At 36.8% G+C, this 57,316-nt stretch carries 67 protein-coding genes and 1 other annotated feature (2 of these 68 only partly in view); of the genes, 44 read left to right on the top strand and 23 right to left on the bottom strand.

Annotated elements, in window-relative coordinates; all coding sequences use genetic code 11:
* The 3 genes in view from CS937_RS00695 to CS937_RS00685 are tightly spaced (at most 21 nt apart) and all read left to right on the top strand, a layout consistent with a single transcriptional unit that may run on beyond the window.
* Positions 1-8: the 3' end of a GNAT family N-acetyltransferase gene (locus CS937_RS00695; RefSeq protein WP_425445439.1), read on the top strand. The gene continues 490 nt to the left of window position 1, outside the view; the window shows 8 of its 498 coding nt (coding positions 491-498); its start codon lies off the left edge, out of view; the stop codon is at positions 6-8.
* A gap of 21 nt (positions 9-29) precedes the next feature.
* Entirely contained in the window at positions 30-872 is an 843-nt protein-coding gene (locus CS937_RS00690) for a sulfurtransferase (RefSeq protein WP_099156574.1), read from the top strand.
* A gap of 10 nt (positions 873-882) precedes the next feature.
* Complete coding sequence (locus tag CS937_RS00685) at positions 883-1,443, top strand: DNA-3-methyladenine glycosylase I (RefSeq protein WP_099156573.1); 561 nt, start codon at positions 883-885, stop codon at positions 1,441-1,443.
* A 37-nt stretch (positions 1,444-1,480) separates the two neighbouring features.
* Here the strand turns inward: CS937_RS00685 and CS937_RS00680 are convergent, their stop codons facing one another.
* On the bottom strand, positions 1,481-3,268 hold the full coding sequence (locus CS937_RS00680) for a methyl-accepting chemotaxis protein (RefSeq protein ID WP_099156572.1): 1,788 nt from the start codon (positions 3,266-3,268) through the stop codon (positions 1,481-1,483).
* 172 nt (positions 3,269-3,440) lie between these two features.
* On the opposite strand from CS937_RS00680, the gene CS937_RS00675 reads away from it, so the two are divergent.
* The 3 genes from CS937_RS00675 (at position 3,441) to CS937_RS00665 (ending at position 5,647) form a co-directional block, all read left to right on the top strand.
* On the top strand, positions 3,441-3,959 hold the full coding sequence (locus tag CS937_RS00675; RefSeq protein ID WP_099156571.1) for a GNAT family N-acetyltransferase: 519 nt from the start codon (positions 3,441-3,443) through the stop codon (positions 3,957-3,959).
* 115 nt (positions 3,960-4,074) lie between these two features.
* A complete protein-coding gene (locus CS937_RS00670) occupies positions 4,075-4,647 on the top strand; it encodes a TetR/AcrR family transcriptional regulator (protein WP_099156570.1) in 573 nt (190 codons plus the stop codon).
* Positions 4,648-4,717: 70 nt separating this feature from the next.
* Positions 4,718-5,647: an SDR family NAD(P)-dependent oxidoreductase gene (locus CS937_RS00665; RefSeq protein WP_099156569.1), complete on the top strand. Its 930-nt coding sequence runs from the start codon at positions 4,718-4,720 to the stop codon at positions 5,645-5,647.
* Between the two features lie 327 nt (positions 5,648-5,974).
* On the opposite strand, the gene CS937_RS00660 is transcribed toward CS937_RS00665, so the two are convergent.
* The gene (locus tag CS937_RS00660) at positions 5,975-7,420 is read right to left on the bottom strand and encodes an amidase family protein (protein ID WP_099156568.1); all 1,446 of its coding nucleotides are present in this window, start codon (positions 7,418-7,420) and stop codon (positions 5,975-5,977) included.
* Positions 7,421-7,585: 165 nt separating this feature from the next.
* Here CS937_RS00660 and CS937_RS19780 point away from each other — a divergent pair, with 165 nt between their 5' ends.
* Both CS937_RS19780 and abc-f read left to right on the top strand, forming a co-directional pair.
* Positions 7,586-7,720 carry an RAxF-45 family protein gene (locus tag CS937_RS19780; protein ID WP_281251854.1) on the top strand — a complete coding sequence of 45 codons (135 nt, stop codon included), beginning with the start codon at positions 7,586-7,588 and terminating at the stop codon, positions 7,718-7,720.
* Positions 7,721-7,826: 106 nt separating this feature from the next.
* Positions 7,827-9,452, top strand: coding sequence for a ribosomal protection-like ABC-F family protein (gene abc-f / locus CS937_RS00655; RefSeq protein ID WP_099156567.1), 1,626 nt, complete (start codon positions 7,827-7,829; stop codon positions 9,450-9,452).
* Between the two features lie 207 nt (positions 9,453-9,659).
* Here abc-f and CS937_RS00650 read toward each other — a convergent pair whose 3' ends face one another.
* Positions 9,660-10,268, bottom strand: a complete 609-nt coding sequence (locus CS937_RS00650) for a flavin reductase family protein (protein ID WP_099156566.1) — start codon at positions 10,266-10,268, stop codon at positions 9,660-9,662.
* Positions 10,269-10,375: 107 nt separating this feature from the next.
* Here CS937_RS00650 and CS937_RS00645 point away from each other — a divergent pair, with 107 nt between their 5' ends.
* Both CS937_RS00645 and CS937_RS00640 read left to right on the top strand, forming a co-directional pair.
* A complete protein-coding gene (locus CS937_RS00645) occupies positions 10,376-11,062 on the top strand; it encodes an ArsR/SmtB family transcription factor (RefSeq protein WP_099156834.1) in 687 nt (228 codons plus the stop codon).
* Positions 11,063-11,138: 76 nt separating this feature from the next.
* Complete coding sequence (locus CS937_RS00640; protein WP_099156565.1) at positions 11,139-11,963, top strand: aldo/keto reductase; 825 nt, start codon at positions 11,139-11,141, stop codon at positions 11,961-11,963.
* A 215-nt stretch (positions 11,964-12,178) separates the two neighbouring features.
* Here CS937_RS00640 and CS937_RS19275 read toward each other — a convergent pair whose 3' ends face one another.
* A complete protein-coding gene (locus tag CS937_RS19275; protein ID WP_176555697.1) occupies positions 12,179-12,346 on the bottom strand; it encodes a hypothetical protein in 168 nt (55 codons plus the stop codon).
* Positions 12,347-12,458: 112 nt separating this feature from the next.
* On the opposite strand from CS937_RS19275, the gene CS937_RS00635 reads away from it, so the two are divergent.
* Positions 12,459-13,334 (top strand): GNAT family N-acetyltransferase, encoded by an 876-nt coding sequence (locus tag CS937_RS00635; protein WP_176555696.1) that lies wholly within the window; start codon positions 12,459-12,461, stop codon positions 13,332-13,334.
* 179 nt (positions 13,335-13,513) lie between these two features.
* A complete protein-coding gene (gene rsgA, locus CS937_RS00630; protein WP_099156563.1) occupies positions 13,514-14,569 on the top strand; it encodes a ribosome small subunit-dependent GTPase A in 1,056 nt (351 codons plus the stop codon).
* A 63-nt stretch (positions 14,570-14,632) separates the two neighbouring features.
* Here rsgA and CS937_RS00625 read toward each other — a convergent pair whose 3' ends face one another.
* Together CS937_RS00625 and CS937_RS00620 are read right to left on the bottom strand one after the other, a co-directional pair.
* Positions 14,633-15,178 (bottom strand): HD domain-containing protein, encoded by a 546-nt coding sequence (locus tag CS937_RS00625; protein ID WP_099156562.1) that lies wholly within the window; start codon positions 15,176-15,178, stop codon positions 14,633-14,635.
* 17 nt (positions 15,179-15,195) lie between these two features.
* On the bottom strand, positions 15,196-15,795 hold the full coding sequence (locus CS937_RS00620; protein ID WP_099156561.1) for a TetR/AcrR family transcriptional regulator: 600 nt from the start codon (positions 15,793-15,795) through the stop codon (positions 15,196-15,198).
* Positions 15,796-15,881: 86 nt separating this feature from the next.
* Here CS937_RS00620 and CS937_RS00615 point away from each other — a divergent pair, with 86 nt between their 5' ends.
* The 11 genes from CS937_RS00615 (at position 15,882) to CS937_RS00565 (ending at position 25,669) form a co-directional block, all read left to right on the top strand.
* Positions 15,882-16,424: a hypothetical protein gene (locus CS937_RS00615; protein WP_099156560.1), complete on the top strand. Its 543-nt coding sequence runs from the start codon at positions 15,882-15,884 to the stop codon at positions 16,422-16,424.
* Between the two features lie 100 nt (positions 16,425-16,524).
* Positions 16,525-17,481, top strand: a complete 957-nt coding sequence (locus CS937_RS00610; RefSeq protein WP_099156559.1) for a DMT family transporter — start codon at positions 16,525-16,527, stop codon at positions 17,479-17,481.
* Between the two features lie 3 nt (positions 17,482-17,484).
* Positions 17,485-18,540 (top strand): type 2 isopentenyl-diphosphate Delta-isomerase, encoded by a 1,056-nt coding sequence (gene fni / locus CS937_RS00605; RefSeq protein ID WP_099156558.1) that lies wholly within the window; start codon positions 17,485-17,487, stop codon positions 18,538-18,540.
* Between the two features lie 85 nt (positions 18,541-18,625).
* Positions 18,626-19,075, top strand: coding sequence for a DUF2188 domain-containing protein (locus CS937_RS00600; protein WP_099156833.1), 450 nt, complete (start codon positions 18,626-18,628; stop codon positions 19,073-19,075).
* Positions 19,076-19,177: 102 nt separating this feature from the next.
* Positions 19,178-20,041 (top strand): MBL fold metallo-hydrolase, encoded by an 864-nt coding sequence (locus CS937_RS00595; protein WP_099156557.1) that lies wholly within the window; start codon positions 19,178-19,180, stop codon positions 20,039-20,041.
* A 135-nt stretch (positions 20,042-20,176) separates the two neighbouring features.
* The gene (locus CS937_RS00590; RefSeq protein ID WP_099156556.1) at positions 20,177-20,899 is read left to right on the top strand and encodes a DsbA family oxidoreductase; all 723 of its coding nucleotides are present in this window, start codon (positions 20,177-20,179) and stop codon (positions 20,897-20,899) included.
* 234 nt (positions 20,900-21,133) lie between these two features.
* A complete protein-coding gene (locus CS937_RS00585; RefSeq protein WP_099156555.1) occupies positions 21,134-22,087 on the top strand; it encodes an ABC transporter permease in 954 nt (317 codons plus the stop codon).
* On the top strand, positions 22,077-23,027 hold the full coding sequence (locus tag CS937_RS00580) for an iron chelate uptake ABC transporter family permease subunit (RefSeq protein ID WP_099156554.1): 951 nt from the start codon (positions 22,077-22,079) through the stop codon (positions 23,025-23,027). Before CS937_RS00585 ends, CS937_RS00580 begins: the two co-directional genes overlap by 11 nt.
* The gene (locus tag CS937_RS00575; RefSeq protein ID WP_099156553.1) at positions 23,021-23,779 is read left to right on the top strand and encodes an iron ABC transporter ATP-binding protein; all 759 of its coding nucleotides are present in this window, start codon (positions 23,021-23,023) and stop codon (positions 23,777-23,779) included. Before CS937_RS00580 ends, CS937_RS00575 begins: the two co-directional genes overlap by 7 nt.
* A 142-nt stretch (positions 23,780-23,921) precedes the next feature.
* Entirely contained in the window at positions 23,922-24,872 is a 951-nt protein-coding gene (locus CS937_RS00570; protein WP_099156552.1) for a siderophore ABC transporter substrate-binding protein, read from the top strand.
* Between the two features lie 209 nt (positions 24,873-25,081).
* A complete protein-coding gene (locus tag CS937_RS00565) occupies positions 25,082-25,669 on the top strand; it encodes a SurA N-terminal domain-containing protein (protein ID WP_176555695.1) in 588 nt (195 codons plus the stop codon).
* A gap of 57 nt (positions 25,670-25,726) precedes the next feature.
* Here CS937_RS00565 and hisC read toward each other — a convergent pair whose 3' ends face one another.
* From hisC to hisZ, 9 genes are all read right to left on the bottom strand, one after another.
* On the bottom strand, positions 25,727-26,809 hold the full coding sequence (hisC, locus tag CS937_RS00560; RefSeq protein ID WP_099156550.1) for a histidinol-phosphate transaminase: 1,083 nt from the start codon (positions 26,807-26,809) through the stop codon (positions 25,727-25,729).
* Positions 26,802-27,443: a bifunctional phosphoribosyl-AMP cyclohydrolase/phosphoribosyl-ATP diphosphatase HisIE gene (gene hisIE, locus CS937_RS00555; RefSeq protein ID WP_099156549.1), complete on the bottom strand. Its 642-nt coding sequence runs from the start codon at positions 27,441-27,443 to the stop codon at positions 26,802-26,804. Before hisIE ends, hisC begins: the two co-directional genes overlap by 8 nt.
* Complete coding sequence (gene hisF / locus CS937_RS00550; protein WP_099156548.1) at positions 27,434-28,207, bottom strand: imidazole glycerol phosphate synthase subunit HisF; 774 nt, start codon at positions 28,205-28,207, stop codon at positions 27,434-27,436. Before hisF ends, hisIE begins: the two co-directional genes overlap by 10 nt.
* Positions 28,197-28,919, bottom strand: a complete 723-nt coding sequence (gene hisA, locus CS937_RS00545; protein ID WP_099156547.1) for a 1-(5-phosphoribosyl)-5-[(5-phosphoribosylamino)methylideneamino]imidazole-4-carboxamide isomerase — start codon at positions 28,917-28,919, stop codon at positions 28,197-28,199. Before hisA ends, hisF begins: the two co-directional genes overlap by 11 nt.
* Positions 28,916-29,521, bottom strand: coding sequence for an imidazole glycerol phosphate synthase subunit HisH (gene hisH, locus CS937_RS00540; RefSeq protein ID WP_099156546.1), 606 nt, complete (start codon positions 29,519-29,521; stop codon positions 28,916-28,918). The genes hisA and hisH overlap by 4 nt, the downstream gene beginning before the upstream one ends.
* A gap of 103 nt (positions 29,522-29,624) precedes the next feature.
* Positions 29,625-30,209, bottom strand: a complete 585-nt coding sequence (gene hisB / locus CS937_RS00535) for an imidazoleglycerol-phosphate dehydratase HisB (protein WP_099156545.1) — start codon at positions 30,207-30,209, stop codon at positions 29,625-29,627.
* Complete coding sequence (gene hisD, locus CS937_RS00530) at positions 30,175-31,476, bottom strand: histidinol dehydrogenase (protein WP_425445443.1); 1,302 nt, start codon at positions 31,474-31,476, stop codon at positions 30,175-30,177. The genes hisB and hisD overlap by 35 nt, the downstream gene beginning before the upstream one ends.
* Before the next feature lie 15 nt (positions 31,477-31,491).
* Positions 31,492-32,121 (bottom strand): ATP phosphoribosyltransferase, encoded by a 630-nt coding sequence (gene hisG / locus CS937_RS00525; protein WP_099156544.1) that lies wholly within the window; start codon positions 32,119-32,121, stop codon positions 31,492-31,494.
* Positions 32,122-33,366: an ATP phosphoribosyltransferase regulatory subunit gene (gene hisZ, locus CS937_RS00520; protein WP_099156543.1), complete on the bottom strand. Its 1,245-nt coding sequence runs from the start codon at positions 33,364-33,366 to the stop codon at positions 32,122-32,124.
* A gap of 112 nt (positions 33,367-33,478) precedes the next feature.
* Between hisZ and CS937_RS00515 the strand changes: the two genes are divergently transcribed.
* From CS937_RS00515 to CS937_RS00495, 5 genes are all read left to right on the top strand, one after another.
* Positions 33,479-34,276, top strand: a complete 798-nt coding sequence (locus CS937_RS00515) for a histidinol-phosphatase HisJ family protein (RefSeq protein WP_099156542.1) — start codon at positions 33,479-33,481, stop codon at positions 34,274-34,276.
* 112 nt (positions 34,277-34,388) lie between these two features.
* Positions 34,389-34,766, top strand: coding sequence for a YbaN family protein (locus CS937_RS00510; RefSeq protein WP_099156541.1), 378 nt, complete (start codon positions 34,389-34,391; stop codon positions 34,764-34,766).
* A gap of 20 nt (positions 34,767-34,786) precedes the next feature.
* On the top strand, positions 34,787-35,605 hold the full coding sequence (locus CS937_RS00505; RefSeq protein WP_245835664.1) for an alpha/beta hydrolase: 819 nt from the start codon (positions 34,787-34,789) through the stop codon (positions 35,603-35,605).
* A gap of 48 nt (positions 35,606-35,653) precedes the next feature.
* Complete coding sequence (murB, locus tag CS937_RS00500; RefSeq protein ID WP_099156540.1) at positions 35,654-36,577, top strand: UDP-N-acetylmuramate dehydrogenase; 924 nt, start codon at positions 35,654-35,656, stop codon at positions 36,575-36,577.
* A gap of 329 nt (positions 36,578-36,906) precedes the next feature.
* Positions 36,907-37,653 carry a class I SAM-dependent methyltransferase gene (locus CS937_RS00495; RefSeq protein WP_099156539.1) on the top strand — a complete coding sequence of 249 codons (747 nt, stop codon included), beginning with the start codon at positions 36,907-36,909 and terminating at the stop codon, positions 37,651-37,653.
* 186 nt (positions 37,654-37,839) lie between these two features.
* On the opposite strand, the gene ehuA is transcribed toward CS937_RS00495, so the two are convergent.
* The 4 genes from ehuA to ehuB all read right to left on the bottom strand — a co-directional run bounded on the left by ehuA (position 37,840) and on the right by ehuB (position 41,149).
* Positions 37,840-38,610, bottom strand: coding sequence for an ectoine/hydroxyectoine ABC transporter ATP-binding protein EhuA (gene ehuA / locus CS937_RS00490; RefSeq protein WP_099156538.1), 771 nt, complete (start codon positions 38,608-38,610; stop codon positions 37,840-37,842).
* A gap of 167 nt (positions 38,611-38,777) precedes the next feature.
* Positions 38,778-39,500 carry an ectoine/hydroxyectoine ABC transporter permease subunit EhuD gene (gene ehuD / locus CS937_RS00485; RefSeq protein WP_099156537.1) on the bottom strand — a complete coding sequence of 241 codons (723 nt, stop codon included), beginning with the start codon at positions 39,498-39,500 and terminating at the stop codon, positions 38,778-38,780.
* Positions 39,497-40,159: an amino acid ABC transporter permease gene (locus CS937_RS00480; RefSeq protein WP_099156536.1), complete on the bottom strand. Its 663-nt coding sequence runs from the start codon at positions 40,157-40,159 to the stop codon at positions 39,497-39,499. The genes ehuD and CS937_RS00480 overlap by 4 nt, the downstream gene beginning before the upstream one ends.
* A 102-nt stretch (positions 40,160-40,261) precedes the next feature.
* Positions 40,262-41,149: an ectoine/hydroxyectoine ABC transporter substrate-binding protein EhuB gene (gene ehuB, locus CS937_RS00475; protein WP_099156535.1), complete on the bottom strand. Its 888-nt coding sequence runs from the start codon at positions 41,147-41,149 to the stop codon at positions 40,262-40,264.
* 436 nt (positions 41,150-41,585) lie between these two features.
* Here ehuB and CS937_RS00470 point away from each other — a divergent pair, with 436 nt between their 5' ends.
* From CS937_RS00470 to ytzI, 3 genes are read left to right on the top strand one after another with little or no spacing between them, the layout of a single operon-like run.
* Positions 41,586-42,500: a ketopantoate reductase family protein gene (locus CS937_RS00470; RefSeq protein ID WP_099156534.1), complete on the top strand. Its 915-nt coding sequence runs from the start codon at positions 41,586-41,588 to the stop codon at positions 42,498-42,500.
* A 12-nt stretch (positions 42,501-42,512) separates the two neighbouring features.
* Complete coding sequence (locus CS937_RS00465) at positions 42,513-42,956, top strand: GNAT family N-acetyltransferase (protein WP_099156533.1); 444 nt, start codon at positions 42,513-42,515, stop codon at positions 42,954-42,956.
* 5 nt (positions 42,957-42,961) lie between these two features.
* Entirely contained in the window at positions 42,962-43,123 is a 162-nt protein-coding gene (gene ytzI, locus CS937_RS00460; protein WP_099156532.1) for a YtzI protein, read from the top strand.
* On the opposite strand, the gene CS937_RS00455 is transcribed toward ytzI, so the two are convergent.
* Together CS937_RS00455 and CS937_RS00450 are read right to left on the bottom strand one after the other, a co-directional pair.
* Entirely contained in the window at positions 43,120-44,100 is a 981-nt protein-coding gene (locus CS937_RS00455) for a ring-cleaving dioxygenase (RefSeq protein WP_099156531.1), read from the bottom strand. The two genes, ytzI and CS937_RS00455, sit on opposite strands and share 4 nt — an antisense overlap.
* An 88-nt stretch (positions 44,101-44,188) precedes the next feature.
* Positions 44,189-44,749 (bottom strand): M15 family metallopeptidase, encoded by a 561-nt coding sequence (locus CS937_RS00450; RefSeq protein ID WP_099156530.1) that lies wholly within the window; start codon positions 44,747-44,749, stop codon positions 44,189-44,191.
* A 149-nt stretch (positions 44,750-44,898) separates the two neighbouring features.
* On the opposite strand from CS937_RS00450, the gene CS937_RS00445 reads away from it, so the two are divergent.
* From CS937_RS00445 to CS937_RS00425, 5 genes are all read left to right on the top strand, one after another.
* Positions 44,899-45,522 carry a glycerol-3-phosphate acyltransferase gene (locus CS937_RS00445; protein ID WP_099156529.1) on the top strand — a complete coding sequence of 208 codons (624 nt, stop codon included), beginning with the start codon at positions 44,899-44,901 and terminating at the stop codon, positions 45,520-45,522.
* A gap of 5 nt (positions 45,523-45,527) precedes the next feature.
* Positions 45,528-46,025 carry a DUF456 domain-containing protein gene (locus CS937_RS00440; RefSeq protein WP_099156528.1) on the top strand — a complete coding sequence of 166 codons (498 nt, stop codon included), beginning with the start codon at positions 45,528-45,530 and terminating at the stop codon, positions 46,023-46,025.
* Between the two features lie 18 nt (positions 46,026-46,043).
* Positions 46,044-46,868, top strand: a complete 825-nt coding sequence (gene thiD, locus CS937_RS00435) for a bifunctional hydroxymethylpyrimidine kinase/phosphomethylpyrimidine kinase (RefSeq protein ID WP_099156527.1) — start codon at positions 46,044-46,046, stop codon at positions 46,866-46,868.
* A gap of 82 nt (positions 46,869-46,950) precedes the next feature.
* Positions 46,951-47,235, top strand: coding sequence for a hypothetical protein (locus CS937_RS00430; protein ID WP_099156526.1), 285 nt, complete (start codon positions 46,951-46,953; stop codon positions 47,233-47,235).
* A 20-nt stretch (positions 47,236-47,255) separates the two neighbouring features.
* Entirely contained in the window at positions 47,256-47,807 is a 552-nt protein-coding gene (locus tag CS937_RS00425; protein ID WP_176555694.1) for a cysteine hydrolase family protein, read from the top strand.
* Between the two features lie 191 nt (positions 47,808-47,998).
* Here the strand turns inward: CS937_RS00425 and CS937_RS00420 are convergent, their stop codons facing one another.
* Positions 47,999-49,273 carry an MFS transporter gene (locus tag CS937_RS00420; protein WP_099156525.1) on the bottom strand — a complete coding sequence of 425 codons (1,275 nt, stop codon included), beginning with the start codon at positions 49,271-49,273 and terminating at the stop codon, positions 47,999-48,001.
* Between the two features lie 205 nt (positions 49,274-49,478).
* Here CS937_RS00420 and CS937_RS00415 point away from each other — a divergent pair, with 205 nt between their 5' ends.
* From CS937_RS00415 to CS937_RS00390, 6 genes are all read left to right on the top strand, one after another.
* A complete protein-coding gene (locus CS937_RS00415) occupies positions 49,479-50,024 on the top strand; it encodes a GNAT family N-acetyltransferase (protein WP_099156524.1) in 546 nt (181 codons plus the stop codon).
* Positions 50,025-50,062: 38 nt separating this feature from the next.
* Positions 50,063-50,288: a binding site (T-box leader), on the top strand.
* 54 nt (positions 50,289-50,342) lie between these two features.
* On the top strand, positions 50,343-51,782 hold the full coding sequence (gene proS, locus CS937_RS00410; RefSeq protein ID WP_099156523.1) for a proline--tRNA ligase: 1,440 nt from the start codon (positions 50,343-50,345) through the stop codon (positions 51,780-51,782).
* Positions 51,783-52,033: 251 nt separating this feature from the next.
* Positions 52,034-53,194 carry a M20 family metallopeptidase gene (locus tag CS937_RS00405; protein WP_099156522.1) on the top strand — a complete coding sequence of 387 codons (1,161 nt, stop codon included), beginning with the start codon at positions 52,034-52,036 and terminating at the stop codon, positions 53,192-53,194.
* 64 nt (positions 53,195-53,258) lie between these two features.
* Positions 53,259-54,038, top strand: a complete 780-nt coding sequence (locus tag CS937_RS00400) for an ABC transporter substrate-binding protein (protein WP_099156521.1) — start codon at positions 53,259-53,261, stop codon at positions 54,036-54,038.
* A 35-nt stretch (positions 54,039-54,073) separates the two neighbouring features.
* Positions 54,074-54,733, top strand: a complete 660-nt coding sequence (locus CS937_RS00395) for an amino acid ABC transporter permease (RefSeq protein ID WP_099156520.1) — start codon at positions 54,074-54,076, stop codon at positions 54,731-54,733.
* On the top strand, positions 54,726-55,448 hold the full coding sequence (locus CS937_RS00390) for an amino acid ABC transporter ATP-binding protein (protein ID WP_099156519.1): 723 nt from the start codon (positions 54,726-54,728) through the stop codon (positions 55,446-55,448). Before CS937_RS00395 ends, CS937_RS00390 begins: the two co-directional genes overlap by 8 nt.
* 43 nt (positions 55,449-55,491) lie before the next feature.
* Here CS937_RS00390 and CS937_RS00385 read toward each other — a convergent pair whose 3' ends face one another.
* Positions 55,492-55,971 (bottom strand): glutathione peroxidase, encoded by a 480-nt coding sequence (locus CS937_RS00385; protein ID WP_099156518.1) that lies wholly within the window; start codon positions 55,969-55,971, stop codon positions 55,492-55,494.
* A 219-nt stretch (positions 55,972-56,190) separates the two neighbouring features.
* Here CS937_RS00385 and CS937_RS00380 point away from each other — a divergent pair, with 219 nt between their 5' ends.
* Together CS937_RS00380 and CS937_RS00375 are read left to right on the top strand one after the other, a co-directional pair.
* On the top strand, positions 56,191-57,192 hold the full coding sequence (locus tag CS937_RS00380) for a TAXI family TRAP transporter solute-binding subunit (RefSeq protein ID WP_245835663.1): 1,002 nt from the start codon (positions 56,191-56,193) through the stop codon (positions 57,190-57,192).
* 71 nt (positions 57,193-57,263) lie between these two features.
* Positions 57,264-57,316 carry the 5' end (the start) of a TRAP transporter permease gene (locus tag CS937_RS00375; protein ID WP_099156516.1) on the top strand. Its footprint extends 1,897 nt past the window's final position, so only the first 53 of its 1,950 coding nucleotides appear in the window; it begins with the start codon at positions 57,264-57,266; the stop codon falls past the right edge of the window.

Raw genomic sequence — 57,316 nt, 5'->3', positions numbered from 1 at the left:
TAGGATAGAAACAGGGAGGAATGTTTGAAATGTCATATTTAGTATCCGTAAAATGGCTGGCAAAACGCTTGGAAAAGAATCCGGAAAATACGGTTGTTATTGATGTGCGTTTTTCATTGAATGATGCGAGTGCTGGTAAAAATGCATATGCAGAGGGACATATTCCAGAGGCTATTTACTTAGATTTGAACAAGGATTTATCAGGTCCAGTTCAAAAGCATGGTGGAAACCATCCGTTACCAAATGTGGATGACTTTTCTACTAAACTAAGCGAGATTGGCATTGATAATGAAACAACTGTTGTGATTTATGATCAATATAATGATATGTTTGCAGCACGGTTATGGTGGTTGCTTCAGTACTTTGGTCATGAAAAAGCTTTCGTGTTGGATGGTGGATTAGATGAATGGATTAAACAGGGACATGTTATTACGAATAAAATTCCTGTGCCGTCTATGAAACAATTCAAGCCAAATATTCGAGAAGATATGGTAGTTGATATAGACGGGGTTAAGGAAAAGATGCGAGATAAATTTTCTATATTAATAGATTCACGTGCAAAAGATAGATACTTAGGAAAGACAGAACCATTATATGCAAAAGCTGGCCACATTCCCAGTGCAACAAATTATTTTTGGAAAGATGTATTGGATGAGAAAGGTGTTTGGAAATCTAAGGAGGGGCTGCAAACCCATTTTGCAAAGCTGCCTAAAGAAAATGAAATTATCGTATCCTGTGGTTCAGGTGTTTCGGCATGTCCAAATGTGTTAGCACTTAAATTAGCAGGATATGAAAATGTTAAACTGTACCCGGGGAGTTTTAGTGACTGGATTTCGTATGATGAAAATGAAGTAGAAACGAAAGAAGAATAGAGGAATAGATATGAAAAAGAGATGTGACTGGGTAACCGATGATCCACTTTATGTTGATTACCATGATCATGAGTGGGGAAAACCTATACACAATGATCAACAGCTGTTTGAAATGCTTTGTTTAGAAGGAGCACAGGCTGGGTTAAGTTGGATTACCATATTGAGAAGACGAGAGAATTATCGGGCGGCATTTGATAATTTTGATCCAAAAATCGTAAGTAACTATGATGAGGAAAAAGTAAAAGGATTGTTACAGGATGAAGGGATTATACGGAACAAGCTTAAAGTCCGATCGGTTATAACGAACGCACTAGCATTTTTAAAAGTACAACATGAGTTTGGGACATTTGACGAGTACATATGGCAGTTTGTTGATGATAAGCCTATCTTGAATAATTGGCAGGATCATGTCAGTGTACCAGCCCAGACACCGGAATCGGAACAAATGAGTAAGGATTTAAAAAAGCGTGGGTTTAAGTTTGTTGGTCCAACCATTTGCTATGCGTTTATGCAAGCAACAGGAATGGTGAATGACCATACGGTAGATTGTTTTTTGTATCATGAGAATTAAAATGGGGGACTGTCCCTTGGAGGACGGTCCCCATTAGTTATAGTTTAAACACTTTTATTTCATCATTTAGCTGTTCAGCAAGTTTCGCAAGCTCATCTGCACTATGAGAAACTTCCTCCATCGAGCTAGATGTTTGTTGGGCAGAAGCGGCAGCTTGTTCGACGCCTGCTGCAGACTCTTCTGATACAGATGCTATTTCTTCAATTAAGTTGTTCATGTCATTACTATTCATTGCGATATCTTTTAAATTGGTAGAAATCGCTGTGATTTTATTGACCATATCGGAAACAGAGTTATTAATTGTTTCGAAGCTTTTCCCAGTAGCTTCAATTTGATTGGTTCCTTCTTTAACCTCGTTATATCCAGTATTTAAAGAATCTACAACATGGTCTGTCTCTGTTTGGATGTTTGTTACAATTGCCGTGATTTCTGACACCGATGATGTTACTTGCTCTGCAAGCTTCCTTACCTCATCAGCAACTACTGCAAATCCCTTACCATGCTCTCCTGCTCTTGCTGCTTCAATAGCTGCATTTAGTGATAAAAGGTTTGTTTGATCTGCAATATCCTTAATAACCAATACCAATTTTGAAATTTGATTTGATTGCTGATCGAGACCCTGTACTTTGTCGACCGCTTCGGTAACAATGGAATCAATTCGTTTCATTTGGTTAACTGACTTTTTCATTAGATTCGTACCCTCGGTAGTTAAATCGAGAACGCCATTTGATGTTGCTGTTATATCCTGACCACTTTTCTCCGATTGATTAACCTTCAGCACAAAATCATTCATACTCTCTGATAGTTCGGAAGCACTATTAGCTTGTGTTTCAGCACCTGAAGAAACTTCTTCCATTGTAGTTGCGATTTGTTCATTACCCTCTTTCACTTCACCTGCTGATTGTGTTAATTCCTCACTTCTGGAAGAAACGGATTCTGAAGCTGTAGCAACTTTATATAAGATATTACGAATATTGTCTTTCATTTGATTAACTGCACTAGCTAGTTGACCAATTTCATCATTACCTTTGTAGTCCATTGATTCAACTGTTAAATTTCCATTAGCGACTTCAGATGTTATTCCAACAATCTTTCTTAAATGTACGGTTATTCTTCTTGATATTACGATCATTAGTAAGATGCCTAATGCTATCGCAGCGATTGTTGCAACAGCAAGAACAATCACACTATTATTCATACTTGATTTAGCATCTTTAACGGCTGTTTGCTGTGATTGAACCACTAGATCCATTAGTTTATTTATCCGTTCTGTGTTTGCCTTCCTAAGTGTATTGGATTGATCTCTTAATGATTGTGTCATATAATTTTGCCCGGAATTAACAGATGCTGTTACTTCGTTCAAAAATAAATCATTAACTTGTGTATCTGCTTTTTTAATTTCGGAAAATAGAGCCTTTTGCTTCGAGGTATCCATTTTAGGTTCTATTTTTTCCTCTAAAGCATTAAACTCATCAAGGTATTCTTCAAATGTCTCTACGTAGATTGGTTGTTCTGTAATAATATAGTCGGCAATTTGTACATCTTTTGCTTGGACAAGTTCTGCCATTTTTGCCATGTCATTTGCCCGTGCACTTCTACGTTCAATTGCATCAATGGATTCTTCACCCTTATGTAACTGAAAATACACAATTCCACCAGCAATCAAGAACAAAATCGCTGTTGAGATAAAAACAGTTAAATACTTTCTGGCAATCTTAACGTTTTGCCACCTGAGCTTTCTCCGTTCTTTACCTGGCTTTATCTTTTTTGATTTACTGTTCTGAGGCTTTGTCTTTTTTCTTATCGTAAAATTCTTTTTATTCATTACGTATCCCCCAATTGTAAAAAACACTTTATCATTATATCGTCATATGGTTTCTAAGTATTAAGTACTATTTGAAAATTAACATAAAGAATTTTCGAAAACTTGAATTGTGGTGTGACTTTCTAGTAAAATAGCAAATTGCGTGCATTGATTATAAAGGTAGGTGGGTAATATGACTTATTCAGCTTTTTTGGAAAATGAAAATGAAAAAGATAAGCATGAGCTAAAGAATGAATTGGATACGTTGGAAATGCAGCTGTATCGTATGCAGAACAACATTAAAAAAATTGCTAAGAAATGGGACATTGTCAGTATTGATCAAGCAAGAAACGAACAATGGGTAATAATATATGTAGATAAAAAAGAGGAAACGTGCCAGTTAATGTTACATGATTGCGATTCTCCTTATCGGGGTAAATGGGATTCTGCCATTCAAGCAGAATATAAAAATGATCGAACCATTCATATTGCTGATATTAAAGGAGAAGAAAATAAAGGTTATGGGTCAATCTTGATGAAACATTTAAAGGAATTAGCGCGCGAGGAAAATGTACAATATATTACTGGTGATATTGTTAAAAGGGATTTTGATCATGTGGGTCGGTTAAAGCATTTTTATAATAAACATTATTTTGATGTGAATATTGATCATGAAGAACAATGCGGTGAAATTGTTTGGAATGATGGTTGAGGAAAGACTATTCTATGAAATTAGGATGGTCTTATTTTTTTATTACATTGACATATTCTATAGAATCAATGTATAGTATTAATTGAACGCTGGTCAAATAAAATGGAGGTTAAGAATGTCAGCAAGAAAAGCAGTAAATAAAGAGCTAACACGAGATATGATTATGAAAGCTGCAAGGGATTTATTTGTGGAAAAAGGATTTCAGCAAGCTTCAATGAGACAAATTGCCAAGAAATTAGATTATAGTCATGGTGCCATTTATTATCATTTTAAGAATAAAGCTGAATTGTTTTATGCATTAGTTGAAGACCATTTTATTATGCTTGATAAAGAGATAAACGATTTGGTTGATCAAAAAATAGACGATTCTGAAAAACTAAAACAACTATTTTTAGGCTATATAGAGTTTGGTTTAACACATCAAAGTCATTACGAGATTATGTTTTTGGTAAAAGATGATGAGGTTCGTAATTTTATGAATGTAAGTCCGATGAAAACATACCAGAAATTTGCAAATCACGTTGCTGATTTAAGCGAAAAGCGTATTTCTGTTCAAGAAATTTGGTCAATATTTCTGTCGTTACATGGATTTGTAACACATTATTTACACCACGTAACAAATTTCAAAGAGGCTAAAGGTATGGCTGACTTTCACGCAAATATGCTATTGAAATGGACAAAAAAATAAAGTTTGATATAGATACTTTGTTTTTTTATTCTTATTTGAACAGTGGTCAATTAAACGGGAGGGTTAAATGATGAAGCGTGCATTAGTAATTGGAGCATCAGGCGGGATGGGGTACTCAATTGTAAAGGAACTGTCAAGCAGAGGGATTGAGGTAATTGCCTTTGCCCGGAAGTTGGAAAAACTCGATAAAATGTTTCATGATGATCGAAATGTTATTATTCATCCAGGAGATGTTTTTGATAAAAAGGAACTAGAGGCAGCTGCATATAATGTTGACGTGATTTTCCATGCAATTAATCTTCCTTATGAGGAATGGGCAGATAAACTTTTAAAATTAACTGAAAATGTAATTACAGTCGCAATAATCCAGAAAACGAAGCTAGCGATTGTTGATAATATTTATTCCTATGGAAGAAATCCTGGTTATAAAGTTAGTGAAACTATCCCAAAAAATCCACATACAAAAAAGGGGAAGCTGCGTTTAGAAATGGGAAAATTGATTAATGAATCGGGAGTTCCAAATGTTATCGTGCATTTTCCTGATTTTTACGGTCCATATGTGGAAAATGGATACATAAACTATACATTAAGAAAAATTGTAGCTAACAAAAAAGCTAGTTTTGTTGGGGATCAATTTATGAATAGAGAACATATATATACTCCTGATGGGGCAAAAGCAATCGTTGAACTTGCGTTAAATGATGATGCGTACGGTCAAAGCTGGAATGTCCCTGCAGTTGATGTGATTAAAGGAGAAGAGATTATCCAAATGGTACGTTCCATTACCGGATATGATAAACGTGTGTCAACCATTACAAAGAATATGATTCGTTCTTTAGGTTTGTTCAATAAGCAAATGCGCGAGTTTGCGGAAATGCAATATTTAAATGAAGATCCCGTTGTTTTAGATGGGGAAAAATATGAAACGTTCATTGGCACTGTACCAAAGACACCATATATTGATGGGTTGAAGGAAACGATAGCATCTTATCAAAGGTGATACTAATTGGTCCAGTTTTATTATTATTTAAGGCTATTTTCGTAAATTTTGTTGTCTCTTATTACGTAGTTTTCGTAAAATGCGACGTAACTAAAAAGTCATGTTCGTTACCATGTGATCGCTGCGGAAAAACACTACGCTTTCCGTGTGCTCGCGCTGCGCCTCCCCCGGAAAGCGGAGTGTATACGGGCTGCGGATCAGAAAGCAACCAAAAATGCGAAATCAAAATAGCACTTACTGCACATTTTATGTTTTTTGTGTAAGAACAACAATCTTTTAGAAAATAGCCTTATTTAAACAAAGCTGGACCAGTTTATTTGTATGTTACTAATCTAGCTTCGGTGCTTTACGATGCTTGGTTGCCTGCTCATAAGCGTAGGCTAACTCTATTAATTTTGTTTCGGAAAATGCTAGTCCTGTAAAGGTTATTCCTACAGGTTTACCACCAGTTGTGTAACCCGCCGGAACAGTTATTGACGGATAGCCTGCTTTTGCTGCGATATTACAGCCGCTATAATTAATGAAAAGAAGTGCATCTAAGTCATTTTCAGTCATTACAGCATTTATCCCCTCTTCCTGTGACAATCTGAGGTCTGTTAATCTATCAGTAATGTATTCAGGTTCAGTTAATAAACCACTTTTAGTTTCAGATTCTACTAATACAGTTTGGCCATATTTTAAGGCATCTTGTGCATGTGATTGATTGTAATGGATGACATCTAATAGTGAATGCACAGGAACATTTAGAGAAAGATTTGCTAGATATGCATTTAGACCATTTTTAAATTCATTATGCATAACACTTGATTCTGGTAGATCTGTTGGTAATTTTATGGAATTCACAATAGTAGAGCCTAATTGCTCTAAATCGGATAATGCTTTGTTGACAAGTGTTCGTTCCTCATCAGTAAAGTCTTCCTGGTAATTGTGTGAAACGCCAATTCGTGTGTTTTGTAATCCATCCGGGTTTAAAAAGGCTGTATAATCGTTAATTACTTCCCTATTTGTTGCTGTAGCGGGGTCATGAGAATCAATACCGGTTAGTGCCCCTAACATAATGGCAGCATCTTCTACAGTTCTTGCCATTGGTCCAGCAGTATCCTGACTATTAGAAATTGGAATTATTCCAGTCCGACTAAGTAACCCAACTGTCGGTTTAATTCCAACTAGTGAATTACTACTAGCTGGGCTCAGAATGGAACCACTAGTCTCGGTTCCGATTGCACCAGCAGCGAAATTTGCAGCAATTGCGGCGCCAGAACCGGCACTGGAACCACCTACATCAAACTTCCCTGGTCCATATGGATTTAATACTTGTCCCCCTAAGGAGCTAAAGCCATTGGGCATGCCCTTAGTCATGAAATTCGCCCATTCTGTTAAATTTGTTTTTCCAAGGATAACTGCACCTGCTTCACGGAGGTTGTTAGTAATATAGGCATCCTCTTTAGCATAATTGTTTTTAAGTGCTAGAGAGCCGGCAGTTGTATGTGTTTTATCGCCGGTATCGATATTATCCTTTAATAAAATTGGAATTCCATGGAGGGCTCCACGTGCTCCACTTTGCTCCCTTTCAATATCGAGCGCTTCAGCGATATGTAATGCATCTGGATTAATTTCCTGAACAGCATTTATTTTGGGGCCATTGTTGTTATAGTTGGCGATTTGTTCAAGATACATCATGGTAAGTTTCCTAGAAGTTAACTCGCCTGATCTCATAGCATGTTGCATATTATGTATGGTTGCTTCGGTTATTGAGAAGAATTGCTTTGACATGGTTAGTGACCTCCATTAAAAATAGTTAAGTAATATCTATATTCTATTTTTTAGAGGTGATATCCTTTCAAAATAACAAAATCATATTTTTATGGCATAAATTTTGTTGACGGTCCATCATTTTTCGAATAAACTAAATATAATTTAACAAAGGAGGTGGGTTAGATGAATTTTACTGGTAATGGCATAACTAAGTTCAAGGAATACCTTTGGATGCGTTATGCAATTTTTTCCGATATTTCCGTGCAAGGGACAAGTGCGCACTTTTTTAATAGAAATATATGGAAAAATAAACAGTAAGAGACATCTACCCACAAACGGTTTAATTAAATGAGACGGTGGAGAGTTACTCTCTGTCGTCTTTTTGTGTTTATCTAGTATGTCTCTTCAAATGGAGGAAGAGATTATGATTGTTTCAAGTTTACAAAACGTAACGCAGACATTTGGTGCGAATACGATTTTTAGTGATATGACGTGCGAAATTAAACAGGGTGAACGGATTGGATTAATTGGCAGAAATGGTGAGGGAAAAACGACATTATTACATCTAATTGCCCGAAAAACAGAACCAGCTGCCGGGACTATTACGTGGAAAAAAGGATTAACCGTTGGACTTTTGGAGCAAATGCCAGATATAGATGGCGATAAAAAAATAGAAGCATTAATGTATGATGTATTTACTTCTTTAAACGAATTGAAAAAGAATATGACAGAACTAGAATCTGCAATGGCAAAGGAAACAAATCCAGATCATTTAACACGTCTAATTGAAAAATATGGTTCGTTACAGGAAAAATTTCAGGAAGATGGCGGCTATGAAATTGATTCGCAAATAAGACGGATAATGAGTGGTTTGCAGATTGAGGATTTAGCTGAGAAGGAATGGCGACAATTAAGTGGTGGCGAACGAACTAAGGTTGGGTTAGCACAGCTTTTATTAACTGCACCTGATCTCCTGTTGTTGGATGAACCAACAAACCATTTGGATTTGCTAGCAATTGAATGGCTAACTGATTTTATCAATCAATATAAGGGAACGGTTGTTATTGTGTCCCATGATCGCTATTTTTTAGATGAAACAGTAACATCGATTTTTGAAATGGACCAGGGTGAACTTATTCGCTATTTTACAAATTACTCAGATTATGTAAAAGAGCGCGAAGCACGTTTGTTGCAAGAATTTCAGCAGTATCAGGATCAGCAAAAGAAAATTAAGAAGATGAAAGAAACAATTAAGCGACTAAAAGAATGGGCGAATCAAGCCAATCCTCCTAATGATGGATTACACCGTCGTGCAAAAAGCATGGAGAAAGCTTTAGCTAGAATGGAAGTAATGAAAAGACCTATCCTAGAGCAGAAGAAGATTGATCTTGATTTTCAAATGAACAAACGAAGTGGTAAAGACGTTATCCTTATGGAGAATGTCGTCAAAAGCTTTGTGGAGAAAAAACTGTTTTCTGATTTGAATTTACACGTGCGCTTCCAGGAGCGGATCGCAATTATTGGCGAAAATGGGAGTGGGAAGTCAACGATTTTAAATATGATTTTAGGAACGGAACGTGCTGATAAAGGCATGATTCATTTAGGTAGTAATTTGTCGATTGGATTTCTATCACAGCATATGCTGGAAATGGACGGTGAGCGAACTATTTTAGATGAATTTCGTGACCAGGTTCATGTTACAGAAGGTGATGCCCGGGGAATTTTAGCAAAGTTTCTTTTTTACGGTAAAACTGTTTTTCAAAAAGTAAAAAGCCTAAGCGGTGGAGAACAGATGCGATTGCGATTGGCGCAGCTCGTCCATCAAGATCACAATTTACTAGTTCTGGATGAACCGACAAATCACTTGGATATTGAGTCGAAGGAAGTTTTGGAGGAAGCTTTAGACCAATTTGCAGGAACAATAATTGCAGTTTCACATGATCGTTACTTTTTGGATCGATTATTTCCAGTAACCTATTGGTTAGCTGAGGAAAACTTGACACGATATGAAGGTAATTATTCATTTGCAAGAGAGAAACGTTCCATCTAAAAATACACGGTAGCATATTTTCGCTACCGTGTATTTTTCATTGAATAAAAAGTAGGATGTGGACCTGGGAATGCTAGAGACAACCAGCCAGGAACTCCAGTACCTTGGTGCAGGAGCGTAAGCAACGAACACAGGAAGGACTAAAAACCATATGTTTTTGTCCCTTGCTTTCGTTCGACGTAGCCGCCCAAGATGCTTACGCTTTTATTAAGTCTCAGATCGAAATGTTTTACCTAATTCATGACCAACACCGTAATAATGGCGGAAATTATAGATTAAAGGGCTCCACTTAGTTGGGTCGATATGATTTTCACCTTTAATAATTGTTTCATGAGCATGGAACTGTTTTACTTCTGTTTCAACAATTGCAAAAACAGGATCATACTCTGGAATGGTAATATCCTTTACAATTGCTTCTATTTGTATTGGACATTCCTTGATTCTAGTTGGTTTTACTGTTACGGAGCGTTCGGGTGTTAAACCGCTAACGGCATATTTGTCCTTGCAATAACGAAACCCCATTTCTTGTTTATGCTTCGGTACAGGATTCTTTCCGGTATAGGAAGCCAGCTTCTCAACATTTTCCCATAATGTTTGATCGGGGATATTAATGACGCATTCTAATTGTCTTTTTAAATTAATATAAGCTTTTCCTTCCGTACTTACACCTAAGACAATATTTTGACCTAATCCCCAAGAAGAGGACAATGGACTTATATTTACGGACGCGTCTTCGTTATATGTAGTAAGTAATATAACCGGAGCTCCGTAATAGAGTATTTTAGGTTTGATGACGCTAGTTGCTGGTAATTGCATTTATTTTCACCCTTCCATTTTTGCTATGCCTTTATTGTATCTCGTTAATATTTCGATTATCATCGAAATATGGAATACATCAAAAATTAGTAAGGAGCGTGATTATGATGAAGGCAAATGCCAATGTAGCAAAGGTTGCAACACTTGTAAGTGACTCATCAAGAGCGGCGATCTTAACAATACTATTAGACGGAAGATTTCACCCGGTTAGTGATTTAGCGTACATGGTTGGAATAACACCACAGACAGCTAGTTATCATTTGGCTAAAATGACCCAAGCTAACGTTATTGACGTCGAAAGTCAGGGGAGGCATCGCTATTATGGGATTAGCAATCAAGAAATTGCACAGGTTATGGAATCCTTTCTACAAGTAGCACCTCCAGTAGAGATCAAGTCATTGAAGCAATCAAACGAAGAAAAAGCGTTGCGTCATGCCAGAACATGCTACGATCATATAGCAGGAAATCTTGGAGTAAAGTTGAAAACATCGCTAATGAACCAACAATTCCTTGTCGAAAAGGATAATGAATTTCATATTACTAGTGATGGAGAAATTTTTTTCAATACCATTGATATAGACACAAATAAACTAAAGAAGAAACGTCGTATGTTTTGTTCAAAGTGTTTAGATTGGAGTGAACGGCGTCACCATATAGCTGGAGCATTAGGAAATGCTATGCTGGAAAAATTTTTAGAATTGGAGTGGATTGAGCGTGTTCCTAAATCTCGAGCATTGAAAATAACTGCTTTAGGTGGGAATGGTTTGAATGAGATGTTTGGAGTAGATCCATGATAGAGCAGAATGCTTTTTTCACGTCATTCTATTGTGATAAACTAAACTACATTACCAAAGGAAAGGAAGTAATCAAATGCAATATGTAACTTTGAACAATGGACTTCAGATGCCTCAATTAGGATATGGCGTATGGCAAGTACCTGAAGATGAAGTGACACCAGCAGTTGCAAAGGCTTTAGAGGTTGGTTTTCGCTCTATTGACACTGCAAAAGTATATGCTAATGAGCATGGAGTTGGTGAAGCGCTAGCTAACAGAAATGTTCCGCGTGAAGAACTATTCATTACTACGAAAGTATGGAATAGTGACCAGGGTTATGAAAATACATTGAAAGCATTTGATGCGAGTCTAGAGAAATTAGGACTGGACTATGTTGATCTATACTTAATTCACTGGCCGACTCCGGAATATGATGAGTACGTGGAAACGTATAAAGCATTGGAGAAATTATATAACGATGGACGTGTGAAAGCAATTGGTGTTTGTAACTTTAACATCGAGCACTTGCAGCGTTTATTGGACGAATGTGATGTTGTACCAGCAGTCAATCAAGTGGAGTGCCATCCATTCTTACAACAAAATGAATTAAAAGATTTCTGCAACAAAAATAACATTTATCTTGAAGCTTGGAGCCCATTAATGCAGGGTGGAGAAGTTTTACGTAATGATGTTGTTAAAGGAATTGCCGAACAGTACGGCAAAACACCAGCACAGGTAATTATTCGCTGGCACCTGCAATCAAATACAATCGTTATTCCAAAATCAGTTACACCATCACGTATTGAAGAAAATTTTGATGTGTTTGATTTTGAATTAAGTGCAGATGATATGGAAAAAATGGCAGGGCTTGATCGTGGGGAACGTAAAGGTCCAGAGCCAAGTGAAATGAATAATAGGTAAAGAATAAAGCATAAGCTCCTGTGTAGTAAATGTATGTACTAAATCGCGCAGTAGATAAAGGAAACACAGTGAGTGTAAGCAATTGGCCGGAAAAGTGTCGAGATTTAATACTTTACTATTATGAAAAACAGACGTTGAGGTAATGCTGCGTCTGTTTTTCTAATGTGTTATATGGAGAAACATAGGCTGCCCTACTTCTTAGGACAGCCTATTCATTATTCGCTTCCTCGCTTTCGCTTGTTTTTTTTGTTGTCTAAATTAAGAAACTCGCTGTTATTTTCACTTGCAAACTCAACGTCATTTTTAGGCTCTGTATTATATTTTTGTTGTTTATTTGCCTGTCTTCCTTTATCTTTGTTGCGGTTTTTATTATCCTCTGACATTGCTTTACCCTCCTATCTATAGAACTATTTTGTGCATTTACTGAATAATTAAAAGGATTTTTTTGATATACACCGAATATAGAAGTTGTAGAACAGTTTTATGGAGGATTACATGTACAAACTGATAAAAGGGAAAGATATTTCTATAAATGATGCAGCGGCATTCATTGCGCAACTGAATAAATATAAAGCACATCACATCGGCTTTTGTGGAACCGTTACGGATGAAATTATTAATGCAATTAACGAGGATATGACAGATGTAAATTTTGAAAATTGCTTTGTTGGAGCGGTTGAAGATGGAAAATTAGTTGGTTTAATTGGACTCGATATTGATTTTGAGGATAAAAGTGCGGAATTGTGGGGGCCATTTGTTGATTCTTTATATGATGTTCGTATGGCACTTGAAATGTGGGGGTTTATAAAGGAGCATATTTTATTATCCCTGGAGAGGGTAGTTTTATTTGCAAATAAGGAGAATAAATTAGCTAAATCTTTTGCTGAAAAACTTCAATTTGAACAAAAAACGGATCAATATATTCTTACTTTTTCTCAAGAACAATTAGAACACCTACCAGTAAAAAGCAAAGAAGAATTAACAGAATTTGACTATGATATGTTTTTAAATCTGCATGACAATATTTTTCCAGCAACCTATTATAGTGGAGAGGAAATTCTTAAACGGATAAGTGAAATGCGAAAAGTATTTATTTTAAAAGATAAAGGGCATATAGCAGCGTATGTCTATGTCGAAGCAGATCCCGATTTTGGTGGTGGATCAATTGAATTCATTGCCATTGATCCAGTATATCGTGGAAAAGGATATGCAAAAACTCTTTTAGCAACTGCTGTTGAATGGCTTTTTACATTTGAATCGATTACGAAGATTACATTGTGTGTGGCTGTTGATAATAAAAGTGCAATAGGGTTATATCGATCTATTGGGTTTCAAATAGAACATGAGTTATACTATTATTCAAAAAATTAATAGCATTTCACAATTAAATGTAGTAAACTAATTATTATCTTGTTCAACCATTTTGAAAGGAGAGATGTTTTATGATTTTTAACAATTTTATGTTAGTAAACCAAAACACACGATGCAAAATGGGGGAACAGTCGGCGTAATGATGGCTTTTCCTCCAACCATTAAGGAGGAAAATGTAATTGAATACTATTGAAAAGCTAGGATGGGACAGTTCTATCCAACATGAAGAAAAAGACAATTTAGCACGTGTTATTGCGGTGCAGAAAAATAGTTATCGTATTTCTGATGGGGAAATGGAGTATTTTTCCCATTTGAGCGGAAAGTTTATGAATCAAGCATATAGCTCTCTTGATTTCCCAGCTGTAGGGGATTGGGTTGAGGTGCAGAAATTAGTAGACGAACAAAAAGCGGTAATCAACAGCGTTTTACCCCGCAAAAGTCAGTTTGTTAGGCAAGCAGCTGGAACGAAAACGGAAGCACAAATCGTTGCCGCCAATATGGATACAGTTTTCATTGTTAATTCGCTTAATCATGATTTGAATTTGCGACGAATTGAACGATATATTCTTTCAACGTACGAGAGTGGGGCAACCCCTGTTATAGTGCTAACGAAAAAGGATGAGTCGACACCAGAAGATATTATAAAAGTAACTACCGAAGTTGAAGAAATCGCTATTGGTGTACCGATTATCTGTATTAGTAGTATTACTGGTGAAGGTATTGATGAATTAATGAATTACCTGCCTGATCAGAAAACAGCTACATTATTAGGTTCATCAGGTGTAGGAAAATCAACGCTCGTTAATGCATTATTAGGTGAGGTTGTCCAGGAAACGAAAGACATTCGAGAAACGGATAGCAAGGGGCGCCATACCACAACACATAGGGAAATGTTTATTTTACCGAATGGTGCATTGTTAATTGATACGCCCGGAATGCGTGAATTGCAGTTGTGGGAAGGTGAAGCTGCGATTGATACTACCTTTCAAGATGTAGAAGCACTTGTAGGTGAATGCAGGTTTTCGGACTGTCAGCATGATACTGAACCAGGCTGCCGCGTGCAGGAGGCATTGGAATCAGGTGAATTATCAGAAGAACGTTTCCAAAGCTATTTGAAGCTTCAGCGTGAACTTGCGTATGAAAAAAGAAAACAAGATCAGAAGGCGCGACTTGAAGAGAAGAATAAGTGGAAAAAAGTATCTAAGAGCTTGAAGAGCAAATATAAATCTAGATAAAGAGAAAACCTTCCCCACTTTGTTAGGGAAGGTTTTCTCTTTATCATCCCTAGAGGAGAACTATCATCCCCTACCAAAAACGCGCTTCACAGCTTCCGAAAATTCACCAAAGTAAGCAGGTACATCCGTATCCGCAATCCCATAACACATATTCTCAGCAATTGATTCGTTATACCATTTTTGCTTATCAAAACCTGCGTTAAACTGCTCCCAGACGGCATCTCCTATTTTTCTGAGATCTTGTTCCAGCCCTAGTAAATTATCTAGTTTATCAGCTACAATTAGATATTTAACATCTTTATCAGCATGTTTTACTGTATCAATCGTATGCTGTTTACGCTCCTGCCACGATTTTGTTTTATCCTCTGTGTGAGCAGCAACGAGTTTGGTAACTATTGGACCAAATGCTTCCTCAATATCCTCGATCTCAAAAGGGGTGTCTTCAACTACATCGTGTAAATAACCGGCACACACTAGTTCATTTGAAAACCCTTCAGTTTCTAGTCTTTCTGCAACTCGTATTGGATGCGTAATATATGCTGCATCGGAATTTTTTCTTGTTTGACCAAAATGTGCCTTTTCTGCAAAATCTTTTGCCTTTTGTTTCAATACGTTACCTCCTTAACTTATTCTGCGTATTTACACAATGATTTTAAATGATATTTCAGTGTAGCCTGCATTTTATCAGTTGATAATTCATCAGGATGAAGGATTGAGTGTAGGGCGAGGCCATCTATTAATGCATATAATCGCTCAATCTCCAAATGCTTGTCTAAATTATCTTTTGCCATCTGCAAATCAACTAAGCTTTGTATAACATGTTCAACTACGCTACGCATTTCTTGGTAGACCGTTTTACTTAGGGATTTTAACTCGGAATTAACAAGCGTTTTTGCTGAAAAGACTAGCCACACCTCCATTTCGATATATTGATCATCATTAATTGGCAAAAATTCACTTAGTATCTCTTGCATCACTTCGATTGGCGGACCATCATATTTTTTTTCAGTCGCTCGTTTTTTTACCCGATCAGAAACGAGTTTCATGGAGAATGCAAATAGCTCTGATTGGGTTGAAAAATAATGGCGCAATGCACCAACAGATAATCCAGCCTCTTTAGCAATCTTGCGTACAGAAGCCTGCTCCAATCCTTCTGTAACAATAACTTTCCATGTTGCTTCTGCTATTTGTATTTTTCTTTTATTATGATCAATTATTTTTGGCATATTTTTATTATAACACGACTGTATTATTTAACAAAATTATGGTATGTTACATTTAGTACAATTGTATTAAAAAGGGGAATGAAATTATGATAGGTTGGATTATAGTTACGTGTGAGATTGGATTTTGGGTGTTTGTTATCGCTGGCTTACTAGCTCGATATTTGTTGAAAAAGAAAAGGCTAGGTGCGTTTTTATTATTTTGCACACCCCTTGTTGATTTGCTACTGTTAATTGCTACTGTGATTGATTTAAAAAACGGTGCAACGGCAACATCGATACATGGGTTAGCTGCTATCTATATTGGGATTAGTGTAGCTTTTGGGCATAAGATGATTAAATGGGCTGACGTTCGATTTGCTTTTTGGTTTGCTAATGGCCCTAAGCCTGATAAAAAGAGAAAATATGGAAAAGCTTTTGCCAAAAATGAGCGAATAGGCTGGTATCATCACCTGCTAGCATGGATTATCGGAGTTGGGCTATTAGGGGCAATTATTCTTTATATTAATAATCCAGATCAAACAGAAGCATTGTTTCAAACAATGAAATTATGGAGTCTTGTACTGGTGGTCGATTTTGCCATTAGTTTCAGTTACACGATCTTTCCAAAAAAGGAATCGAGCTTTTTATAAAACGTATCAGTTGGTTGGCTTTTTAGACATTTTTTTGTTATAGTTCATGCAAATGGTGGGACATGGGGACTGACCCCGTGTCCCAGGAAGAAGGATTTCGATGAAGAATGATCAGTCTGTAGCAATTTATTTTTGGTTATTGTTCGTTCCGTTTTTTTGGGGTGGGGCGTTTGTCGCGGCAGAACATGTTATAACGGAAATACCTCCTATTACTGCGGCAGCCTTTCGTTTTGGAACTGCAGGCATTTTACTTCTTATCTTTGTATTATGGCAAAAGAAGCTTGATTTCACAGCTATAAAAAAGCAGTGGAAAGCATTATTATTAATGGCAATCACTGGGATATTTGGCTACAATATTTTTTTCTTTATTGCTCTGGATATTACATCAGCGATAAATGGATCCTTAATCATAGCCACAACTCCCGTTCTAGTTACATTAGGCGCAGTATTGTTTTTAGGTGAGGTTTGGAATAAACAATTAGGATTTGGACTTATATTATCGTTAATTGGTGTAATTGTTGTTATTTCCAAAGGGTCACTACAGACATTGTTATCTTTGGAATTCAATGTAGGCGATCTACTTTTTATTGGCGGACTGTTAAGCTGGGTAGCACATGGTTTACTAGGTAAAATGGCGATGCGTGATGTATCACCTGTGGTAACAACCACAATAACTACATTAATTGGGTCTGTCTTTTTATTTATCGTTTCATTATTTGATAATTCTTGGGGTAATATAGTTGATATGTCTGGTCAAGCGTGGGGTGAAATGGTGTTCATGATAATTTGTTCATCCGTTATTGCCTTTCTGCTTTGGAACAATGGGATTAAACGGATTGGGGCAAGTAAATCTAGTATTTATATGAACTTAGTACCAATAAATACCGCATGGATTGCTGTCGTTTTATATGATTCTGCTATTACATGGACGCAAATTATTGGTATGATAATGGTAATTGCAGGTGTATACTTTGTCACGTTACATCCGTATCTGAAAAACAAACGGAGGGACAAGGGGACTGTCCCCATGTCCCATCTAAAAAGTAAGGGTGTGTAGATAATGGAAGAAGGAATTAATAGAAGGAAGACAGAGCATATTCGTCTTTGTTTAACGGAAAATGTAGAGGGTGTAAATAAGACAACTGGTTTAGAGGGCATTTCATTTATACATAATGCATTACCGGAAATTGATTTTGCTGATATCCAAATTGATACAAGCTTTTTAAACAAAACCATTAAAGCACCATTTTTGGTAAGTTCCATGACAGGTGGATCTGAACTTGCAGCGGAGATTAATCATAATCTAGCAAAAGCTGCAGAGGAAAAAGGTTGGGCAATAGCACTTGGATCAACGAGAGCGCTTCTTGAAAGTGATGCACATAAAGAATCATTTTTGATACGAAATCATGCGCCGACAGCTCCATTAATAGCTAACATTGGTGCGGTTCAATTAAATTATGGATATGGTGCGGATGAATGCCAGCGACTTATTGATATGACGGAAGCGGATTCTCTTTATTTACATTTGAATAGCCTGCAAGAGGTCGTACAAGATGAAGGAGATTTGAATTTTAATGAATTACTTCCTAAAATTGAAAAGATTTGTAAGACTGTAGATGCTCCTGTTGGGGTAAAAGAGGTTGGCTTCGGTATTGATGGTACGGTTGCTAAGAAGTTATATGATGCAGGAATATCATATATTGATGTTGCAGGTGCTGGTGGAACATCATGGAGTCAGGTTGAAAAGCTTCGTTCTAAGGAACCATTAAGAAAGGCTGCTGCTGAAGCATTTAATAGCTGGGGCATTCCAACAAAAGATTGTATTGTTTCCGTTCGTAGTCAACTGCCAGATGTTCCGTTAGTTGCCAGTGGTGGCATGAAAACGGGTGTTGATGCAGCAAAAGCAATCACAATTGGGGCGGATGTTATCGGTTTTGCCCGTCAATTGCTCCAAGCTGCAACAGAGTCGGATGAAGCGGTAATTCAAGCAATGGATCAAATTGAGTTTGAGTTGAAAATGACGATGTTCGGTATTGGTGTCAAGTCACTTGATGATTTGAAAAATACTAAACGAGTGACAATTATGGGAAGATCGTTACTCGATGAAAACAGCTAAAGCCATAAAAGCTTTAGCTGTTTTTTTAAAGTTTTATTATATAAAGAAGGGGTATAGTAACATAAAAATAAAGGAGGGACACCGTATGCCTTGGACATTAAATGACCATCCTTCATCAATGAAAAATCTGGACAAAGTCGTCCGTAAAAAGGCTATTGATATAGCAAATTCAATGGTAGAAGAAGGGTATGATGAAGGACGAGCCATACCAATAGCTACTGAACAAGCAAAGGAATGGTATAAAAATGCGGATGAAGGTGAGATTAATGTATATAAGGATGAAGGCAACCCTACTGGACGATCTGCAGAAGGTAAAAGATACGAGAACAATCCAGAACGACTTGATGAGGGTGAACTTGTTATAGCACATCAGGATGGCTGGGCGGTAACATCGAGTAATGCGAAGAAACCTAGCGCTGTCTTTGAAACGAAGGATGATGCGATTAAACGTGCAAGGGAAATTGCAAAAAATAAAGGAACACGATTAACGATTCATAGACAGGATGGCTCGATACAAGAAAAACAATCCTATTAATTATTATGGCTGACACAAATTGATTGTATGTGTCAGCCATTTTTCATTCATATTTTTCAATGTGGGTTCAAATACTAGGAAAAAAGCTGGAGGTAATATGCGATGGATGAACAAATGCATGAAAGTAAAGATAATAAATTTATTCCGATGACGTCAATTACGAGTGGAACGGGCCAAGAAGTTGGCAACGATGTTTATTATTATACGGATCAAATTGTGAACATGAGCTTCATTGGTTTTCCCAATGAAGGTGATTGGGTACTAGTAGATGCCGGGCTTCCAAATGCCGCACCTGAAATCCGCTCTGTAGTAGTAGATCGTTTTGGAAGAGATAGTAAGCCCTCTGCAATTATTTTAACTCATGGACATTTTGACCATGTTGGTGGAGTAGTTGAATTAGTTGAAGAATGGGAAGTTCCGGTTTATGCTCATGAGCTTGAGTTCCCTTTTTTAACCGGGGAAGAAAGCTATCCTGAACCAGACTCAACGGTGGAGGGTGGTCTTTTGGCCAAGCTATCTCCAATGTATCCAAATCAGCCAATAAATTTAGGCGACGCTATAAAGCCTTTGCCGTCTGACAATAGTATTCCTGGTGCAGATGGTTGGAAATGGATACATACGCCTGGCCATTCACCAGGCCATGTGTCACTTTTTCGGGAAAGCGATAAAACTCTTTTATCAGGGGATGCATTTATCACTGTAAGACAGGATAAACTCTACAATGTTTTGATGCAAACGGAAGAGGTGAACGGACCTCCACGTTATTTAACTTCAGATTGGGATGCTGCATGGGAGTCCGTAAAAAAATTAGAACAGTTACAGCCGAATGTAGTTGTTTCAGGTCACGGACATTTTATGGAAGGGGAAAAGTTAACAAAGGGGTTACGTAGCCTTGTAGAAAACTTTGATAAGCTTGCAATTCCTGACTATGGACGTTATGTTGATGGTCAGAATTACAAACAGTAATCGTTATTCATTTCTGCAACATGTTCAGCTGCGGATTCTGACCAATCGTCACCGCTTTTCATCACTGCAAGCACAATATTATTTGAAAAATTACGTGTTGTGCTACAATTGCTTATAGAAATGAGAGGTGTTTTCATGAAAATTGAAATTTGGTCAGACTTCGTTTGCCCTTTTTGTTATATAGGGAAACGCAGACTTGAAAAAGCGTTAGATCAATTTTCCCAAAAAGAAAATGTAAGCCTTGAATATAAAAGTTATCAACTTGATCCAACTGCTGAGAAAAATCCTGGGAAAACAATTCATGAGCTATTGGCTGGTAAATATGGAATAAGCGTAGAAAAAGCTGAGAGTATGAATGAGGATCTTGGTAAACAAGCAGCAGAACTTGATTTGGTATACAACTTTGATACAATGCAGCATACCAATACCTTTGATGCACATCGCGTTGCTAAATATGCGGAAACAAAAGGCTTAGGTAAAGAAATAACAGAACGCTTATTAAAAGCATATTTCACCGATTCTAAGCTTATAAGTGACCATACAACTTTAGTGGAGCTTGCAGGTGAGGTTGGATTGGATCAAGCTAAAGTTGCATCATTATTACAAGTAAACAAATATGCCTCAAAGGTTCGTGATGATGAGGAACAAGCTAGACAAATCGGTGTTCAAGGAGTTCCGTTTTTCGTTTTCAACGAAAAATACGCTGTGTCGGGTGCGCAACCTGTAGAGGTGTTCATAGAGGTATTGGAAAAGGTGTGGGAAGAGGAAAACGATAGACCTGTTTTACAATCGTTAAACCCTAAAAAGTCTAAGACCACGTATTGTACTGGTGAGGGCTGTGAAGATGTAGAAGAATAGAACAGTAATGAAAAAGGCTTGCTTCAGGGAAGTATAAATACTTTCTTGGAGTGAGCCTTTTTCATGATGTAAACTAAATTTGTCCATAACAAAATAACAATTTTTCTCAACAAACATAGTTGACGCCTCTAATTAATGTGCTATAATCATTTATAAGATCTAATTGATAATGAATATCATTATTAGTTAGATTGAATAAAAGATAATAACTATTCTAAATAAGAAGGATTTTATATGAAGATTCGTTATCTGGTTATTGTAGTAATTGTATTATCAATCAGTTCCATTTTTATCGGTGTTTCAGACATTGCCCCGTGGAAAATTTTTAGTTTATCAAAAGACCAGCTGGAAATTTTAATGATCAGCCGCATTCCAAGGTTAGTTAGTATTTTAATTGCGGGAATGAGTATGAGTATTTGTGGATTAATTATGCAACAACTCAGTCGAAACAAATTTGTCTCGCCAACTACTGCGGGGACACTTGATTCTGCAAGACTTGGTGTTTTAGTCTCTTTAATGGTCTTCACAACAGCTAGTCCTTTGCAAAAAATGCTCATATCTTTCTTATTTGCTCTTATTGGAACATTTGTATTCATGAAAATTTTGGAAAAGATAAAATTTAAGGATGCTATTTTTATACCATTGGTAGGGTTGATGTTTGGAAATATTATAAGTTCTCTTGCTACTTTTTTTGCCTATAAGAATGATTTAATTCAAAATATGTCCTCATGGATGCAAGGTGATTTTTCCATGATCATGAGCGGCAACTACGAGTTAATGTATTTAAGTATTCCGATTCTAGTTATTGCTTACATGTTTGCAAACAAATTTACAATAGCAGGAATGGGGGAGGATTTTTCAAAAAACTTAGGTTTAAATTATCGGCAGGTAGTTAATATTGGATTAGTTATTGTTGCATTGGTTACAGCATCAGTGGTTCTAACGGTAGGGGTTATTCCATTTCTTGGATTAATTATTCCAAATATCGTAACCATTTATCAAGGAGATCATTTAAAGAAAAGCCTTTTACATACAGCGTTGCTAGGAGCAGTCTTTGTTTTATTTTGCGATATGATTGGTCGGGTCATTATTTACCCTTATGAAATACCGATTAGCTTGACGGTTGGTGTTATCGGAAGCGGGATATTTATTTACTTACTGCTAAGGAGAAAGAAATATGGGCTATAAGAAAAAGACAATTATTCTAGCAGTTATTGCAATACTCCTGGCGCTCCTATACATTTGTTACGATTTAAAAGGAAATATTGGCTACATACTACCAAGACGAATTATTAAAGTCGTTGCGATCATTTTAACTGGAGCAGCAATTGCTTTTTCAACAACTGTGTTTATGACAATCACAAATAATCGGATATTAACACCTAGTATCTTGGGCTTAGATTCGCTTTACCTATTAATTCAGACGTTCATTATTTTCATGTTTGGTTCTCAGTCACTTGTTATGATGAGCAGTAACATCAATTATTTTGTCTCGATTGGAATCATGGTTTTGTTTTCACTAGCGCTCTATCGCTTTTTGTTCAGAGGGGAAAAGAACAATATATATTTCCTTCTGCTTATCGGAATGATTTTAGGGACATTTTTTGGCAGCTTCACAGATTTTATGCAAGTACTGATCGATCCAAATGAATTTATGGTAGCGCAAGACCGAATGTTTGCCAGTGTGAACAATGTAAATTCTAACCTTGTTTATGTATCTTTGGCTATGATTATACTTGTGACGATTTATTTCATGCGATTTTATAAATATTTGGATGTGCTCGCACTTGGGAAGCATGAAGCAATAAACTTGGGAGTTCCTTACGACTATGTTGTCAAACGCTTGCTTATTATCGTTGCAATTTTAATTTCGATTGCTACAGCTTTAATTGGACCAATTACCTTCCTCGGATTGTTAGTTGTTAATGTGGCTTATGAATTTTTAAAAACATACCGCCATTTCTATTTAATTATTGGATCGATATTGATTAGTATTATTGCATTGCTTGGCGGACAATTTATTGTAGAGGAAATCTTTACGTTTGAAACAACAATAAGTGTCATTATTAATTTTGTTGGTGGGATTTACTTCATTTATCTTTTGTTAAAGGAGAATAAATCATGGTAGATATTAAAGGTTTATTTAAAAAGTATAATCAAAAGAGTGTTATTGATGATGTATCATTAACAATCGAAAAGGGTACCATTACCTCGTTTATTGGGCCAAATGGTGCTGGGAAGAGTACATTAATATCAATGATAAGTCGCTTGATTACAAAAGACGAAGGTGTTATCACCATTGATGGTAAGGACATTACGCAGGCAAAGAATAATGAATTAGCAAAAAAGATCTCTATTCTGAAACAATCAAACGCAATTAATCTTCGACTCACGATACGAGAGCTTGTTTCATTCGGGCGTTTCCCATACTCACAAGGTAAATTGACGAAGGATGATTGGGAGAAAGTCGATGAGGCAATTAATTATATGGAGCTTCGTGAAATTCAAGATAAATACTTAGACGAACTTAGTGGCGGGCAACGTCAACGTGCACACATTGCAATGGTTATTGCTCAGGACACTGAATATATTTTACTCGATGAACCGCTAAACAACCTAGATATGCGACATTCTGTACAAATTATGAAAACGCTAAGACGACTTGTTGATGAACTGGATAAAACAATTTTAATCGTTATTCATGATATTAATTTCGCATCCTGCTACTCCGACCAAATTGTTGCATTGAAGGATGGGCAAATTGTCAAGCAAGGTCCAACATGTGATGTGATAGATGAATGCGTTTTAAAAGATATTTATGACATGGATATTGATATTAAAAAAATAAATGATAACCGAATTTGCGTATTTTATGCGTGAACTTCAAAAGCGTAAGCGATTGTTCACAGCCGTAAGGAGGAGAGGCAATCAGTAGTTGGAACTGGACGTCGCTTATTCTGTTAATGATTTCATTGAGTTCTAATCTTTTTACATGTATATATTTTAATAGGAGTGATTAATAATGAAAAAACTTATTTTATTGATGCTTATAAGTGGTTTAGCAGTATTAGTTGCAGCGTGTGGAACATCAGATGCAAGCAGTGATAAACCAAATGGGGATTCCGAAAAATCGGATACGCTTACTGTCAAACATGAACTTGGGGAAACAGAAGTGCCGATAAATCCTGAAAAGGTAGTTGTATTTGATTATGGTACGCTAGATACACTTGATAAATTAGGTGTTGACGTAACAGGTGTCCCACAAAGTAGTAGTATCCCGACATATTTAAAAAAATACAGTAGTGACGACTATGAAAATGTAGGTAGTCTCAAGGAGCCCGATTTTGAAAAAATTGCTGAAATTGACCCAGATTTAATTATTATTTCAGGTAGACAATCGTCCTTGTATGACCAGTTGCAAGACTTAGCACCAACTATTTACCTTGGTGTTGATACTACAAGGTATATGGATTCCTTCAAAGAAAATCTAGCAACCATCGGAAAAATTTTCGATAAACAGGATGAAATCGATAATGAGTTACAATCAGTTGAGCAATCTATAACAGATTTGAAAGAAAAAGCATCGAAAAGTAACAAAAAAGGATTAATCATCCTTGCTAACGATGACAAAATTAGTGCATATGGTCCGAATTCAAGATTCGGTTTAATTCATGATGTATTCGGAGTTCCAGCTGTGGATGAGGGAATTGAAGTTTCCACACACGGGATGAATGTTTCATTTGAGTATGTGGTTGAACAAAATCCGGATTTACTTTATGTGATTGATCGTGGGGCAGTTGTTGGTGGTGAATCTTCTGCAAAACAAGTAGTAGAAAATGACCTGGTTAAGAAAACGAATGCGTATAAAAATGATAACATTGTTTATCTAGATCCGAATTACTGGTACCTTTCTGGTGGAGGACTAGTGTCTGTACAGGAAATGGTTAACGAAATTTCGAATAGCATTAAATAAGTAAACAAACGATAAAAGGGTAATCTTTAACTAGATTGCCCTTATTTAATTACGGCAGAAATAAGGGAGCATGTCATCAAAATGTTAAGTAGTGGCTTGAATAGTGATGTGGCAGGTTATTTGAACGTTATAGCAATTTTAGCGACTTGCTATCCCCATATGAAATATGTTTCACTGTAAGGACAATGTTAGGAAATGAGGGAATAAACATGAAGAAGTTTATTATGTTAATTATAGCAATAACTTTGACAACAACGTTAGCAGCTTGTAATGATGGGGCAGATTCTGATTCTGCGAAAAAAGATGAAGAAACGAATACAGAGCAGCAAGAGCAAGCTAAACAAGGCGTTGAGATTAGTGAAGATGAAAAGGTTAAAGACGATAAAATAGTCTTAAGTATAAATGATACCGACATTAAAGGTAAACAATATAATACGATTTATGAACAAACTAAAAACTTAATGAACCAATATGGTCAAGATGTTAGCGATAAAAATATGATTAAGGAACAAACGCTTAATACAATTATTGGAAAAGAGCTTTTGACTCAAGAGGCAAAGAAACAGGATATAAAATTTGAAGAATATATTAAACAGGAAACAGAAGGGATTAAGGTAACAGACGAAGAAGTTCAATCTGCTTACGACAAAATAAAAGAACAAAATAAAGATGTTCCGAAGTTGAAAGAGATAGAAGAACAACTTAAACAAAGCTTAAAGCAACAAAAAGGAAATCAAAAACTGCAGAAAAAGATTGACGAGCTGAAAAAAGATGCAGAAATTAAAAATATGATTTAAAGATAATGAAAAAGCAATAAACACAAAGATCCCTCCAAGTCTGGAGGGATCTTTGTGTTAAGGAGTTGAGACCTGTTTATTAGCAATTACTTCGTTAAGCTTTCTAAAGAAAATATTCATATCCTCGTCAGTTCCGATTGTAATGCGTAAATAATTTTCAATTGGTATTTTGTTAAAGTGTCGTACGAGAACTCCATTATCTTTTAGCTTTTCATACAGCCATTCGGCTTGTAACTTATAATGACTTATAAAAATAAAATTAGTTTGTGAAGGGAGGACGGTAAAACCACTTTTCTTTAGTTTCGTAATAACCCAGTTGCGCGTTTGGACGACTTTTTCTGTTGTTTGTAAAAAGTAGTCATTATCATTGATTGCCGCTTCCGCTCCAGCAATAGCTAATCGATCCAATGTATACGAATTAAAGGAGTTTTTTATCCGTGTTAATCCTTCAATTAAATCAGCATTTCCAAGTGCAAAGCCGATACGCAGACCAGCGAGTGATCTTGATTTGGACATGGTTTGTACGACTAATAAATTGTCGTAAGTATCAATTAAAGTGGCAGCAGATCCACCACCAGCGAAATCGATGTATGCTTCATCAACAATCACAACTTGATCAGGATTGTTGCCGATTATTTCGATAATGTGTTCCAGCTCTAAATAAATACTGGTAGGTGCATTTGGATTAGGAAAAATCACACCACCTTCAGATTGAAAAAATGCATCAACAGGTATAGTGAAATCTCTAGTTAGTGAAATCTCCTCATAAGGAATATCAAAGAGTTTAGCATAGACAGGATAAAAGCTATACGTAATCGCTGGGAAACGGATCTTTTTTTCTTGGTCAAAAAATGCCATAAACGAAAAACCTAACACCTCATCTGATCCATTTCCGACAAATACATTCTCTTTCATGAGTTGATAACGATCAGCGATTGTTTCTCTTAAAGCATCTACTGTCGGTGACGGATATAGCTGTAGCTTTCGATCCATTTCATGCCTAATCGCATTAACTACATGTGGTGATGGTGGATAAGGATTTTCATTCGTATTTAATTTTATGATTCCCGTTTGGTCTATTTGTTCACCAGGCACGTATGGATCTGTTTGCATAGCCATTTTACTCCAATATTTACTCACAATGGATCCCTTCTTTTTGCATATGTCTTTTAAACAGCTCATTTTTAATATCGTTAACCGTAACATTTTGCATTTCCATTACAATTAATGTGTGATAAATCAGATCAGAAATTTCCCAGATAAGTTCGTTTGTATCGGAGTTTTTAGCACCAATAATGACTTCGCTTGCTTCTTCACCAACTTTTTTTAGAACTTTGTCAATTCCTTCATTAAATAAATATGTTGTATAAGATCCCTCAACTGGCTCTTGGCGTCGTTGTTTTATCGTAGTGACCAGCTGATCAAGCATGTCGAAGGTCGGTGCATCTTCCTTGTAAAGGTATTGATAAAAGCAGGATTCGTTACCAGTGTGACATGCTGGTCCAAGCGGTCGTACCTGAATTAAAAGCGCATCACCATCGCAGTCATACGTAATTCGTTGCACAAGTTGTTTGTTACCAGATGTTTCCCCTTTATTCCATAACTGTTGTCTTTTTCGACTGAAAAACCATGTTTCTTTTGTTTGAATTGTTTTCATTAAAGATGTTTCATTCATGTATGCAAGTGTGAGAATCTTACCACTGTTACTATCCTGGACAATGGCAGGGACTAGTCCGTTATGGTCAAATGAAATCTGTTCGATATTTACTTCCATGATCTTTCCCTCCTCATTGTAATACCGTTTTTAGCTAAATAGTTTTTAAGATCAGGAATTTTAATTTCATCGTAGTGAAATACAGAGGCTGCAAGTGCCGCATCGGCCTTACCTTCTTGTAAAATAGTTGCGAAGTGTTGTATTTCACCTGCACCGCCACTTGCTACAATTGGAATGTTCACTGCCTCTGCAATGGCTTTTGTTAGATCGAGATGGTAGCCATTTTTTACTCCATCAACATCAATTGCATTAACAACGATTTCCCCTGCTCCAAGTTCTGCACCACGTTTTGCCCATTCGATTGCATCTATTTCTGTATCAATCCTGCCACCATTCATGAAGACCGACCATTTTGACGGGGATGTCTGTTTAGCATCGATTGATAAAACGACACATTGACTGCCAAACTTTGATGCAGCGTCTTTTAAAAGAGGGGGATTTTGGATAGCTGCACTGTTAATCGAGACTTTATCAGCACCCGCCCTTAGGACACAGTTGATATCCCTAACTGACCGTAAGCCGCCACCGACAGTAAATGGGATATTAATTTCTGTCGCAACTTTTTCAACAATGTCTACAAATATATCCCTATCTTCATTGGACGCTGTGATGTCATAAAAAACAAGTTCATCAGCGCCTTCATCATTATAACGTTTAGCCAATTCTACTGGATCAGCTACGTCACGGATTGCCTGAAACTTTTTCCCTTTGACAACTCTGCCACGATCAACATCAAGGCATGGAATTATGCGCTTAGCGAGCATTGCTATCATCCCCCAATAACGATTCAAATGATAATGTACCATCGTACAATGCTTTACCAATAATGGCCCCATATAATTCCAATGTCGCTAACCGCTTGATATCGTCTTTACTAGATACACCACCAGAAGCAATTACATTGATAGATGTCGCTGAATTAATTGTCTCCAGTTCAGAAAAATTTGGTCCGGATAGCATCCCGTCTTTCAGAATGTCTGTATATATAATAGTGTTTACACCTAGTTGTTCTAATTGTTTTACTAAGTCAATCGCTTGAACATTGCTTGTTTCAAGCCAACCATTTGTTGCAACATAACCATTTCTAGCATCGATTGAAACAGCAATTTTATCACCGTACGTGTTAACAGCCTCTTGCAAAAATGCTTTATCGTTAATAGCAGCCGTACCAATAATGACTCGACTTACACCGACAGATAAATATGCTTCGATAATGTCCATCGAACGGATCCCGCCACCAACCTGAATAGGGATAGATGTATTTTGAACGATAGATTGAATTGCGGTTTTGTTAAGTGAATCTCCCGTTTTGGCTCCATCGAGATCTACAATGTGGAGGTATTCTGCTCGTTGTTTTTCCCACCTGTTCGCCATGTCTGTTGGAGATTTACTATATACATTTTCTTTCGCATAGTCTCCTTGAACTAAACGCACACATTTTCCGTTCCGAATATCAATTGCTGGAAAAAGTATCATAAAACCATCTCCCCGAAGTTTTTCAATAGCTGTAGTCCGTTCTTTCCGCTTTTTTCTGGGTGAAATTGCATCCCAAAAATGTTGTTTTTCTGTACAATGGCTGGAATCTGGACGCCGTAGTCACAACTGCATACAAGCTCTTGTTCATTGCATTCATCAACATAATAGGAGTGAACAAAATAAACAAATTCTTGTTCATTGATGTTAGTTAATAGGTTATTTGGACTTTGGTGAGCTAACGTATTCCAGCCCATATGCGGAACTTTCACAGTGCTGTCAATTCGTTTTACTGTACCATTTAGAATTGCTAAGCCTTCCCATTCCCCGTCTTCAAAGCTCTTGTCATATAGTAGTTGCATGCCTAAACAAATGCCGAGTATTGGTTTACCTAAGGAGGCTTCTTTTTGCAGTACTTCTGTCAGACTGAACTCATTTAGTGCATCCATCGCATCTTTGAATGCGCCAACCCCTGGTAGAATAATAGCTTTACTGTTTGTAATAACGTGTTCATTGGTCGTTAAACAGGAATCCATATTCAGCTTAGATAAAGCAGATTGTAAGCTTTTAATATTTCCTGCACCGTAATCAATAATCGCAATCATGTATGCCTTCTCCTTCTCGGGACAGAGGGACAGACCCCGCGTCCCGCTCGATTCTTTGGGGACAGAGGGACAGACCCCATGTCCCGCCGCCCCCCATGTCCTGCTAGAGTGATCCTTTTGTTGAAGGAACACCATTGATTCGTGGGTTTTCTCGACTTGCTCCGTCCAGCGCACGCCCGAATCCTTTGAAAATCGATTCAATAATATGGTGGCTGTTCGTGCCATATTCTAAATTGATGTGAAGTGTTACGTTAGCATGGTTAACAAATGCTCGGAAAAACTCTTCCACAAGCTCTGTATCAAATTCACCAACCTTGTCTTTCAGTCCTCCAACATGATAAACAAGATTGGGACGACCACTTATATCCAATGAAAGCTTTGATAATGCTTCGTCCATCGGCGTTGTTACCGTTGCATAACGATTGATCCCTTCCTTCGTGCCTAAAGCTTCATGAAAGGCCTGACCCAAAACAATTCCAATATCCTCAACGGAATGATGCTGATCAACCTCTAAATCTCCATTACATGTAACCTCTAAATCGAACAAACCGTGTTGCGTCGTAAGTGTTAACATATGATCAAGAAAACCAACGCCGGTGTCTATTTTTGTTGTGCCGTTCCCATCAAGGCTCAAGCATAATTCAATTGCTGTTTCAGCTGTTTTCCTGCTTATTGAACGTTGACGCATCTTGTTCATCCTTTCTAATTTGAACTGAATTTGCATGTGCCGTTAAACCTTCTGCCTTTGCCAACGTAATAATTGAATCAGAGGCATTAAGCAAAGCATTTTTTCCATACTGGATAATGCTCGTTTTCTTTACAAAATCATAAACCCCGAGTGGAGATGAAAAGATGGCAGTTCCATTGGTTGGCAGTGTATGATTTGGCCCTGCAAAATAATCGCCTAATGGCTCAGGTGAATAGTTCCCGAGAAAAATGGCTCCAGCATGTTTTACTGCATGCATGCTTTCGGCTGGATTTTGAATCATCAACTGTAGATGCTCGGGTGCAATGTCATTTACTAATTCAAATACATCATTCAAATCCTGTACAACAATAATTTTTCCATTTTGGGTTAACGATTTCTGGATAATTTCATTTCGATCAAGTGTGATGACCTGTCTCTGGATTTCCGCTTTTACTTCTTGCGCAATCACATCACTAGTTGTAATGCATATAGATGATGCTTGTTCATCATGTTCTGCCTGAGAAAGCAAATCTGACGCAACGTAACTAGGGTTGGCTGTTTCATCCGCTACAACACAGATTTCACTTGGTCCAGCTATCATATCAATGGCAACATCGCCAAACACCCATTTCTTTGCTCTTGCAACGTATGCATTTCCTGGTCCAACTATTTTTCCTACTTTCCCAATAGACTGCGTACCGTATGCTAAAGCTGCAATTGCCTGGGCACCACCAATTTTGTATATGTTGTCAACACCTACAACTTGAGCCGCAACTAATACACATGGGTTTATTTTGCCGTCTGCTTGCGGTGGGGTTACGATACTTATATCGTTAACCCCTGCCAACTTTGCAGGTATAACGTTCATTAGGACTGTGGAAGGATAGGCTGCTTTCCCACCTGGTACATAAACTCCAACCTTTTCAATTGGTGTAATTTGCTGTCCTAGTAATCTACCATCATCATGGTAAACCGACCAAGATTGTTCCTTTTGTGCTTCATGGAATCTAGTAATATTTTCTTTTGCTTGCTCAAGAGCTTGAATAAAGTCTTGGTTCACTAGCTTTCTAGCTTCACTAATTTCTTTTGAAGTAACAGAAAGAGAATCTAATGTAACACCGTCAAATTTTTCGGTATAGGAGTAAAGGGCATCGTCTCCTTTTTTTCTAACCTGTGTAATTATCTCTAAGACTGATTGATCTAGCGTTTCATTGTTAAAATTAACCGATCGATCCAACCGTTCTGCTAGATATTGTTCTTGTTTCATTATCTTTATCAATTTTTACACCTCCAACGCCCGTTCTAGTTGATTCATAAATCGGTGAATACTTGCTGATTTTGTAGCAAAACTAGCTTTGTTTACGATTAACCTCGTACTAATTGCATCAATTGTTTCGATTACCTTTAGTCCATTTTCCTTTAATGTTTTCCCTGTTTCGACAATATCAACGATCAAATCCGAAAGCCCAATCAGGGGTGCTAATTCTACTGATCCATTAAGTTTTATTGTTTCAACCGGAATAGTACGCTGCTTAAAATACTCTTTTGTTACTACCGGATATTTTGTAGCAATGGTTAATTTCTGCGACTGGTCATTAAGTTTGTCTGAAGTACCTGCAAGCACAAACCTACATTTACCAAAGTTCAAGTCCATCATGTCATAAATATCCGCTTGGGCTTCAGCGATGTTATCTTTACCAACAATCCCAATATCGGCAGCACCTTTTTCAACGTATGTGGGGACATCAACAGCCTTTACATATACTAGTTTTATTAGCATTTCTCTGTCGTGGAATATTAGCTTCCTAGTTTTCTCTTCAAAATTGGGAAAATGAACACCAGCTTTTTCCAAAAGTTTAATTGCTTGTTCGGCAGTTCGGCCTTTTGCCATGGCCAATGTTAGGTAATCCACTTAAAGCTCCTCCTTGTTTTGCAAAAGCTCTTGCAGCAGTTCATCCTTATTTGAAAATAAACGTGTATTGTATTGATCCCTAATTGAAATAGTATTTTCTTCGTAATGCACATTATAGGAAGCCAAAGAGTTACTAGTTGAGTTACCTAAATGTGTAATAACACTGCATCCTCGTTCTCTTAGTTCCTGTGCGGTAATCAATGCATCTCTTTGTGTAGTAGGTGAATACGAAATATGGAAGTCAACTAGTGACTCTATCGTTGGAAAAAGAGCTTGTTGCTGCATGGCACTAAAAATCGAATCAACATCACAGGCAAATCCAATAGCAGGTATTTTCGTATTAAACTGCTCAGCTAAATGATTATATCTTCCTCCCATTAGAACTGGCTTCCCGAAGTTTTCAACAAACCCTTGAAAAATAATATCGGAGTAATAATTCATATGGTTGATCAGCCCTAAGTCAAATGAGACAAATTGGTCCAGCTTATATATTTTTAACAGCTCATTTACTTCGATAAGGTTGTGTAATGTATCATTCATCCGTTCATTAAGAATAACTGCTTCTGCACGTTTCATAACATCTTCCGTGTTCCCGTACAAAAATGGTATTTGTTGTAAGGAATGTCTAACGTCTGTATTTATGGACAGCTTTTCAAGAAATGGTTTTATTTCCGAAAAGTTTTTTGCTTGTATCATTTGTTTTAGTTGTGTCGTTTCTTGTTCAGAAATGTTTATTTGCTTTAATAACTCTTTGAAAAAACCTGCATGACCTATTTCTAATTTGAAGTTGTTAAATCCTAAGTCGTTTACTGTTTGAATAGCTAATGCGATAATCTCTGCATCCAGTGCAGGGGTACTCGGTCCAAAATTCTCGATGCCAGCCTGTGTATGTTCCTTTTTGTCCTGCTGTACGATGGAATTACGAAATACATGTGAGATGTAAAAGAACCGCTCCTCACTTGAAGGAATTTGTTTATTTGTTGCCACGATACGTGTGATAGGTATTGTCACATCTGGCCTAAGAACTAACACCTTCCCAGATGGATCGATTACCTTTATCATTTCGTCACTATTAATCGTTCCTGCAATGGTTTTGTATAAATCGTATTGTTCAAACGTAGGTGTTTGGATTTGCTTATAACCATAAGTTGAAAAACGATTTTTAATTTTCGTCAATAGATGTTCTCTCTTCTGATAATCTTTAAGACTAATAGTATTCACACTTTCAAAAACATCCTGTTGCATAGCAAAATCTCCTATCTACGCTTTATTACTTTATCACTTTATTTAATTAAAGTTGTATAGTATTCTAATAATAAACAGAGAAAAAGTCAAGATAGAAAAGGGGATATTTTATATGTTTGATTATCATGTGCACAGTGATTTTTCGGCAGATTGTGAAACATCGATGGAAAAAAGTATTGAAAAAGCCATAGAGATGGGATTAAAAGAAATTTGTTTTACCGATCATATCGATTATGATTATCCAGATCCGACAATTACGTTCGATCTTGATTTACCAAAATATAATAGGAAGATGGAGCAATTAAAGGAAAAATATTCGAACAAAATTACGATTAAAAAAGGTGTAGAAGTCGGTGTACAACCGTATCTCTTGCCGAAGTATGAGGAGTTAATGAATACTGATTGGTTCGATTTTGTGATCTGTTCCATGCACACCACAGACAAAAAAGATCTGCATTCCGGGGAGTTTTTTAACGATAAATCAATTGATGAAGCCTATGGTGCATACTACAAAGAATTGTTATATTGTGTACAAAATTATCGCAAATACAATATCCTTGGACATATTGATCTAGTGAAAAGATATACAAAGGGAAAAGCAGAAGGTAATTTTCACGAAATTATATCGCAAATTTTTAAAGAAATCATTCCTGCAGGTAAAGGTATTGAGTTGAATACATCAGGGGTTAGATACGGACTGGATAGCGGGATGCCTAGTGTGGACATTTTAAAGCTTTATAAAGAAATGGGAGGGGAAATATTAACGCTAGGATCTGATTCACATAAAGAATCAACAATTGCATTTCAATTTAAAGATTCCCTTGCGTTACTGCAACAAATAGGTTTTCGTTACATCACTACTTTTGAAAAAGGAGAACCGACATTTCATGTAATAAATAAGTTGAAATAGTTGTTTAATCCAAGTAATTGTCATAAAGTTTTCTTCACCTTGTGCGGTATTATACGATACACGATGATATAATAAGATTGTAAAAAATTTATAGCTATAGCTGGTGTATGCAATGAAACAAGTAAAGAAGATACTTTTAATTGTAGGTGGATCCATCTCCCTAGTATTAGGTATTTTGGGTATTATTTTACCACTTCTTCCAACGACACCAATGCTGTTGTTGACAGCGGCTTGTTATGTAAGAAGTTCTGATAAACTATACCAATGGCTTATAACCAATAAATACGTTGGATTATATATTAGAAATTATCAGGCGGGCAAAGGAATTCCATTAAGAGCAAAAGTCAGCGGTGTCCTGGTACTATGGATTTCGATGGGTTACACAATTCTGTTTGTCGTCCCATTAGTCACAGTCAAGGTATTGTTAGCCTTGATAGCGGCATATTTTACTTGGTTCATTTTAAAACAAAAAACATTAGAAAGAAGCTAATTTATCGGGGAGCAGGACTGTTGAAAAAGAAACAAATTATACAAACATTATTTATTTTAATCATTGCGGCGGGTATCATTGCCATAACCTATATGCCTGAACCTGCGAAATCAGAGCCAACTAAAACGCCGCCAACTGTTTTTGTTCATGGATATAAAGGAACTTATAATTCGTTCGGGAACATGCTGGAGCGATTTGAAAAGCACGGATGGGGAAATAAGGCACTCGTTTATTATGTATCTCAAGACGGTAAGATTAGGGAGTATAATCTTAATAAAGGAAAACGAGAACCAATTCTTATTCAGGTCATTTTTGCAAACAACCGCGCAAGTTTTGATGATACATCTGCATGGCTTGCAAGTGTTTTACAGCATATGAAAGTTACTTACGAAATTGATTCGATTAATTTAGTCGGGCATTCGATGGGCGGCTTAGTATCATTAAAGTATCTGGAAGAAAATCATGATGCTGACCTCTATCCAGTAACGAAGAAGCTGGTCACGATTGGCAGTCCATTTGATGGGATATATAGTGATTATTATTTTACAATTAATCGAGACGCAGCGGCAACAGATCTCAAACCGAATTCAGCGGCTTTAAAACTGCTCAGGCTTAACAATAAGAAAATATCAGACAATGTTAGTGTGCTAAGCATTGGAAGCACAGGTGATTATGTAGCAGAGCCAGAAAGCGTGAAGGCATTACGAATGATTATACCGGACAATCAATTGATGGAGAAAATGATTGAAAATGCTAATTTAGGTCATAGCGAACTGCATGAAAGCGAACATGTGGATAGGTTAATTCATTCTTTTCTGTGGCAAGAACAGGAAGAATAACTTACAATAAGTATAAATAAGGAATATAGAGATAAAGGAATGATTTAGGTGGTAAATGATCATCATACGTACGAAAAATTAATACAACTAATATCAGCAGAAAACGTGATGGTTAATGAACCCTTAAACAATCATACGTATACACATTTAGGTGGTAAGGCTGATTATTTTGTAACACCAGAAAGTTATGAGCAGGTTCAGAAAATCGTTAAGCTAGCAATAAAAGAACAATTGCCGTTCACCCTATTAGGGAATGGATCGAATTTAATTGTTAAAGATGGCGGAATCCGTGGGGTCGTGTTGAATCTGAAACAATTGTCTGCGATAACTACTAATGGAACGACCATTGTTGCACAAAGCGGGGCACGTATTATTGATACTTCTAGAGAAGCATTGGCTCATGAATTAGCGGGATTAGAGTTTGCTTGTGGAATTCCTGGTTCAGTTGGAGGGGCTTTGTTCATGAATGCCGGAGCATATGGTGGCGAAATCAAGGATGTCCTGGAAAGTACAATTGTGGTTGACCGGGAAGGGAACCTGCTTACTTTAGCAGCTGATCAATTAGCTTTGGAATATCGTTCAAGCAATATACCCGATAATGGTTACATCGTATTGGAAGCAACGTTTTCGTTAAAGGAAGGAAAATACGATGAAATAAAAGCTATTATGGATGATCTAACGTTTAAAAGAGAATCAAAACAACCATTAGAATATCCTTCTTGTGGTAGTGTGTTTAAACGACCACCAGGGTATTTTGCTGGAAAACTTATTCAAGATAGCGGATTGCAGGGCAAGCAAATCGGTGGTGCGCAAGTATCATTGAAACATGCAGGATTCATCGTAAATAAGGAAAATGCTTCTGCTGAAGAATATATTGATTTGATTCATTTTGTACAGGAAACGGTTAAAGATAAGTTTGGTGTTAGCTTAGAGCGTGAAGTAAAAATTATAGGTGAGGATTTGGATAATTAAAGTATATCGTAGCTGAGGACAACTAGTAAACGTTGTTCTCTTTTTTTATAAGTGGTTTTCTAAGGAATGGTTGTTTTTGAATAGTTCATTATTAGTAATTAATTGGTACTTTAACAGTTGATATACAAGTTGACATCCTGAGGAAAGTAACGTCAATAGCGATCTATAATTGTAATTAGAATTAAATTAAATTAATATAAGATAAGGGATGTAAAATTCCTAATTATTTGATTAAAAGGAGCTGAGGAAATTTATGATTGTCTATCCATATATTTCTAATATCTATACGGCAGGTAAGATTTTTATCAAATCTAATAAAGGGGATTTTTATGGACAGAAACAAATACTCAGCTATTGCACACAGGGATCATGTATTCAGTAACCCAATTAGTTCAGCGAAGATCAACAAATTAATTAATCTTATTGCATTGAAATCTGAAAATAAGATTATTGATATTGGGGCCGGAACCTGTGAGTTACCTATTCGATTTATTGAAAAATACAACGTTTCAGCAACAGCCATAGAACTTTATCAAGGCTCAATTGATAAGGGGAAACAACGTGCCAATGGCAGAATACCTATGGAAAAAATTGATTTTATCCATGCAGATGCAAAAACGGTTATAGAAAAATTTTCCGATAATCATTTTGAATTAGGTATTTGTATAGGCTCAACTCACGCTATAGGAGATTTAAGCTCTACGCTTAAAGCACTGAAGAAATGTGTGAAAAAAGATGGTTTTATCCTTATAGCTGAAGGATATTGGAAACAGCCACCTAGTTCCGATTATCTGAATGCACTCGGTGCAGAGGAATCCGAATTAAAGAGCCATTATGAAAATATTCAAGTAGGGGAAAGTTTAGGATTAATTCCCCTTTGGTCATTTACTGCTAGTGATGATGATTGGGATAATTATGAATGGCTTTATGCAATGTCGGTTGAAAACTATTGCTTTGAGAATGCGAAGGATCCAGATTGTCCAGAAATGTTGGAAAAAATTAGATCTTGGAAGCAGACTTATAACAAATGGGGAAGAGATACGTTAGGATTTGGACTCTATCTTTTTCGGAAGTAACTAATTACAGATGCCTAAAAGGGTGGTTGTTTAGTAAAGTAATAGACATGGACCCATTCTTGAAGGCTTTTATATAGCGTATAAAAGGATCATCCATTAGTTAGGACTAATATGGATGATCCTTTAATTAAATTAATGAAAAGATAAAAATTAAAACTAATATTAATTTGATAGTCGGTTAAACCATTATTTTCTAAACCTGTGTAAAAAGCTTTGCAGTCGTTCATTTTCTGAATGCTCCAGAACTTGACTTGGTGGTCCTTGTTCAGCGATTACACCGTTGTCTAAGAATAGAACACGGTCAGCAACATCAAGCGCAAAATCCATTTCGTGTGTAACAAGAACCATCGCCATTTCGCCTTCTTTTGCAATATCACGAATTACCTCAAGTACTTCGCCAACAAGCTCGGGGTCAAGTGCTGATGTCACTTCGTCAAACAACATGATTTTTGGGCGCATAACTAGGGCACGTGCCATCGCTACGCGTTGCTTTTGTCCACCTGAAAGCTGGCTTGGATAATTGTCTAGTTTATCACCTAACCCAACTTTTTCTAACATTTCAATGGAATGCTTTTTAGCGGTTGCTTTATCTTCTTTCTTAACCTGTACAGGTGCAGTCATACAATTTTCCAAAATCGTCATATGTGGGAAAAGGTTGAAATGTTGAAAAACCATTCCAATATCACCACGTACTTCACGTAAATGTTTTTCATTGGCAGGAACGAGCTGACCGCCTTTTTCCATTTGCCAAAGGTTTTTGCCGTCAACGATAATGCTACCTGATGTTGGTTGTTCCAATGTCATTAGCATTCGGATAATTGTTGTTTTACCAGATCCACTTGGACCAATAACGGCAACCTTTTCTCCAGGTTTAATATCTAAATCTATTCCTCTTAGTACACTAACATCGCCAAACGATTTATGAACATCTTTATACATAACAATCGGTTCTGTCATTACATCCCAGCTCCTTCTTGGATTTATTAACGTTTGCATGAAGTGATTCTGTGTAATTGAATTACAGGTTCAGTCACTTCCAGATCCACGGGCTAGCGGCTGGACCCCCCGAGACCCCGAGCACCAAGGTCGTGTGCTCTAAGGTTCCTTTCTTACGCTTATCGTCGCTATCCGGGTGCATTCGCTTTTGATATCGGTTTACTTCCTGTTGGTGTTTTTTTGTCAAAGCGTCGGTTCATTTTACGTTCAAGTTTATTAATAAGAATTGCTGATGGGTAGCTTAAGACTAAGAATAAGATAGCTACAATTGTTAATGGCTCTAGATATCTCCAGTTTTCTGCGCCAAAGTTATTTGCCATCTGCAAAATACCAACAACCCCAATAGTAGAAGCCAGTGGAACTTCCTTAAACATAATAATTAAGTAGTTTCCTAGCATTGGAATGGTAGGGGGAATAGCCTGTGGCAAAATAATTTTAGTCCATTTTTGTCTAGTTGAAAAATTTAATGCCCTGGATGCTTCCCATTGTCCTTTATCTACACCATCAATTCCAGACCGATACACTTCACCAATATACGTACTGTAATGTATACCTAGTCCAAGAACGGCGCTTGTAAATGGGCTTAGTGTCATTCCAATACCGGGTACCATTGGCCAAGCATAATAGATAAAGAATAGCTGAACAAGTGGTGGTGTCGACCGAATGAATTCCATGATCCAAAGTATAACCCATCGTACTGGTTTTACAGGGATTCGTCTAACAAATGTCCAGATAAAACCAAAGATCAACGCAAATAAATAGCATGCAATTGTTAATCCTATTGTAATACCAATACCTTCTAATACGTAAGGGAAGGCTTCAAGGAATATTTCCCAACTCCAATTATTCATTGACTAGCCACCCCTTTCTTAGATGCACTTTCCATTTTCTTTGTTAGCCAAATCAATGGTAAAGCGATAATAAAGTAGAATACGAGAACTAATAGATAAACGGTTGGTGCTTGTGATAGATCGGAGCTTCGTAAAATGTCTCCGTAATATAGAATGTCTGTCATTCCAATTAACGAGACAAGTGATGTAGACTTTAACATTAGAATGAGATAGTTACCGAATTCCGGAAGCATCATACGAACTGCTTGAGGGAAAATAACAAGTCTCATGCGTTGAAAACGTGACATATTTAGTGCTGTAGCAGCTTCTGTCTGTCCTTTTGCTACAGACAAAATAGAACTACGAACGATTTCTGACATATATGCACCATAGTTTAATGATATTGCAAGTACACCAGCCCAAAAATCACTACCTATTTCAATACCAAATAAAATTGGTAGTGCATAGTAAAGCCAAAATAATTGTACAATTAATGATGTCCCGCGAAATACCTCAACATAAAAACCGGTGATTTTACGGAGAATAATATTATTTGAAAGGCGACAAAATCCCGCAATGAAGGCCATTAAATACCCGAGAACAATTGAGGCAAGAAGTACCTTAATGGTAATTTCAACACCTTTTACAAGGACAGGAAAAACTTCCACAATAGCATCCACGGTAAATCACTCCTTTTTTGTATTTGATTTTTTGCAAAATGATAGGGTCAGACCCCCTGGGTGAGGGAGCCGGACCCTATGGAGTCATGTCACTTATTTATTTTAATACTGTTCACCACTGCAAACTCCTTCAGCTGTAATATCAGCCGGAACTGAATTTCCTTCCGCACTGAATCCATTTGCTTCTAAGAGCTCTTTTACCGTTCCGTCTTCTTTTAATTTTGCTAGCTGTTCATTATAAGCTTCACGTAAAGCATCATTATTCTTATGGAATGCTGCTGCACCATAGCTTGGTGTACCCTCGATATCTGGTTGCTCAAAGTCATCTACAAATTCAAGCTTTTCATTTCCAGAGGATTCTAATGCCATTTTAACGGTCATTTCTGTACCAGTTGTTGCGTCAGCACGACCGGATTCAACCGCCGAGAATGTTGCAGGAATATCTGATGCGGGTTGAATTTGGTCATCTTTTACGCCTTCATGCTTTACATATTCATTTTCCGTTGCGCCTGACATGATAGACACTGAGGCACCCGACTCTGCAATATCTTTATAACTGTGTAAATCTTTAGGATTCCCCTTTTGAACGATGAGACCTTCACCGTACATCATTTCAGGTTCTCCAAAATCTGCGTTTTCACAACGATCCGGATTAATTGCCATACCTGCTGTAATTACATCGAATTTACCAGCATTTAATCCAGGAATGAGCTGGCCGAAGTCTGATAATTTACCTTCAACATTGTCAATACCCATTTCTTTAAAAACAGCTGTTGCAATATCCACCGCTGCACCTTTCAATTCTCCATCTTCCTGATATGCATACGGTTTTTCATTGGCAAAACCAACTGTCACCGTACCCTTATCTTTAAGTTTTGCTAATTTATCTTCCCCACTGTCACCGCCATCACCACTAGCATCGTCTGAACCACACGCGGCGAGTAAAATAAGTGAGAAACAAAATACAGCCATAAGTAAAAGTTTCTTCATTTTCTAAAAGACCTCCCTTTTATTTTGAAAAAAGCATTAAGTAAAACATTGTTTAACTAATGCTAGGTCAAAATATTCATATTTTTTACGTGTTTTGCTACTTATCTCCTAGGTGAAAATGATTGTCTATCTGTAGAGGAAAGGTAGCAGCTTATCAACTTCGAGCAGACATACTTTAATATTAAAGATACTTTTATCAATACTCAAACGCAGTATATTTAGATAATTTGGAATAAATTTGCGTATTCTATACTGAACGACACTAAGCTGACAAATGCAAAAATATGCTTGTTTATCTTTACTAATACTCTTATATACTTTAAATTTGTAAGAATTGGTATTTTTTCAGTTTTACTTTCATATTATGATTGTTAGACAAATTATCTGAAAAAAGGTACGATACAAATGAAAATATGATTGCTATGGAGGGGTCTTAATGGATGTTGTGGTAGTAGGCGCAGGTGCTTTAGGTGCATATTTCGGTGGACGTTTTGAAGAAAGTGGGGCTAATGTAACATTTTTAGTCCGAGAGAAACGAGCTGAACAATTACGAGAAAATGGTATTTCGATTTCTAGTAATCTAGGAAGTTACAAAAATGATGCTCCGAACTTTATAACAGATGCAAACAGGATAGATCGTGCAGACCTCGTATTAGTTAGTGTAAAAGGATATCATTTATCAGGAACACTAGATAATTTAAAAATATTGGTAGAAAAAGGTGCTTATGTGCTTCCTGTTTTAAATGGAATTGAGCATATTAGTTATTTACAGGATGAGCTTGGAAAAGATGCAGTTCTTGGTGGACTTTCATTTATTATAGCAACGCTGAATGAAGAAGGACATGTTATCCATTCGAGTGATTTTCATGATCTTGTTTTTGGGGCGCTTGCTCCAACACAGACATATATTTGTCAGCAAATAGAGGAGCTTTGTAACAAGGCAAATGTTAACGGAACAAATAGTGATTCCATTTTACGAGAGCTTTGGAAGAAGTATACGTTTATTAATGCATTTTCTGGAATAACAACTGCTGCAAATCTTCCTATTGGACAAATTCGTGAGCATGGCAGTACATTTAAAATTGCTGAAACAATCTTACAGGAAATGAAACATCTCGCCAAGGAATACCGTGTTGAAATAACGGAAGAAGAAATAGAAATGGCAAGGAATAAATTGATGGGATTGGATAAGGAAGCTACTTCATCTATGCATCAAGATCGCCGAAAAGGATTAACCCTTGAAGTTGACCATCTTCATGGGGGAGCACTTCGTTTGGCAAAAGCGGTCGGCTTAGATCTTCCATACACAGAAACGGTTTATGGCTTAATAAAACCATTTGAGAATGCGTAAGGAGTAAGGGGAATGTTTAAATTAAGAGAAGCAAGATATGAGGATTTTTCTGAGATTTCCAGAATAAATAATACAAACGAGAATGTACATTTATCTGTCAAGCAGGATCAAATAGATAAGGCATTCTTTACTAAAATTATAGAGGAGGATCATAGAAGAATCTATTTAGTAGAAAAAACTGGTAGAATTATTGCTTTTCTATTGTTTCGGATTGATAGCATTTCAAGTATAATCTATATAGATGAACTTTCGATTGATGCTAGCTATGAGAAAAAAGGTCTTGATGAACATCTATATCAAAAAGTAGAACGAATTGCTGAGAAAAAAGGAATAAAGCAGTTAATGGCGAGAATAACTACTGAGAATGCAGATGTTCATAATTTTTTTGCACGAAAAGGCTGGGTACAAGACAGTAATAAATATCTGTTAAACATGAAAGAAATAGATAAGGAGTAATTCTAATGGTTTCATATATTGTTATTGCAGTAGTGATTATACTTGTTGTTTTAGTTTTAACACTGGTTTCCATTTCAAAAGGATATGATTATAAACATACAGTTGATCCAATGCCTGATGAAAAAGATGAAGCAAGTGTGTACGAACAAAAAGACCGCACATCCTAATGCGGTCTTTTCGTATCTAATGGTTTTAATTTCGCTTCAATTTCCAAGCGGTGTTCTTCAAAGGCTGGAGGCAATGCTAGTGATTCTCCTAAACGATCAATATCTTCATCAGCTGTAAACCCAGGTCCGTCCGTAGCTAATTCAAAGAGAATACCATTTGGTTCCCTGAAATATAGCGATTTGAAATAGAAACGGTCTACCAAACCAGAATTTGGTACACGCTCCTTCTGTAGACGTTCACGCCATCTTGCTAATTCCTCTTCGTTTTCTACACGGAATGCAACATGGTGAACGCTACCACGTCCAGGTCGTTCTTTAGGCAAGTCGTTTCGTTCTTCCAAATGTATCTCTGCACCAGTTCCTCCTTCACCAGTTACAAATACAAGGATATCTGGTTGTCCGTTAATAGGTGACGGATAACTAGAAACATGTTTAAATGTTAAAATTTCAGTTAAAATTGTAATGGTTGGCACTGAATTCTCTACGGTTAGCTTGGCAGGACCAAGTCCGATAATACCTTTTTCAATTGGAACACTACTGTTCGCCCATGGATTACCCCCTTGTACGCCCACATTTGTTTCATCTGATATTAATGTTAAACGTTGCTTTTCTGGATCACGAAAATTTATTACCTTGCGATTATTCTCATTTGTAATACCGTCGTTATCCACATTGTATTCGTTAAGCCGATTTTGCCAGTATTCTAAAGCCGTATCATTTGAAACCCTTAATGATGTAACGGAGATACTGCTTGTACCTTGATAAGTAGTTCCTGCCCTAGGTATTTCAAAAAAGGTTAAATCGGTTCCAGGGTTACCTCTTTCGTCGGCATAAAACAAGTGGTATACCGATGGATCATCTTGGTTTACTGTTTTTTTTACTAATCGCATTCCAAGTATTTCGGTATAGAATTGATAATTTTGCTTTGCATTTGCTGTGATTGCTGATATGTGATGGATTCCTTTAAGTTCTTCCATAAGTCATCCTCCTTATGAATTGGAAAGTATCTTGAATTCAAGATATTTTTAGTATAAGTTTAAATAATACGAATGTCTACTTTTTGGTTTACTCTGTGTTTATTTTTGGTCTTAATCCATTTTTTAATTGATGAATACTAAGCCCAAAATCCATCTGCAAATGAGGATAATCCTTAAAGTTATGCCAATCCCCGCCCCAGGTAAAGCCCATTTCTTTTGCGATTTCAGCAACCTCAAACCAATCAGACTCACCATTGTTGTTTCCATCATAATGAATATCCCATATGAGATCACCATTTTTATTTTCTAATGCATAATCAAAAGCTAGTCCATAATTGTGATAGGATTCACCACCTTTTGCGTGTGTGACAATAGTTCCTTCCTTAGAGCGGCCTTGTTTAAATAATTCATTTTGCCGTTTAATGGAACGGAATTTTTCGGTAATGATGACATTTATACCAATCATAGAAGCTTTTTTTAGGAGGACGTCTTTCTTTTCTTCAACGATTGGATGCAACTTTGTTGGTAGTGGTGCATTTTGACCAAGGTCGTTATATTTATCATTTACTTGATTATAGACAAAAATTAGTAGGGCAAAGAATATAATGAGGATAATCCAAGTTAGGATATCTTTATTTAACCTTTTCAATGATCTGGTACTCCTTTAGTGATTGATGATATTCACGATGAAACTATTTTGGTCATATTTTCGTAAATAATTTATAGGTGAAAGAAGTGTATCGAAATTGCTTGTCGATTAAATACATTATATATAAAATGAACGAAAGGGGGAAAAAGATGTATTATCTTTTAAGTATTGTTATTGGCTATTTGTTTGGAAGTATTCATGGTTCACAGATAGTAGGGAAGTTAAAAAAAATAGATATAAAAAATGTTGGCATTAAAAACGCCGGAGCATCAAATACAACTATTCTATTAGGATGGAAGTATGGCATTTTAGTTGCACTAATTGATATATTCAAAGCGACATTATCCATTATTTTATTATTATTTATTTTAAGAGAAAATGGAATTACTGACGATACACAAACACTAATGGTTTATATTAATGCACTCTTCATTATCATAGGTCATAATTATTCTATTACGATGAAATTTACTGGAGGGAAGGGAACAGCATCATTGGTTGGTGTGTTGTTAGCAATTGATTGGAAAATTGCTGTAATTGGCATCGGCATCTTATTTATTTTCACCTTTGCAACCGATTATTTAGTTATCGGCGTTTTGTTTATGTATTTGTCATTTTTAATTACGACGTATTATTTCTTTGGAATAGAGCCTACTATGATTGTTGTATTACTTTCGATTTTATCCATTATGAAACATATCGAAAATTATAAACGTATTTTAGCTAAAGAAGAGACAAAGCTCTCTAGTATGTTTCAAAAAGATGCTAAATAAAACAGATGGAGGTAGTGACACTGGATATCATAATTTGGGTAGTTATTGTTGCACTATTTATTTTAAGTTTTGTTGGGATTATCTTTCCGATCATTCCTTCCCCCCTTGTCATTTGGGGAGGATTTTTACTCTATCACTTTGTTATAAATGCAGATGAATTGAATATGGTTTTCTGGATTGCGATGGCTATATTGACAGTCATTCTTATCGTAGCGGATATTGTAGCGAATAGTTATTTTGTTAAGAAGTTCGGTGGGAGTAAATGGGGTGAAAGAGGGGCTGCAATTGCAGTTATTATTGGTTCATTTGTCATTCCTCCATTTGGGATTTTAATTTTACCATTTATTGCGGTTTTCGTTATTGAATTAATTCAAAAGCGGACGGCTAAAGAAGCGATTAGAGCGTCTATTGGTTCACTAATTGGATTTTTAGGTGGGGCAGTTGCGAAGGTTGTTATTCAACTGATTATGATTGTATGGTTTTTTGTTGTCGTATTCATGTAGCGAAAGGAGTAATTTTAAATGAATAAACCACCTCGTGTCTTAACAATCGCAGGTTCCGCAGCTGGTGGGAGTGCTGGTATTCAGGCGGATCTAAAAACATTTCAAGAATTAGATGTATATGGAATGAGTGTTATAACAGCACTTGTGGCAAGACATACTGTAACAAACAAAAATGTACATGCTCAAACCATTGAAGCAATAGAAGCACAATACGCAACAGCTGTTGACCAGGTTGGAGTAGATGCATTAAAAACGGGAATGCTTTTCTCTAAAGAAGTAATTGAAAAAACAACAGAAATTATTAGTGAATCCGATGCGCAATCTGTTGTTATTGATCCTGTTATGGTAGGTAAGCTTGATTCAAAATTGTTGGAGGATGATGCGATTGAAGCTATGAAGGACAAGCTCATTCCACTGGCAACGATCATTACCCCAAACATGCCTGAAGCTTCATTTTTGTTAGATGAACGGCCATTAACCAGTGTTGATGATTTAAAGCAAGCAGCTGTGGACCTACATAAATTAGGGCCAAAGTTTGTTCTACTAAAGGGAGGGAGATTAAAAGGTCCAGCTATTGATGTTCTATACGATGGAAAAGAATTGACTACATTAGAAGCGCCACGGATCGATACGATTCATACTAGCGGTGCAGGATGTACATATTCTGCAGCGATTACCGCTCACCTTGCTAAAGGTAAAACAGTTGTCGAAGCGGTTCGTTTGGCAAAAAGCTTTGTAACAACAGCGATAGAATATGGATTTACCTATACAGACAAAGTTGGTCCAACATACCATGCTGCATTACGTACACAAGGTGAACAACATAAGATAATCATAAATTAGTGGGACATGGGGTCAGTCCCCGTGTCCCGGGACATAGGGACTGACCCCATGTCCCAGAATAAAATTTTGGAGGGATTATGCAATGGGTAATGAGCATAAAGATCATCGCCATGAGACAGTAAGTGTTACGGAAAAAGAGGATTTGTTGGGTTTAATCCATATGCGGTTCGGCAGTGTGCCAGATGATATTAAAGAAAAGATTATGGCAATCGGAGACTTAGATGTATTAGATCGTTTATTTCTTATTGCTGTTAATGCTGCGAACTGGGATGTGTTCGTCTCAGAATTAAATGAAGGAAAGAATTCGTTCAAAATGGTAGGCGATGGATTTGACCCATTAGCAGAAATAAATAAGAAGGAAGAATAAGCTATCGAATGGGGGCGAATATGGTGAAAAGAGCACTAATTAACATTGATTACACCAATGACTTTGTTGCTGAGAATGGTAAACTTACGTGTGGTAAACCAGGACAAGCTATTGAAAATAAGATTGTTTCACTGACGAAAGAGTTTGTACATACAGGGGACTATGTAGTATTTGCTATTGATGCTCATGAAAAAGGGGACCCCCATCATCCAGAATCGGCATTGTTTCCTCCGCATAATGTAATAGGTACCAAAGGTCGCGATCTTTACGGTGAATTAGCCTCTGTCTATCGTAGTCATAAAGAGAATAAGCATGTTTATTATTATGATAAAACTCGTTATAGTGCATTTGCAGGGACGGATTTAGAAATTAAACTGCGAGAACGTGGAATTAATGAAGTTCATTTGGTTGGAGTTTGTACGGATATTTGTGTATTGCATACAGCTGTAGACGCTTATAATAAAGGTTTTCAGATCGTTGTTCATAGGGATGCGGTTGCGAGTTTTAATGATGCAGGGCATAAATGGGCACTGGAACATTTTGCAAATACGTTGGGTGCTAAGGTTATATAGATTTATAAATAAAAGCCAGGGAGTTTGTTTCTCTGGTTTTTATTTATGTGATGAATGGGCAATTAATTGAACAAACGTTTGATTAATAACTGTTCCAGGATTGATATATGGAATTTTGTTTTCTCGGGGTAATAAACATAAAAATCGGTTGTGTTGATAATGACCGTCCTCCCATAACTATTCTAATACGCTTACTCCTGTCCCTTAGCATGGACTTCAGCAAAATCCAAGCCAAACGTTTCCGGTGACATTTCATCCGCTTTTGGTAAGCTCCGTAATCGTGGGTGGAGGAACCAAACGATGGATACAAAAGCAAGTCCGAGACCGGTTAGAGCAAAAACAAATGTGCTGTTGGTAATTGTTGCAAAATAACCGCCTGCTAAGGAACCTATAGGCATCGCTATTGTACTCATACTGGCTGATACTGAATTAATTCTACCGAGAAGTCTATTCGGTACAACAGTTTGAATAGTTGCAGCGAATATGACATTTGTACCACCGACTGGTATCCATGCAATGCCATACAAAATAATAGCAAAATATGTCCATGGTAGTACGGTAGACAGTACCCAGCATAGGGAACCAATTAAAAACGCAAAAATGGTAAATAAACCAACTCGAAATTTTCCCATCCGGGATGCAAAAAGTGCACCAACTAATGCACCTGTTGATATCGAGGCTAAATATAATCCATATATTTCTGATCCACCACGGTTATCAGCAAAGGCAGGCAAAATCGCAAGCATACCACCTATTGCAGCATTTGCAACAATGGAACCAATTAAGAAGGTGGCCATTAAAGAGCTAAATACAATAGAAAACCCCTCTTTTAATTCAGATAGATACGTTCCTATTGCATATTTAATCCCTTTTTTATGTGTAACCTTTTCCTCTGTTGACGTAGAAATTTTCAAAGTGGCAAATAGGATAGCTGCGACGGCGAATGTTACTGAGTCCATAAGATATAGTGTCACTGCACCTAAGAAAGCTACTAGGATCCCTGATATAGCATTAAAAACTAAATCAATCCCTTGGTAAGCAAATGAGAAAAAGGAATTTCCCTTTACTAATTCCTTTTTTGAAAGTATTAACGGGAGTGCTTTTGACTGAGATGGATAAGCAAATTGTTCAATGAATGACACAATTGGCATTACGATGAGGACAAGTTGAATGGTTAAAACATTAAGGTAATAAGCTACTGGGATAGTTAAAATAAGTATAGCTTGAAGTATTTGAGTTATCATTAATGTTCGCTTAATAGGCCAACGATCGACAAAAGGACCAGTAATAAATTGCAAAGCTGAAGGGATTAGTGTTAAAAACCCTGCTAGTCCTGAATAAAATGCATTACCACCTAAGTTATAAACCAACCACATAGCAGCAACATAATAAATGCTATCACCAATGTTTGTTATAATTCTTCCTATAAATAAAATTAAGAAGTTTTTATTTTTTAATATATTCATTCTGCCATCTCTCCCAGTATCCTAATTTTGCATTTTTACTTATTCATTTTAAAGTGTAGAAGGATGGTAACAGTTTTTTAACGGCTTAAAGTATGAATTTACCTCATCCTGTAGTCTGATTTTCATATTTGTAAGGGGTGTCCTTACATTTAGACTTATAGTAAAATCCTATTTATACGAAAATAATTAATGGGGGTCTGAATTTGTGGAGAAACTTTTTGTAACCTATCGTTTCGATCAATATTCGGTTAGAGTGGCAATAAAAGAGGATACGGATAATGTAATACAGCTATTACGCAATGTAGCATTTTGGCTTGAGAAAAAAGGTATTGATCAGTGGGAGTATTTGCGAAATGGTGGAGCTGAAGCTGAAATAAAACAAGATATTTTAGCAGGAACTACATATATAGTTGAAGATACTAGCAAAAATCTAGTTGCGACGTTTAATCTCTCACCAAAGCAAAATGATTGGGATGTTGCGATGTGGGGGGAGCGAAACGATAATGCTTATTATTTGCATCGACTTGCAGTGAACAGAGATCAACATACTAATCAAGTGGGAAAAAAACTGTTGGGTTGGATAGATGATAATATTCGGATTAGGGACGGTTTTTTACGGTTAGACTGTATAGCAAGCAACCCAGTTTTAAACCGTTACTACCTAGAAGCTGGATATACATTTATTGGATACGCTGGTGAAGGTGAAGATAAGCTTTCCAAATATGAAAAATCTATCTCTCGTAAGGCTTGACATTGTTTTCACATCCCTATATATTTAAAAATACAATATAGGAAACGTTGATAAGGACTAGTATAATTCGGTTGTCTTTTAAAGAGAGGAAATGGCTGGTGTGAATTTCTAAGGACATGAATTAGAACCTACCTTTAAGTTCGCTAATCTGAAGGTAAAATTACTGTAGGACATGCGCGGTTCATAACCGTTATCAAGTAAAGTGTGCAATGGTTATAAATATATTGCAAACAAGGGTGGTACCACCAAACCTCGGTCCCTTTTTCGGACGCGAGGATTTTTGTATTCAAAAAAAATTTATATAACGAGGTGTTCAGCATGGGTAAGAAAAATAAACAATTCGTTGAAAAAATTACCGCAATGGAAGACGATTTTGCACAATGGTATACAGATGTAGTGAAGCAGGCTGAATTAGTTGACTATGGTCAAGTTCGTGGCACAATGATCATAAAGCCATATGGTTATGCCATTTGGGAAAACATTCGCGATGAATTGGATAATAAATTTAAGGAAACAGGTCATTCCAATGTTGCTTTTCCCTTATTTATTCCAGAAAGTCTGCTTCAAAAAGAGAAGGATCATGTAGAGGGTTTTGCACCGGAAGTTGCATGGGTAACACATGGGGGAGATGAGGAATTAGTTGAAAGAATCGCAGTACGTCCAACATCCGAAGTGCTTTTCTGTGACTATTATTCAAAAAATATACATTCCTACCGCGACCTGCCAAAATTGTATAATCAATGGGGAAATGTAGTGCGCTGGGAAAAAACAACTCGTCCATTCTTACGTTCATCTGAATTTCATTGGCAGGAAGGACATACCGCTCATGCGACAGATGACGACGCTTCTGAAGAAACCAATAGGATGCTTGGTGTTTACGCCGATCTTGTTGAAAAGTATTTAGCAATTCCTGTATATAAGGGTCGCAAAACAGACAAAGAAAAATTTGCTGGCGCTAAATATACATTAACGATTGAAAGCTTAATGCATGATGGAAAAGCATTGCAATCCGGAACATCCCATCATTTTGGTTCAGGATTTGCAGAAGCGTTTGATATTACGTATTTAGATGAAAATGGTAAAAGCCAGTTCGTCCATCAAACATCATGGGGGCTTTCCACACGAATTATGGGTGCATTAATTATGGTCCATGGTGATAATCGCGGCTTAGTAATTCCGCCACGAATCGCACCAACTCAAGCAATGATCGTTCCAATTGCACAGCATAAAGAAGGTGTATTGGACAAAGCATATGCATTACGCGATAAGCTTAAAGGGATTGTTCGAGTGGGCATCGATACTAGTGACAAAATGCCGGGCTGGAAATTTAATGAATACGAAATGAAAGGTATCCCAGTCCGTGTTGAAATGGGACCTAAAGATATTGAAAAAGAACAGGTTGTACTGGTTCGCCGTGATACTGGGGAAAAAGAATTCGTTGCACTTAATGATCTTGAAGATCGTTTGCCAGCATTATTAGAAGAAATTCAACAAGGTTTGTTTGAAAAAGCATTGGCACATCGAAATGAAAAAACAACCGTTGCAACGGACATGGAAGAATTCAAACAAACGCTTGATCAAAACCCTGGATTCATTAAAGCAATGTGGTGCGGAGATCAAGTTTGTGAAGAAAAAATCAAAGAAGAAACATCTGCAACATCACGCTGTATTCCATTTGAACAGGAGAAAGTGTCGGAAACGTGTGTATGCTGTGGTAAGGAAGCAAAAGAATTAGTTTATTGGGCAAAAGCATATTAATTATAAAAAACGAGCGCGTGCAAACTGCGCTCGTTTTTATGTTACATCGGCGGGAAAGGAGAAACATCGGCGGGAAAGGAGAAACATCGGCGGGAAAGGAGAAACATCGGCGGGAAAGGAGAAACACAGCGAGAAAGGAGAAACATCGCCACGTTCAAAATTAAATAAAAAAACTATTGCTTTTCTAAATACATTCATGGTATAAATATACATAATAACTAATAAATATACACTAAGAAGGTGAGCAATTCATGAAGCATAAATTAAGTGAAGAAATTAAAAAGATCGAACAACAACTTTGGAATATGAGTGATCATCTTTATCATAATCCGGAGCTAGGTGATCAGGAATTTCAGTCAGCACAGTTACTTACAAACTTTTTAAAAGAACACCAATTTATAATAGAAACGGGAATTGTAAACAGATCAACTGCATTTAAAGCAGAATATAAAAGTGAGAAACCTGGTCCGACTATTGCATATTTAGCTGAATATGATGCATTACCCGGTGTGGGTCATGGCTGTGGACATAATTTAATTGGTACGATGAGTGTTGGTGCCGGTGTCGCACTTAGTAAACTAGTGGACGAAATTGGTGGTAGTGTTGTAGTTTTAGGTACGCCAGCAGAGGAAACTAACGGCGCAAAGGTACCGATGAGTGCGGAAGGGGTTTTTGACAATATCGATGTTGCAATGATTTTACATCCTTCTGATCAGTCATATGTTAGTGGTGATTCACTTGCAATGGATGCAATACAGTATTCCTATACAGGAAAATCCTCACATGCAGCAGCATCGCCTGAAAAAGGAATTAATGCGCTTGATAGTGTTATACAGTTGTTTAATGGGATTAATGCTTTAAGGGAACATCTACCAACTGATGTACGCGTACACGGGATTATTTCTGAAGGTGGACAAGCGGCGAATGTTGTCCCAGACAAAGCCACTGCTCAATTTTACATCCGAGCAAAGGAACGAACCTATTTAAACAATGTAGTTGAAAAAATAAATAACATAGCAAATGGCGCTGCACTTATGACAGGTGCAACCCTTGAGATTTCGAATTATGAGTTAAGCTATGATGATATGAAAACGAATGATGCACTTTCCAAAGCATTTACAAAAAACCTGAAGCAAACTGATTCCCAAACAATACATCAAGCTAAACAAAGCTATGGTTCAATTGACATGGGGAATGTAAGTCAGGTTGTACCTGCAATTCATCCATATATAGGACTGCATCAACCAGGGATTGTCGCACATACAAAGGAATTTGCGGATAGGACCATTACAACGGAAGGGCATCAAATTTTAATAAATGGTGCACTAACACTAGCGAAAACTGGCTACGATGTATTGACAGATCAAATGTTATTGGAAGCGATAAACGGCGAATTTTTCAAAGTGAAGTAGTTTTTATTCATCAAAATGTATAAAAATAAAAATGAAATTATAAAAAATCAGGAGTGAACGATCTATGAAGCTATCATACGGAAAAGCAATTATTTTTATAGTAATGATTTGTATACTAGCAGCTTGTGGAAGTAATGATGAAAATGCTAATGCTACCTCAAATGATTCTAATGACAAGAAGGTTTTAAAAATGGCTACCTCGGCAGATTTTCCTCCATTTGAATCACGTGATACGGGAGGGGACTTCAAAGGATTTGACATCGATTTAGCAAACCTTATTGCTGATGAATTAGGTTATGAATTACAAATTGAGGATATGAAATTTGACGGACTAGTTGGTGCTTTGCAAACCAATCGTGTGGATATGGTTATGGCTGGAATGAGTGCAACGGAAAAACGTAGAAAGAATGTTGATTTTTCGAATGAATATAACCATTCAGGTGAAATGTTTATTAGTAAACCGGATTCAAAGATTCAAGGTTTAGAAAAATTAAAAGGAAAAACGGTAGGAGTTCAATTAGGAACAATTCAAGAAGAGGGTGCTGAAATCCTTGCAGAGGAATATGGCTTTGAAGTAAAAAAGGTTGATAATGCAAATATTTTAATACAAGAGCTAAACTCAAACCGTATCGATGTAGCTTATATGGATAAAACTGTCGCAGGGGGCTACATCGAAGAACAAGGATTGAAGGGTTTTGATGACCCAACAACGAGTTCACCAGGTATGGGGATTGCGTTTCCAAAGGGTAGTGATTTAGTAGAGGATGTGAATCAAGTACTAAAAAAACTAGAGGATAACGGCAAATTACAAGAATTAAAGGATAAATGGTTATCAAATATGTAGTAAAAAATACAACTAGAAAGAAGAGGTGGTAAGGCATGAATTTGGATTTCAGCCAAATCGTGCCTTATATTCCTTTTATGCTGGAAGGGATATGGGTCACATTAAAATTTGTAAGTGTGTGTATCGTAGTAGGATTTATTTTAGGAACTTTATTGGCGTTATGTAAAATCACAAAAATTCCGCTACTGAAATGGCTTGCGGATGCCTACACATCCATCTTTCGCGGGACACCGTTAATTTTACAATTGATGATTATATACTTCGCGGTTCCACAATTGACGGGATATGATATATCAGCATTTTTGTCAGCGGTGTTAGCGTTTGGACTAAATTCAGCAGCATACGTTTCAGAAATTATTCGTGCAGGTATTTTAGCTGTTGATAAAGGTCAAACAGAAGCGGCCCAAGCCCTGGGTGTTTCGTACAAACAAATGATGAAAGACATTATATTACCGCAAGCGCTGAAGAACATTTTACCCGCGTTAATGAATGAATTTATTACATTAACAAAAGAATCAGCAATCGTATCCGTCATTGGTTATTTAGACTTAATGCGCCGTGCTCAAATCGTTGGAGCGGATATTTACCGTAACTTTGAACCGCTATTATTTGCTGGATTGATTTATTGGGTAATGGTATACATTTTAACGATGCTTGGTAAGGTTGTAGAAAGGAGACTGAGGGTAAGTGATTGAAGTAGCGAATCTAGTAAAAAGTTTCGGTAACAATACTGTTTTAGAAAATATATCAACAAGCTTTCAGCAAGGGGAAGTGGTTGCGATTATTGGCCCCTCTGGATCAGGAAAATCAACATTTCTAAGATGCCTGAATCTGTTGGAACAGCCTTCATTGGGCAACATAACTGTGAATGAGGAGGAGATTACTCTTAAAGAAGTAAATAAGATAAAAGTTAGAAAGCAGATTGGCATGGTGTTCCAGCATTTTCATCTGTTCCCACACATGACTGTTTTAGAAAATGTGACGTATGCACCACTAAAGGTGAGAAACGTGAAAAAGTCAGAAGCACAATCACTTGCAAAGCAGTTAATAGATAAAGTGGGACTTACAGATAAATTGGACACATATCCTAATCAATTATCGGGTGGTCAAAAACAGCGTGTAGCTATAGCGAGGGCATTGGCAATGGATCCTGAAGTAATGTTATTTGACGAACCAACATCAGCACTTGACCCGGAAATGGTAAAGGAAGTCTTAGACGTAATGAAAGATTTGGCACAAACAGGTATGACGATGATTGTCGTAACACATGAAATGAATTTTGCAAAAGAAGTTGCCGATAGAATATTATTTCTGGACGAAGGAAAATTAATTGAGGAAGGAGATCCTATTTTATTTTTTAGTAATCCAAAAACACAACGTGCTAAACAATTCTTGGACAAAATACTTTAAAAAAAATAAACGCTCCATTAGCCAAATGGAACGTTTATTTTTTTTAATCATTTAACGCATTCTTAATATCTTGTTTTATACTTTCAGGCTTTGTTTGTGGTGCATAGCGATTAATGACTTCACCATTTTTATTAATTAAAAACTTGGTGAAATTCCACTTGATTTGTTTCGTTAACATACCAGGTGCCTCTTTTGTAAGATAAATAAATAAGGGATGGGCATGTTCCCCTTTTACATCAACTTTACTAAACATTTGGAAAGTTACACCATAATTTCGTTCACAAAAGCTTGAGATCTCCTTATCGTCACCGGGCTCTTGATTGTTAAATTGATTACAAGGGAACCCAAGAATTTCTAACCCCCGATCTTTATACGCTTCGTATAGCTTTTGCAGACCTTCAAATTGTGGTGTAAAACCACATTCACTTGCTGTATTCACAATAAGAATAACGTTTCCATTGTAATCACTTAATGCTTTTTCTTCACCCATAATTGTTTTTGCTGAAAAATGATAAATGGACAAGCCAATCAGCTCCTTAATAAAAGAATAGCAACTTAGCAAGTAGGTGTCAAAAAGCCGCTTAATACATTTTGTAATTTTCTTAAAACTTGAAGATTGGGCGGAAAAAAGGTAAAATACATAATAAAACGTTTTCACAATGAAGGTGGAATATGTTTTGGTTTTAATCATATTGTTAGGGTAGCAATGTGGTTTAAATAAAAAATAAAAGGGGGAGTTATTTTGAAAAAAAGAACTCTATTTTTACTTATCTTTATTCTTGCTATTGGCATGATTTTAAGTGCTTGCGGTGAGAGCGGTAAGGGCTCTGGTGGCGATGATGCCGACAAAGAAGCTAAGACAAATCTAACAATGGGGACTGGTAGTGTTGGTGGTGTTTACTATCCGCTTGGCGGTGAGATGGTGAATCTATGGAAAGATAACATCGACGTAGATGGATTCGATGTTAGTTCTGTAGAATCAGGCGCTTCAGTAGAAAACATTGCAAAAATACAAGGTGGAGATTACCAACTTGGTATTGCACAAAACACTACATTAATTAGTGCAGTTGATCAAACAGGAGAATTTGAAGGAAAAGATTCCAGCGATGTAGCTGTTATTGCTTCTCTTTACCCAGAGGCAGTTCAAGTTGCAACATTGGAGTCAACAGGAATCGAATCAATTGCGGACTTGAAAGGGAAAAAGGTTGCTGTTGGACCTCCAGGTGGAGCAACTCGTGCAGCAGCAGAGTTAATTTTAAAAGCTTATGGAATTGAAGAAGGTGACTATGAAGCATTTGAAGAAGGTTTTGGTGATGCCAAAAGTAAGCTTCAAAATGGAACAATTGATGCTTCTATTGAAGTTGTAGGTGTACCATCCTCCTCAACTGACGAGTTGCAAGCTGCTACAAAAGAGGTTAAGTTTCTTGATATTGAAGGAGACGCATTACAACAAGTAGTGGATAACAGCCAATATGAGGCATATACAGTTGAACCTGGAACATATGAATGGCAAAAGGAGCCTGTTCAAACAGTAACTGCAATGGCATTACTTCTTGGTTCGAAATCAGCAGTTAGTGAAGACCTTGCTTATGATTTAACAAAAAGTTTATTCGAAAACGCTGATAAGATGTCGATTGCCCAAGCAAAATTAATTACTAAAGATAGTGCATTAACTGGTGTAGGTGATTTACCACTTCATCCAGGTGCAGAGAAATATTTTAAAGAGGTCGGTATTATTGAATAATAGAAAGAACCGGACAATATTGTCCGGTTCTTTCACCTCAATATACAGACAAGCGGAATGGAGGGAAAACCATGACTGCACAGGATTCACAACAGATTGACAAGCATGAGTTGATGAAAAAGTA

It is taken from the genome of Virgibacillus ndiopensis, from assembly GCF_900187325.1.
GTDB lineage: Bacteria > Bacillota > Bacilli > Bacillales > Amphibacillaceae > Virgibacillus_E > Virgibacillus_E ndiopensis.
The sequence above is the reverse complement of the archived record's forward strand: the minus strand, read 5'-3'. Positions and strand labels throughout refer to the sequence as shown.

Coding starts and splice junctions, on each gene's coding strand:
- CS937_RS00690 (WP_099156574.1), top strand. CDS start 30: ATGTCATATTTAGTATCCGTAAAATGGCTGGCAAAACGCTTGGAAAAG.
- CS937_RS00685 (WP_099156573.1), top strand. CDS start 883: ATGAAAAAGAGATGTGACTGGGTAACCGATGATCCACTTTATGTTGAT.
- CS937_RS00680 (WP_099156572.1), bottom strand. CDS start 3,268: ATGAATAAAAAGAATTTTACGATAAGAAAAAAGACAAAGCCTCAGAAC.
- CS937_RS00675 (WP_099156571.1), top strand. CDS start 3,441: ATGACTTATTCAGCTTTTTTGGAAAATGAAAATGAAAAAGATAAGCAT.
- CS937_RS00670 (WP_099156570.1), top strand. CDS start 4,075: ATGTCAGCAAGAAAAGCAGTAAATAAAGAGCTAACACGAGATATGATT.
- CS937_RS00665 (WP_099156569.1), top strand. CDS start 4,718: ATGAAGCGTGCATTAGTAATTGGAGCATCAGGCGGGATGGGGTACTCA.
- CS937_RS00660 (WP_099156568.1), bottom strand. CDS start 7,420: ATGTCAAAGCAATTCTTCTCAATAACCGAAGCAACCATACATAATATG.
- CS937_RS19780 (WP_281251854.1), top strand. CDS start 7,586: ATGAATTTTACTGGTAATGGCATAACTAAGTTCAAGGAATACCTTTGG.
- abc-f (WP_099156567.1), top strand. CDS start 7,827: ATGATTGTTTCAAGTTTACAAAACGTAACGCAGACATTTGGTGCGAAT.
- CS937_RS00650 (WP_099156566.1), bottom strand. CDS start 10,268: ATGCAATTACCAGCAACTAGCGTCATCAAACCTAAAATACTCTATTAC.
- CS937_RS00645 (WP_099156834.1), top strand. CDS start 10,376: ATGAAGGCAAATGCCAATGTAGCAAAGGTTGCAACACTTGTAAGTGAC.
- CS937_RS00640 (WP_099156565.1), top strand. CDS start 11,139: ATGCAATATGTAACTTTGAACAATGGACTTCAGATGCCTCAATTAGGA.
- CS937_RS19275 (WP_176555697.1), bottom strand. CDS start 12,346: ATGTCAGAGGATAATAAAAACCGCAACAAAGATAAAGGAAGACAGGCA.
- CS937_RS00635 (WP_176555696.1), top strand. CDS start 12,459: ATGTACAAACTGATAAAAGGGAAAGATATTTCTATAAATGATGCAGCG.
- CS937_RS00620 (WP_099156561.1), bottom strand. CDS start 15,795: ATGCCAAAAATAATTGATCATAATAAAAGAAAAATACAAATAGCAGAA.
- CS937_RS00615 (WP_099156560.1), top strand. CDS start 15,882: ATGATAGGTTGGATTATAGTTACGTGTGAGATTGGATTTTGGGTGTTT.
- CS937_RS00610 (WP_099156559.1), top strand. CDS start 16,525: ATGAAGAATGATCAGTCTGTAGCAATTTATTTTTGGTTATTGTTCGTT.
- fni (WP_099156558.1), top strand. CDS start 17,485: ATGGAAGAAGGAATTAATAGAAGGAAGACAGAGCATATTCGTCTTTGT.
- CS937_RS00600 (WP_099156833.1), top strand. CDS start 18,626: ATGCCTTGGACATTAAATGACCATCCTTCATCAATGAAAAATCTGGAC.
- CS937_RS00595 (WP_099156557.1), top strand. CDS start 19,178: ATGGATGAACAAATGCATGAAAGTAAAGATAATAAATTTATTCCGATG.
- CS937_RS00590 (WP_099156556.1), top strand. CDS start 20,177: ATGAAAATTGAAATTTGGTCAGACTTCGTTTGCCCTTTTTGTTATATA.
- CS937_RS00585 (WP_099156555.1), top strand. CDS start 21,134: ATGAAGATTCGTTATCTGGTTATTGTAGTAATTGTATTATCAATCAGT.
- CS937_RS00580 (WP_099156554.1), top strand. CDS start 22,077: ATGGGCTATAAGAAAAAGACAATTATTCTAGCAGTTATTGCAATACTC.
- CS937_RS00575 (WP_099156553.1), top strand. CDS start 23,021: ATGGTAGATATTAAAGGTTTATTTAAAAAGTATAATCAAAAGAGTGTT.
- CS937_RS00570 (WP_099156552.1), top strand. CDS start 23,922: ATGAAAAAACTTATTTTATTGATGCTTATAAGTGGTTTAGCAGTATTA.
- CS937_RS00565 (WP_176555695.1), top strand. CDS start 25,082: ATGAAGAAGTTTATTATGTTAATTATAGCAATAACTTTGACAACAACG.
- hisIE (WP_099156549.1), bottom strand. CDS start 27,443: ATGGAAGTAAATATCGAACAGATTTCATTTGACCATAACGGACTAGTC.
- hisF (WP_099156548.1), bottom strand. CDS start 28,207: ATGCTCGCTAAGCGCATAATTCCATGCCTTGATGTTGATCGTGGCAGA.
- hisA (WP_099156547.1), bottom strand. CDS start 28,919: ATGATACTTTTTCCAGCAATTGATATTCGGAACGGAAAATGTGTGCGT.
- hisH (WP_099156546.1), bottom strand. CDS start 29,521: ATGATTGCGATTATTGATTACGGTGCAGGAAATATTAAAAGCTTACAA.
- hisB (WP_099156545.1), bottom strand. CDS start 30,209: ATGCGTCAACGTTCAATAAGCAGGAAAACAGCTGAAACAGCAATTGAA.
- hisD (WP_425445443.1), bottom strand. CDS start 31,476: ATGAAACAAGAACAATATCTAGCAGAACGGTTGGATCGATCGGTTAAT.
- hisZ (WP_099156543.1), bottom strand. CDS start 33,366: ATGCAACAGGATGTTTTTGAAAGTGTGAATACTATTAGTCTTAAAGAT.
- CS937_RS00515 (WP_099156542.1), top strand. CDS start 33,479: ATGTTTGATTATCATGTGCACAGTGATTTTTCGGCAGATTGTGAAACA.
- CS937_RS00510 (WP_099156541.1), top strand. CDS start 34,389: ATGAAACAAGTAAAGAAGATACTTTTAATTGTAGGTGGATCCATCTCC.
- CS937_RS00495 (WP_099156539.1), top strand. CDS start 36,907: ATGGACAGAAACAAATACTCAGCTATTGCACACAGGGATCATGTATTC.
- ehuA (WP_099156538.1), bottom strand. CDS start 38,610: ATGACAGAACCGATTGTTATGTATAAAGATGTTCATAAATCGTTTGGC.
- ehuD (WP_099156537.1), bottom strand. CDS start 39,500: ATGAATAATTGGAGTTGGGAAATATTCCTTGAAGCCTTCCCTTACGTA.
- ehuB (WP_099156535.1), bottom strand. CDS start 41,149: ATGAAGAAACTTTTACTTATGGCTGTATTTTGTTTCTCACTTATTTTA.
- CS937_RS00470 (WP_099156534.1), top strand. CDS start 41,586: ATGGATGTTGTGGTAGTAGGCGCAGGTGCTTTAGGTGCATATTTCGGT.
- CS937_RS00465 (WP_099156533.1), top strand. CDS start 42,513: ATGTTTAAATTAAGAGAAGCAAGATATGAGGATTTTTCTGAGATTTCC.
- ytzI (WP_099156532.1), top strand. CDS start 42,962: ATGGTTTCATATATTGTTATTGCAGTAGTGATTATACTTGTTGTTTTA.
- CS937_RS00455 (WP_099156531.1), bottom strand. CDS start 44,100: ATGGAAGAACTTAAAGGAATCCATCACATATCAGCAATCACAGCAAAT.
- CS937_RS00445 (WP_099156529.1), top strand. CDS start 44,899: ATGTATTATCTTTTAAGTATTGTTATTGGCTATTTGTTTGGAAGTATT.
- CS937_RS00440 (WP_099156528.1), top strand. CDS start 45,528: ATGGAGGTAGTGACACTGGATATCATAATTTGGGTAGTTATTGTTGCA.
- thiD (WP_099156527.1), top strand. CDS start 46,044: ATGAATAAACCACCTCGTGTCTTAACAATCGCAGGTTCCGCAGCTGGT.
- CS937_RS00430 (WP_099156526.1), top strand. CDS start 46,951: ATGGGTAATGAGCATAAAGATCATCGCCATGAGACAGTAAGTGTTACG.
- CS937_RS00425 (WP_176555694.1), top strand. CDS start 47,256: ATGGTGAAAAGAGCACTAATTAACATTGATTACACCAATGACTTTGTT.
- CS937_RS00420 (WP_099156525.1), bottom strand. CDS start 49,273: ATGAATATATTAAAAAATAAAAACTTCTTAATTTTATTTATAGGAAGA.
- proS (WP_099156523.1), top strand. CDS start 50,343: ATGGGTAAGAAAAATAAACAATTCGTTGAAAAAATTACCGCAATGGAA.
- CS937_RS00405 (WP_099156522.1), top strand. CDS start 52,034: ATGAAGCATAAATTAAGTGAAGAAATTAAAAAGATCGAACAACAACTT.
- CS937_RS00400 (WP_099156521.1), top strand. CDS start 53,259: ATGAAGCTATCATACGGAAAAGCAATTATTTTTATAGTAATGATTTGT.
- CS937_RS00395 (WP_099156520.1), top strand. CDS start 54,074: ATGAATTTGGATTTCAGCCAAATCGTGCCTTATATTCCTTTTATGCTG.